Origin of the sequence: Mesorhizobium sp. WSM4983 (assembly GCF_029625765.1) — a bacterium.
In the GTDB taxonomy this organism is placed as follows: Bacteria; Pseudomonadota; Alphaproteobacteria; order Rhizobiales; family Rhizobiaceae; genus Mesorhizobium.
Window position 1 is genome coordinate 56833 of sequence record NZ_JARTVM010000003.1, and the last position, 56879, is coordinate 113711.

At 64.1% G+C, this 56879-nt stretch carries 53 protein-coding genes and 1 pseudogene (2 of these 54 only partly in view); 30 read left to right on the forward strand and 24 right to left on the reverse strand.

Annotation, left to right across the window (positions count from 1 at the left end):
* The 12 genes in view from P9254_RS11205 to P9254_RS11260 are tightly spaced (at most 58 nt apart) and all read left to right on the forward strand, a layout consistent with a single transcriptional unit that may run on beyond the window.
* On the forward strand, positions 1-336 hold the 3' end of the coding sequence (locus tag P9254_RS11205) for a carbohydrate ABC transporter permease (protein WP_067003501.1). 615 nt of this gene lie to the left of the window's left edge; 336 of the gene's 951 nt are visible here — the last part of the coding sequence; its start codon lies off the left edge, out of view; the stop codon is at positions 334-336.
* Positions 333-539, forward strand: a complete 207-nt coding sequence (locus tag P9254_RS11210; RefSeq protein WP_067324278.1) for a hypothetical protein — start codon at positions 333-335, stop codon at positions 537-539. The genes P9254_RS11205 and P9254_RS11210 overlap by 4 nt, the downstream gene beginning before the upstream one ends.
* A gap of 2 nt (positions 540-541) precedes the next feature.
* Complete coding sequence (locus P9254_RS11215; protein ID WP_095824311.1) at positions 542-1648, forward strand: ABC transporter ATP-binding protein; 1107 nt, start codon at positions 542-544, stop codon at positions 1646-1648.
* Positions 1641-2654, forward strand: a complete 1014-nt coding sequence (locus tag P9254_RS11220; RefSeq protein WP_278054803.1) for an ABC transporter ATP-binding protein — start codon at positions 1641-1643, stop codon at positions 2652-2654. The genes P9254_RS11215 and P9254_RS11220 overlap by 8 nt, the downstream gene beginning before the upstream one ends.
* 52 nt (positions 2655-2706) lie before the next feature.
* Positions 2707-4347, forward strand: a complete 1641-nt coding sequence (locus tag P9254_RS11225) for a dihydroxyacetone kinase subunit DhaK (RefSeq protein ID WP_278054805.1) — start codon at positions 2707-2709, stop codon at positions 4345-4347.
* Positions 4348-4357: 10 nt separating this feature from the next.
* Complete coding sequence (gene dhaL / locus P9254_RS11230) at positions 4358-4957, forward strand: dihydroxyacetone kinase subunit DhaL (protein WP_127239913.1); 600 nt, start codon at positions 4358-4360, stop codon at positions 4955-4957.
* Positions 4957-5346: a dihydroxyacetone kinase phosphoryl donor subunit DhaM gene (dhaM, locus tag P9254_RS11235; protein WP_067324268.1), complete on the forward strand. Its 390-nt coding sequence runs from the start codon at positions 4957-4959 to the stop codon at positions 5344-5346. The genes dhaL and dhaM overlap by 1 nt, the downstream gene beginning before the upstream one ends.
* A 19-nt stretch (positions 5347-5365) precedes the next feature.
* The gene (locus P9254_RS11240) at positions 5366-5668 is read left to right on the forward strand and encodes an HPr family phosphocarrier protein (protein WP_067324266.1); all 303 of its coding nucleotides are present in this window, start codon (positions 5366-5368) and stop codon (positions 5666-5668) included.
* Between the two features lie 41 nt (positions 5669-5709).
* Positions 5710-7284 (forward strand): phosphoenolpyruvate--protein phosphotransferase, encoded by a 1575-nt coding sequence (gene ptsP / locus P9254_RS11245; protein ID WP_278054808.1) that lies wholly within the window; start codon positions 5710-5712, stop codon positions 7282-7284.
* Between the two features lie 7 nt (positions 7285-7291).
* Positions 7292-7723, forward strand: a complete 432-nt coding sequence (locus P9254_RS11250) for a hypothetical protein (RefSeq protein WP_127247729.1) — start codon at positions 7292-7294, stop codon at positions 7721-7723.
* Between the two features lie 25 nt (positions 7724-7748).
* Positions 7749-8735 carry a dihydroxyacetone kinase subunit DhaK gene (dhaK, locus tag P9254_RS11255; protein ID WP_278054810.1) on the forward strand — a complete coding sequence of 329 codons (987 nt, stop codon included), beginning with the start codon at positions 7749-7751 and terminating at the stop codon, positions 8733-8735.
* Between the two features lie 58 nt (positions 8736-8793).
* On the forward strand, positions 8794-9819 hold the full coding sequence (locus P9254_RS11260; protein WP_278054812.1) for a nucleotidyltransferase family protein: 1026 nt from the start codon (positions 8794-8796) through the stop codon (positions 9817-9819).
* 16 nt (positions 9820-9835) lie between these two features.
* Here P9254_RS11260 and P9254_RS11265 read toward each other — a convergent pair whose 3' ends face one another.
* From P9254_RS11265 to P9254_RS11275, 3 genes are read right to left on the reverse strand one after another with little or no spacing between them, the layout of a single operon-like run.
* Positions 9836-10822: a serine kinase gene (locus P9254_RS11265; protein ID WP_278054814.1), complete on the reverse strand. Its 987-nt coding sequence runs from the start codon at positions 10820-10822 to the stop codon at positions 9836-9838.
* Positions 10819-11253: a lasso peptide biosynthesis B2 protein gene (locus P9254_RS11270; RefSeq protein ID WP_095828112.1), complete on the reverse strand. Its 435-nt coding sequence runs from the start codon at positions 11251-11253 to the stop codon at positions 10819-10821. Before P9254_RS11270 ends, P9254_RS11265 begins: the two co-directional genes overlap by 4 nt.
* Positions 11253-11540 carry a PqqD family protein gene (locus P9254_RS11275; RefSeq protein WP_067324253.1) on the reverse strand — a complete coding sequence of 96 codons (288 nt, stop codon included), beginning with the start codon at positions 11538-11540 and terminating at the stop codon, positions 11253-11255. Before P9254_RS11275 ends, P9254_RS11270 begins: the two co-directional genes overlap by 1 nt.
* Positions 11541-12122: 582 nt before the next feature.
* On the opposite strand from P9254_RS11275, the gene P9254_RS11280 reads away from it, so the two are divergent.
* The 3 genes from P9254_RS11280 to P9254_RS11290 all read left to right on the forward strand — a co-directional run bounded on the left by P9254_RS11280 (position 12123) and on the right by P9254_RS11290 (position 16195).
* Positions 12123-14030: a propionyl-CoA synthetase gene (locus tag P9254_RS11280; protein WP_278054816.1), complete on the forward strand. Its 1908-nt coding sequence runs from the start codon at positions 12123-12125 to the stop codon at positions 14028-14030.
* Positions 14031-14151: 121 nt separating this feature from the next.
* On the forward strand, positions 14152-15231 hold the full coding sequence (locus P9254_RS11285; protein ID WP_067324249.1) for an acyltransferase family protein: 1080 nt from the start codon (positions 14152-14154) through the stop codon (positions 15229-15231).
* A gap of 247 nt (positions 15232-15478) precedes the next feature.
* Positions 15479-16195, forward strand: coding sequence for a metallophosphoesterase family protein (locus P9254_RS11290; protein WP_278054817.1), 717 nt, complete (start codon positions 15479-15481; stop codon positions 16193-16195).
* A gap of 30 nt (positions 16196-16225) precedes the next feature.
* Here the strand turns inward: P9254_RS11290 and P9254_RS11295 are convergent, their stop codons facing one another.
* The 6 genes from P9254_RS11295 to P9254_RS11320 form a co-directional block, all read right to left on the reverse strand.
* Complete coding sequence (locus tag P9254_RS11295; protein ID WP_095777034.1) at positions 16226-18607, reverse strand: polysaccharide biosynthesis tyrosine autokinase; 2382 nt, start codon at positions 18605-18607, stop codon at positions 16226-16228.
* 167 nt (positions 18608-18774) lie between these two features.
* Positions 18775-19671, reverse strand: coding sequence for a UTP--glucose-1-phosphate uridylyltransferase (locus tag P9254_RS11300; protein ID WP_278054818.1), 897 nt, complete (start codon positions 19669-19671; stop codon positions 18775-18777).
* Positions 19672-19746: 75 nt separating this feature from the next.
* The gene (locus tag P9254_RS11305) at positions 19747-20697 is read right to left on the reverse strand and encodes a glycosyltransferase family 2 protein (protein WP_278054820.1); all 951 of its coding nucleotides are present in this window, start codon (positions 20695-20697) and stop codon (positions 19747-19749) included.
* A complete protein-coding gene (locus tag P9254_RS11310; RefSeq protein WP_442920307.1) occupies positions 20687-21631 on the reverse strand; it encodes a glycosyltransferase in 945 nt (314 codons plus the stop codon). The genes P9254_RS11305 and P9254_RS11310 overlap by 11 nt, the downstream gene beginning before the upstream one ends.
* A complete protein-coding gene (locus P9254_RS11315; RefSeq protein WP_278054824.1) occupies positions 21631-22620 on the reverse strand; it encodes a glycosyltransferase family 2 protein in 990 nt (329 codons plus the stop codon). The genes P9254_RS11310 and P9254_RS11315 overlap by 1 nt, the downstream gene beginning before the upstream one ends.
* Before the next feature lie 25 nt (positions 22621-22645).
* Positions 22646-23818 carry a glycosyl transferase family 1 gene (locus P9254_RS11320; protein WP_095824326.1) on the reverse strand — a complete coding sequence of 391 codons (1173 nt, stop codon included), beginning with the start codon at positions 23816-23818 and terminating at the stop codon, positions 22646-22648.
* A gap of 195 nt (positions 23819-24013) precedes the next feature.
* Here P9254_RS11320 and P9254_RS11325 point away from each other — a divergent pair, with 195 nt between their 5' ends.
* Positions 24014-25510, forward strand: a complete 1497-nt coding sequence (locus P9254_RS11325) for a lipopolysaccharide biosynthesis protein (protein WP_278054826.1) — start codon at positions 24014-24016, stop codon at positions 25508-25510.
* An 81-nt stretch (positions 25511-25591) separates the two neighbouring features.
* On the forward strand, positions 25592-26614 hold the full coding sequence (locus tag P9254_RS11330; RefSeq protein ID WP_336619646.1) for a phosphoribosyltransferase: 1023 nt from the start codon (positions 25592-25594) through the stop codon (positions 26612-26614).
* Between the two features lie 121 nt (positions 26615-26735).
* Here the strand turns inward: P9254_RS11330 and P9254_RS11335 are convergent, their stop codons facing one another.
* The 8 genes from P9254_RS11335 to P9254_RS11370 form a co-directional block, all read right to left on the reverse strand.
* Positions 26736-27815 (reverse strand): glycosyltransferase, encoded by a 1080-nt coding sequence (locus tag P9254_RS11335; RefSeq protein WP_278054829.1) that lies wholly within the window; start codon positions 27813-27815, stop codon positions 26736-26738.
* A 71-nt stretch (positions 27816-27886) separates the two neighbouring features.
* The gene (locus P9254_RS11340) at positions 27887-28330 is read right to left on the reverse strand and encodes a hypothetical protein (RefSeq protein ID WP_095777108.1); all 444 of its coding nucleotides are present in this window, start codon (positions 28328-28330) and stop codon (positions 27887-27889) included.
* An 11-nt stretch (positions 28331-28341) separates the two neighbouring features.
* Positions 28342-29787 (reverse strand): GMC oxidoreductase, encoded by a 1446-nt coding sequence (locus P9254_RS11345; protein ID WP_278054831.1) that lies wholly within the window; start codon positions 29785-29787, stop codon positions 28342-28344.
* A 107-nt stretch (positions 29788-29894) separates the two neighbouring features.
* Complete coding sequence (locus P9254_RS11350; protein ID WP_095799210.1) at positions 29895-31226, reverse strand: UDP-glucose dehydrogenase family protein; 1332 nt, start codon at positions 31224-31226, stop codon at positions 29895-29897.
* Positions 31227-31360: 134 nt separating this feature from the next.
* A complete protein-coding gene (locus P9254_RS11355; protein WP_095824328.1) occupies positions 31361-32233 on the reverse strand; it encodes a glycoside hydrolase family 16 protein in 873 nt (290 codons plus the stop codon).
* A 131-nt stretch (positions 32234-32364) separates the two neighbouring features.
* Complete coding sequence (locus P9254_RS11360; protein WP_278055200.1) at positions 32365-32757, reverse strand: hypothetical protein; 393 nt, start codon at positions 32755-32757, stop codon at positions 32365-32367.
* A 127-nt stretch (positions 32758-32884) separates the two neighbouring features.
* A complete protein-coding gene (locus P9254_RS11365) occupies positions 32885-33901 on the reverse strand; it encodes a glycosyltransferase family 2 protein (RefSeq protein ID WP_278054833.1) in 1017 nt (338 codons plus the stop codon).
* A 55-nt stretch (positions 33902-33956) separates the two neighbouring features.
* The gene (locus P9254_RS11370) at positions 33957-35114 is read right to left on the reverse strand and encodes a nucleotidyltransferase family protein (protein ID WP_278054835.1); all 1158 of its coding nucleotides are present in this window, start codon (positions 35112-35114) and stop codon (positions 33957-33959) included.
* Between the two features lie 501 nt (positions 35115-35615).
* Here P9254_RS11370 and P9254_RS11375 point away from each other — a divergent pair.
* The 6 genes from P9254_RS11375 (at position 35616) to P9254_RS11400 (ending at position 41436) form a co-directional block, all read left to right on the forward strand.
* Positions 35616-35768: a lasso peptide gene (locus P9254_RS11375; RefSeq protein WP_082953851.1), complete on the forward strand. Its 153-nt coding sequence runs from the start codon at positions 35616-35618 to the stop codon at positions 35766-35768.
* 161 nt (positions 35769-35929) lie between these two features.
* Positions 35930-36229: a PqqD family protein gene (locus P9254_RS11380; protein WP_095799206.1), complete on the forward strand. Its 300-nt coding sequence runs from the start codon at positions 35930-35932 to the stop codon at positions 36227-36229.
* Positions 36213-36629: a lasso peptide biosynthesis B2 protein gene (locus tag P9254_RS11385; protein WP_278054836.1), complete on the forward strand. Its 417-nt coding sequence runs from the start codon at positions 36213-36215 to the stop codon at positions 36627-36629. The genes P9254_RS11380 and P9254_RS11385 overlap by 17 nt, the downstream gene beginning before the upstream one ends.
* A 3-nt stretch (positions 36630-36632) precedes the next feature.
* Positions 36633-38552, forward strand: a complete 1920-nt coding sequence (locus P9254_RS11390; RefSeq protein WP_278054837.1) for a lasso peptide isopeptide bond-forming cyclase — start codon at positions 36633-36635, stop codon at positions 38550-38552.
* Entirely contained in the window at positions 38549-39529 is a 981-nt protein-coding gene (locus tag P9254_RS11395) for a serine kinase (protein ID WP_245432942.1), read from the forward strand. The genes P9254_RS11390 and P9254_RS11395 overlap by 4 nt, the downstream gene beginning before the upstream one ends.
* 8 nt (positions 39530-39537) lie before the next feature.
* Positions 39538-41436 (forward strand): ABC transporter ATP-binding protein, encoded by a 1899-nt coding sequence (locus P9254_RS11400; RefSeq protein WP_278054838.1) that lies wholly within the window; start codon positions 39538-39540, stop codon positions 41434-41436.
* On the opposite strand, the gene P9254_RS11405 is transcribed toward P9254_RS11400, so the two are convergent.
* On the reverse strand, positions 41407-41673 hold the full coding sequence (locus P9254_RS11405; protein ID WP_067003432.1) for an exopolysaccharide production repressor protein: 267 nt from the start codon (positions 41671-41673) through the stop codon (positions 41407-41409). The two genes, P9254_RS11400 and P9254_RS11405, sit on opposite strands and share 30 nt — an antisense overlap.
* Before the next feature lie 606 nt (positions 41674-42279).
* On the opposite strand from P9254_RS11405, the gene P9254_RS11410 reads away from it, so the two are divergent.
* From P9254_RS11410 to P9254_RS11420, 3 genes are all read left to right on the forward strand, one after another.
* Positions 42280-42957: a sugar transferase gene (locus P9254_RS11410; protein ID WP_067003431.1), complete on the forward strand. Its 678-nt coding sequence runs from the start codon at positions 42280-42282 to the stop codon at positions 42955-42957.
* A 175-nt stretch (positions 42958-43132) separates the two neighbouring features.
* Entirely contained in the window at positions 43133-44320 is a 1188-nt protein-coding gene (locus P9254_RS11415; protein WP_156751068.1) for a polysaccharide biosynthesis/export family protein, read from the forward strand.
* A gap of 106 nt (positions 44321-44426) precedes the next feature.
* Positions 44427-45521 (forward strand): acyltransferase family protein, encoded by a 1095-nt coding sequence (locus tag P9254_RS11420; RefSeq protein WP_095799199.1) that lies wholly within the window; start codon positions 44427-44429, stop codon positions 45519-45521.
* Between the two features lie 111 nt (positions 45522-45632).
* Here P9254_RS11420 and P9254_RS11425 read toward each other — a convergent pair whose 3' ends face one another.
* A complete protein-coding gene (locus tag P9254_RS11425) occupies positions 45633-46916 on the reverse strand; it encodes an O-antigen ligase family protein (RefSeq protein WP_278054839.1) in 1284 nt (427 codons plus the stop codon).
* Between the two features lie 620 nt (positions 46917-47536).
* Here P9254_RS11425 and P9254_RS11430 point away from each other — a divergent pair.
* From P9254_RS11430 to P9254_RS11445, 4 genes are all read left to right on the forward strand, one after another.
* Positions 47537-48466: a TIR domain-containing protein gene (locus tag P9254_RS11430; RefSeq protein WP_095824337.1), complete on the forward strand. Its 930-nt coding sequence runs from the start codon at positions 47537-47539 to the stop codon at positions 48464-48466.
* A gap of 102 nt (positions 48467-48568) precedes the next feature.
* Entirely contained in the window at positions 48569-49219 is a 651-nt protein-coding gene (locus P9254_RS11435) for a bifunctional DNA primase/polymerase (protein ID WP_095824338.1), read from the forward strand.
* Entirely contained in the window at positions 49216-51387 is a 2172-nt protein-coding gene (locus P9254_RS11440) for a glycosyltransferase (protein ID WP_278054841.1), read from the forward strand. The genes P9254_RS11435 and P9254_RS11440 overlap by 4 nt, the downstream gene beginning before the upstream one ends.
* Complete coding sequence (locus tag P9254_RS11445) at positions 51384-52949, forward strand: glycosyltransferase (RefSeq protein WP_278054842.1); 1566 nt, start codon at positions 51384-51386, stop codon at positions 52947-52949. The genes P9254_RS11440 and P9254_RS11445 overlap by 4 nt, the downstream gene beginning before the upstream one ends.
* Before the next feature lie 85 nt (positions 52950-53034).
* Here the strand turns inward: P9254_RS11445 and P9254_RS11450 are convergent, their stop codons facing one another.
* The 5 genes and pseudogenes from P9254_RS11450 to P9254_RS11470 all read right to left on the reverse strand — a co-directional run.
* Positions 53035-53616, reverse strand: coding sequence for a DUF1349 domain-containing protein (locus P9254_RS11450; protein ID WP_127239459.1), 582 nt, complete (start codon positions 53614-53616; stop codon positions 53035-53037).
* 12 nt (positions 53617-53628) lie between these two features.
* Entirely contained in the window at positions 53629-55068 is a 1440-nt protein-coding gene (locus tag P9254_RS11455) for an aldehyde dehydrogenase family protein (RefSeq protein ID WP_278054843.1), read from the reverse strand.
* Positions 55069-55267: 199 nt separating this feature from the next.
* On the reverse strand, positions 55268-55753 hold the full coding sequence (locus P9254_RS11460) for a hypothetical protein (RefSeq protein ID WP_095799194.1): 486 nt from the start codon (positions 55751-55753) through the stop codon (positions 55268-55270).
* An 86-nt stretch (positions 55754-55839) separates the two neighbouring features.
* A pseudogene (locus tag P9254_RS11465) lies at positions 55840-56012 on the reverse strand (sugar phosphate isomerase/epimerase); the annotation flags it as partial.
* Positions 56013-56143: 131 nt separating this feature from the next.
* On the reverse strand, positions 56144-56879 hold the 3' portion of the coding sequence (locus tag P9254_RS11470) for an ABC transporter ATP-binding protein (RefSeq protein WP_278054844.1). 332 nt of this gene lie beyond the right edge of the window; the window shows 736 of its 1068 coding nt (coding positions 333-1068); the start codon falls outside the window, past its right edge; the stop codon is at positions 56144-56146.

The following is a 56879-nucleotide window of genomic DNA, read 5'->3' on the forward strand; positions in this document are numbered from 1 at the left end:
CCGCGCGAATACGAAGAAGCGGCGATGATCGACGGCTATACGCGGCTGCAGGCCTTCTGGCGCACGGTGCTGCCGCAGGCGACCACCGGCATTGCCGCGACCGCCATCTTCTGCCTGATCTTTGCCTGGAACGAATATGCGTTCGCCGCGCTTCTGACCTCCGGCACGGCGCAGACGGCGCCGCCCTTCATCCCGACCATCATCGGCGAAGGCGGCCAGGACTGGCCGGCAGTCGCCGCCGGCACGACGATATTCCTGGTGCCGATCCTGGTCTTCACCATCCTGCTCCGCAAGCAATTGCTGCGCGGCATCACCTTCGGCGCGGTGCGCAAATGAGCACAATCCAGCCTGCAAAACGCAAATCGCGTTGGCCCGTCTGGGCAAGACGCGGCCTGATGGAAAACATCGCCACCGCGATCATCGCCATCGGCTTTTTGATGCTGTTCCAGCCTTTGGCGCTGTCGCTCTACAGCTATTCCTTCGTCACCATGCTCGCCGGCACCGCCATGTTCATCGTCGTCTCGAAATTCCCGGAATAAAAATGGCCGAGATCCGTGTTCAGAATCTGAGGAAGGCCTTCGGCGAGTTCGTCGCCGTGCAGGATTCCAATTTCGTCGTCGAGGATGGCGAGTTCTTCGTCATGCTCGGGCCGTCGGGCTGCGGCAAGACGACGACGCTCCGCATGATCGCCGGCCTCGAACTGCCCACCGGCGGCAAGATCCTGCTCGGCGGCGAGGACGTCACCATGCGCCGGGCGCGCGAGCGTGACATCGCCTTCGTCTTCCAGCTCTTCGCGCTCTATCCGCATATGAATGTGCGCAAGAACATCGGCTTCCCGCTCTTGGCGCAAGGCATGGCGTCGGCCGAGATCCGCGCCCGCGTCGAGGAGACCGCGAAGCTGCTGCGCATCGACCACCTGCTCGACAAGTCGGTCTCCGGTCTTGCCGGCGGCGACCGTCAACGCGTCGCGCTCGGCCGCGCCATCGTCAGGCGACCGAAATGTTTCCTGATGGATGAGCCGCTTGGAACCCTCGACACCGAGTTCCGCGATTTGATGGTGCATGAGTTGCGCGAGCTGCACAACCGCATCCACGCCACCACCGTCTATGTCACGCACGACCAGATGGAAGCGATGTCGATGGCCGACAAGATAGCGGTGATGAACCACGGCGTCATCGAGCAGTTCGGCAGCCCGCGCGAGATTTACGACCGGCCGGCCACGATGTTCGTCGCCGATTTCATCGGCTCGCCGCCGATGAACTTCTTGCGCTTCGGCGGTGGGCTCGCGAAGGGTGCGAAGGAGATCGTCGTGCAGGGCGCCAGGGTGACGGTCCCGGAAGTGCGCGAGGATATTGCGCCGGCCGACATGGCGCTTGGCATCCGCCCCGAGCACATCCGCTTCGACGATGCCTCGAAGCTGCGCGGCGCGATCTACGGCACCGAATATCTCGGCACCACGCAGATCGTCGCGGTGGAGACGGCTGACGGCATCATCAAGGCCCGGGTGCCGGCCGGAATCCATCTAAATACGGGCGAACAGGTAGGGCTGGCATTGAGCAGCGCGCGGCTGTCGCTGTTCGAGAAAGGCACTGGACGCGCGGTGAAAACCGTCATGTACGATCAGGCAGTGGAGGCGCGCCATGGCTGACGTGCAGATTCAGGGTGTGACCAAAAGCTTCGGCGAGACAGTCGCGGTCAGCGATCTCGACCTGCAGATCAAGGACGGTGAGTTCGTCGTGCTGCTCGGGCCGACCGGCGCCGGGAAGACGACGACGCTCAGGCTGATCGCCGGGCTCGAGCGGCCGGACAGCGGCACGATTTACATCGGCGGCCATGATGCGACGGGGCTGTCGCCGGCCGAGCGCGACACGGCCTTCGTCTTCCAGCAATATTCGCTCTACCCGCATCTTTCGGTCTTCGACAACCTCGCCTTCCCGCTGCGCTCGCCGGCGCGGCGTTTTCCGGAGGAAGCAATCCGCCGCCGCGTCGAGGAAGTCGCGCGGATGGTGCGCATCGACCACAAGCTCAACAACCGCTCGACCAGGCTTTCGGGCGGCGAGATGCAACGCGTCGCCATCGGCCGCGCGCTGGTGCGAAAGCCCTCGATCTATCTGATGGACGAGCCGCTGTCCTCGCTCGACGCCAAGCTGCGCGCCGATCTCAGGCTCGAGCTGAAGCGCATCCAATCCGAGCTCGGCGCCACCATGCTCTATGTCACGCATGACCAGATCGAGGCCATGACCATGGCCGACCGCATCGGCATCCTCTCCGAGGGCGTGCTGGTGCAGATCGGCACGCCCCGCGCGATCTATTCTGAGCCGGCAAACCTTCATGTCGCCGCCCGCCTCGGCCAGCCGGCGATCAACCTTCTGCCGGCAGGGCTGCTGCCCGACGGCGGCGCGCCAACCGGCACGACGACGATCGGCGCGCGCACCGAACATCTCGCGATCGAAAAGGCGGCGAACGGCCATGCCGACGGCGTCGTCGACTGGGTCGAGCATCTCGGCGACCAGAACCATCTGCATGTCACGGTGGGCGCCAAGAAGCTGGTGACGCTGACCGATCCCGACACGCCGCTCGCAAAGGGGGACAGAGTGACGGTCCGCTATCGCTCGCCGCTTTATTTTGGGTGGGACGGGCACAGATTGATGTAGCCGGCGCATCCGCACTTTTTGACGACCCGCAGATACGGACTGGACGAAATCCATGAAGCACTTTTTCAACCGCAAGGACTCGGTCGTTACCGAAGCGCTGGACGGTTATCTGGCCACTGCCGGCTCCGGGGCGCTGGCGCGGCTCGACGGCTATCCGGAGATCAAGGTGGTGTTGCGCGCCGACTGGGACAAGGCGAAGGTCAGCGTCGTTTCGGGCGGCGGCGCGGGGCACGAGCCGTCGCATGCGGGCTTCGTCGGCGCCGGCATGCTGACGGCGGCTGTCTCCGGCGAGATCTTTGCTTCGCCGAGCGTCGAGGCGGTGCTGGCGGCGATCCGCGCGACGACCGGGCCGGCCGGCTGCCTGCTGATCGTCAAGAACTACACCGGCGACCGCCTCAACTTCGGCCTCGCCGCAGAAAAGGCCCGCGCCGAGGGCTTCGCGGTCGACATGGTGATCGTCGGCGACGACATCGCGCTGCCCGACATCGCACAGCCGCGCGGCATCGCCGGCACGCTGTTCGTGCACAAGATCGCCGGACATCTTTCCGAATCCGGCCATGACCTAGCCTCGGTCGCGGCGGCAGCGCAGGCGGCGGCGAAGGATATTGTTTCGCTCGGCATCTCGCTCTCCTCCTGCTCGATCCCCGGCCAGACCCACGAGGACCGCTTCGGCGCCGGCGATGGCGAGCTCGGTCTCGGCATCCATGGCGAGCCGGGCGTGGAGCGCATAACCCTGCAGAGCGCCAGTGCGCTCGTCGCCATCATGGCCGACCGCCTCGCGGCCCGGCTCGATGCCGGCAGCCGCTATGCCATGCTGATCAACAATCTCGGATCGGTACCGCCGCTCGAAATGTCGTTGATCGCCAATGCCGTGCTGGCCTCGCCGCTGGCAAAGGCGGTGAGGCTGACGATCGGTCCCGGACATCTGATGACCGCGCTCAACATGAACGGGTTTTCGCTGTCGCTGATCAGGCTCGAGGCGGAGCGCGAGGCGGCGCTGCTGGCGCCGGTCGGCCCGCATGCCTGGCTGCCGGCCAGGCCGGTTCGCCCGCCGGTCGTGGTGGCCACAGCCCAGCCGGCAGGTTGCGACATCGCCAAGGCGGCCAGCCGTGACGCCGGCGCCGAGCGGCTGATTGCTGCGGTCTGCGAGAAGCTGATCTCGCTCGAGGAGGCTCTGAATGGCCTCGACGCCAAAGCCGGCGACGGCGACACCGGATCGACGGTGGCGACAGGCGCACGCAGCGTGCTCGACCGCGTCGACACGCTGCCGCTTGCGGACAAGGCCGCAACTCTCGCCACAATCGGCGATACATTGGGAACTTCCATGGGCGGTTCCAGCGGCGTGCTTTTGTCGATCTTCTTCACGGCTGCCGCACAGTCGCTCAACGGCGGCGCGCCGCTCAGCAAGGCGCTGCTCGCCGGCCTTGACCGCATGACCTTCTACGGCGGCGCGAAGCTCGGCGACCGCACAATGGTCGACGCGCTGGAGCCGGCTCTGAAGGCGCTCGACACGAACGGGCTGGAGGCGGCTGCTTCGGCCGCGCGGAGCGGCGCGCAGGCGACGGTGGCGATGCAGAAGGCGAAGGCCGGTCGCTCGGCCTATATCGGCCGCCAGCTTGACATAGCGGATCCGGGCGCGTTTGCAGTTGCCGAGGCGTTCGCGGCCGTGGTGGCCATGTTCGCCCCGGCATGAAGGACAGGCGATGGCCGCATCCGATTTCTCACAATTGATCGCGGCGACTGCGGATACGATCGCGGCGCATGCCGACGAGCTGACCGCGCTCGACCAGGCGATCGGCGACGGCGACCATGGTCTGAACATGAAGCGCGGCTTCGATGCGGTGCGCGCCGAAAAGGCCGCAATCGCGGCAAAACCGCTGCCGGACGCGCTGACCGCGGTCGGCACCAAGCTGGTGATGACCGTCGGTGGAGCCTCCGGGCCCTTGTTCGGTACTCTGTTCATGGCGCTCGGCAAGGAACTGTCCGGCACGCCCGACCGCGCCGCGCTGACAGCGGCGCTGGGTAAGGCGATCGAGGCGGTTTCGGCGCGCGGCAAATCGCAGCCGGGGCAAAAAACGATGCTCGACGTGCTGCAGCCGGTGTATGAGGCACTGGCGCAGGGCAAGACGGCTGCCGCAATCGCAGACGCTGCCGACAAGGCGGCCGAAGCCACCGTGCCGATGAAGGCCTTGCGTGGGCGCGCCTCTTTCCTGGGGGAGCGCTCGATCGGGCATATGGACGCCGGGGCGCGCTCGACCGCGCTCTTGGTGCGCGCAGTCGCTGAAGCGATCGAGGGTTCTTGATGAGCAATGTCGGTATCGTCATCGTCTCGCATTCGCCGCTTGTCGCCGAAGGCACGGCCGACATGGTGCGCCAGATGGTGGGCGACGAAGTGCCGCTTGCATGGTGCGGCGGAAACGGCCATGGCGGGCTCGGCACCAGCGTCGAGGCGATCATGGGCGCGATCGACAAGGCCTGGTCGGAAGCGGGCGTCGCCATCCTGGTCGATCTCGGCGGCGCCGAGACCAACAGCGAGATGGCGGTCGAAATGATCGGCGAGCCGCGATCCCGCAGAATAGTCGTCTGCAATGCGCCGATCGTCGAGGGTGCGGTGATGGCGGCGACGGAATCGTCCGGCGGCGCATCGCTCAAGGAAGTGGTGGCGACGGCGCATGAATTGTCGCCGTCGTGAGTGAACGGGAATCGACTGAATGTCCGCATCCGCCGAAGCCACGGTTCTGATCACCCACGAGGTGGGCCTGCACGCGCGCCCTTCGGTGAAGTTCACCAAGCTCGCCAAGTCGTTCACGGCCGAGGTGGAGGTGGCAGTCGCCGCCAACGGCCCCTGGTTCGATGCCAAGAGCATCGTCAAGGTCATGGCGGCCAAGGCGCCGAAAGGAACCGTGCTGCACATAAGGGCGCGAGGCGACGGCGCAAGCAACGCGGTCGAAGCGCTGGTCGGCCTGGTGCAGCGCGATTTCGACGAGGATGCGGATCATGCCCGCTCCGCTTGAGCCGGGTCTGCCGCCCTCTCAATCCGCAAGGAATGCGGGCCATGCGGATTGAGGGCATCCCTGCCTCTCCCGGCTACGCCGAAGGGCCGCTGTTCAACCTCGACCGTCCACCGGCTGCTTATGTGGCCAAGGCGAGCGAGGCGGAGGAGAAAGCAGCGCTGAAGGCGGCCATCGGCAGGGCGGTGAGCCGGCTGACCTCGCTTGTCGAGACGGCCGATGGCGATGCCGCCGGCATCCTCGAATTCCACATCGCCATGCTGGAGGACGTCGCGCTGAGCGCGCCCGCCTTCGCGGCGCTCGGCTCCGGAGAGCCGGCCGACGCTGCCTGGCGGCAAGCACTGGATGCCGAGATCGCCGGCTATGAGGCGTCCGACCAGGACTATTTCCGGGCACGCGCCTCGGACTTGCGCGACATCCGCGACCAGGTGCTGCGAGCGCTGAGCGAGGATAGCGAGACCGCGGCGCCCCTCGGCGCCATCCTCTATGGCCTGGACATCGCGCCGACGCGTTTCCTCGAAACCGACTGGAGCAGAGGCGGCGGCATTGCGCTCGAGGCCGGCAGCACCGCCAGCCATGTCGCCATGCTGGCACGCTCGCGCGGCGTGCCGATGGTGGTGGGGATTGGTGCCTTTGCGGACGAGCCCACCGGAAACGCGCTGCTCGACGCCGAGCATGGCGGCATCGTGCTCTCGCCCTCGCCGAAGGAGATCGAGGCGTTCCGGCAATCATCCTCCTCCTTCGCGGCGCGACAAGGCCAGGCGCAGACTTTTCTCGCCCAGCCGGCGGCGACCAAGGCCGGCACGTCGGTGCGGGTGCAGGTAAACATTGCCTACCCTTCCGATGTCGACGGCATCGACATTGCGACCTGTGATGGCGTCGGGCTCATGCGCACCGAATTCCTGTTCGGCAAGGCCCTGCCGGACGAGGAGACACAGTACCAAGCCTACCGCAAGGTGCTGGAATGGGCCGGAGAAAAACCGGTGACCATCCGCACCATCGATGCCGGCGGCGACAAACCGATCCCCGACTTCACCGTCGAGGAGACCAACCCGTTTCTCGGCCTGCGCGGTATCAGGCTGTCGCTGGCGCGGAGCGACATCTTCCGGGTGCAAATCCGGGCATTGCTGCGCGCCGCCGTACACGGCAATCTGAAGGTGATGTTTCCGATGATCGCCATGGCCGAAGAGTACAGGCAGGCCGCCGCGTTGTTTGCGGAGGAAGAGGCCGCTCTCGTGTCGCGCGGTGTTGCGCACAAGCTGCCGCCGCTGGGCATCATGGTCGAGGTCCCTTCGGTGGCCATCGCGCCGGAGGCTTTTGCCGCCGTTGCCTTCTTCTCGATCGGCTCCAACGACCTGACGCAATATGTGATGGCAGCCGCGCGTGACAACGCCGCCGTTGCACATCTCAACGCTGTCCGCCATCCGGCTGTGATGCGGCTGATCGCTTCGGTCGCGGCCTTCGGGCGCGAGAAAGGAATTCCGGTCAGCCTCTGCGGCGATGCCGGCGGCGATCCGGCCGCCATTCCGGCGCTGATTGAGGCCGGCCTGCGCGACCTATCGGTGGCTCCGGCGCAACTCGCCATGGCCAAGGCGGCCATAGCGGACGTTCCGGTGTAAGCACAGCATGGCCAAGCCTGCCAAGATACAAGAAGCCGGCGCGGAAGACGCGATCCGCGCGTATAAGACCATCCTGTCGCAAGTCATCGACCAGCGGCCTTCCGGCATGCGCCAGCGACTTGCCGATGCGCTCGGCAAGCATCGCAGTTTCGTCACGCAAATCTCCAGCCCGGCCTATTCGATCCCGATCCCGTCGAAGCATTTGCCGGCTATCTTTTCCGTCTGCCATTTCAGCCCGGCCGAGCGCGACCAGTTCCTGGCCGCCTATCACCAAGCGCATCCAGGCAAGCTGCCGGCGGCTTCGGGTCCGCGCAAGACGCGCCACGTCTCGCTCATCGTGCCGGATTTCGGCGACGACAAGCAGAACGCAGCGCTCGACCGGGCGATCAACGAATTCATCCAGAAGATCACCAGCATCGCCGGCAGGGGCAGCGGCTAAGCGAGACCTATTCGGGAGGACTGCCATGAAGAAGTTTCTGAATTCGGTGGACACGGTCCTCACCGAAAGCCTCGATGGCTTCGTCGCCGCGCATTCCGATATCCTCGCGCTCGGCGACGAGCACAAATTCGTTCGCCGCAGGACGCTGAAACCGGGCAAGGTGGCGCTGATCTCGGGCGGCGGCTCGGGCCACGAGCCGCTACATGGCGGGCTGGTTGGCCATGGCATGCTGGACGCCGCCTGCCCCGGCCAGGTCTTCACCTCGCCGACGCCCGACCAGATGCTCGCGGCCGCGCAAGCCGTCGACACCGGCGCCGGCTGCCTGTTCATCGTCAAAAACTATGAAGGCGACGTGATGAATTTCGACATGGCCGCCGAAATGTCGGACGGCGTTCTGCAGGTGGTGACCAATGACGACGTCGCGGTCGAGAATTCATCCTACACCACCGGTCGGCGCGGCGTGGCCGGCACGCTGGTGGTGGAGAAGATCGTCGGCGCCGCGGCCGAGCAAGGCATGCCACTGCCCGAGCTCAAGGCGCTGGGCGACCGCGTCAACGCCGCGACGCGCTCGATGGGCGTGGCGCTGACCAGTTGCACGGTGCCGGCTGCTGGCAGGCCGACTTTCGACATTGGCGACAACGAGATGGAATTCGGCGTCGGCATCCATGGCGAGCCCGGCCGGCGGCGCGATGAGCTGAAGAGTGCCGACGCCATCGCCGAGGAGATCTGCACGGCAATCCTCGGCGATCTTGGTGACCGCGCCAGGGGACCGGCGCTGCTTTTCGTCAACGGCTTCGGCGGCACGCCGTCGATGGAGCTTTATTTGATGTACAACAACGCGCGAAAAATCTTCGAGAAGAGAGGCGTGACGGTGACCCGCTCGCTGGTCGGCTCCTATGTCACCTCGCTCGACATGGCAGGCTGCTCGATCACGCTGACGATGCTCGAGGATGAGACGACGGCGCTTTGGGACGCCCCGGTGCACACGGCGGCGCTGCGCTGGGGGATGTAGCGTCGCGCGGGCTTTTCTGCGACCATGGTCGCCTGTTGTTCGCGATATTGCCCGGTTGATGCTGCTCCCGCTTTCACCTGCCGAAGAAAAGCTGCTGCTCGAATTTGCCGATCCGGAGGCGCCGTCCGAGCGGGGCGGGGCCCTCTCGGCAAGCAGCCTCATCGCGCTGCTCGCCAATGCCGAGTTCCACGGCGTGCTGCCGATCATGCTGCGCAAGCTTCGGGAAATCGGCGAGGCCGATCTGCCGAACGATGCCGCCCTGCGGCAAAAACTCTCCGGGCTTCGCGATCAGGCGACACTGGCGACCGGGCAGTCGATGCTGCTGCAGTATCACGGCGACCGCATCATGAAGGCCTTGGCCGCGAAAGGCGTTGCGGCTCGCATCGTCAAGGGCCCGGTGTTCGCGCGCAAGCTTTATCGCCATGCTGCCGATCGGCCGTTCACCGACATCGACATACTTGTCGATCCGGCCAGCATCGGCGAGGCCAACAACGTGATCGCCGAATGCGGCTTCAAGCTTGCCAGCGGCGAGGCCGAATCGCATGAGTTGCAGGAGTTCAAGTGGCTGGAGAAGGAGAACTCCAGTCTGCTGATCGAGCTGCACGGCAATCTGGTGCATGACACCGGCATGCGGCGGCGCCTGTCGCTCGGCTTCCGCGAGTTGCAGGTCATTGACGGCGGCGAGGCCGACACGCCGGCGTCGCTGCTCACCATCGCCATCGTTCACGCCGCCGGAGGCCACAAATTCCACCGGCTGCAGCTCTGTATCGACGTGCTGCAAGGTGTGCGCGCGCTGCAATCGCCGGAAGCCGAAGCGCGCCTTCTCGATGCCGCGTGTATGACCGGCATCGAGCTCGAGCTGGCGACCGTGCTCAATGTGACCGGGCGGCTGTTCGACGAGCCGCGCGCGATCGCCCTTGCCAACCGCATCAAGCCCGATCTGTCGATACGGCTCGCCAAATGGCTGATCACCGGCAACGTGCTGCTCAGAGTCAATTCGCGGGACAAGATGCGCTCGCGCCTTAGCCGCGACGCCTTCCGCTGGGTCCAGCGGCTTGCCCGGCCAAGGCCCTATCCGGCCTGAAAGCCCGTTTGGAGATCTACTTCTCCACCGCGCCGCGGATCAGCCCCGCTGCATCGGCCGGGCTCGAGCCGACTTCCAGGGTGAAAGTGGGGACGGCCCTGACCAGTGCCGCGATCGACGCCATCCGCCGTTGCTGCATCGGCAACAGGCCGGTCAGGCCGGTCCTGACATTGTCGGTGGCAAGCGCGACCATCGCATCGGTCCTGGCCAAGCGCGTGAGCCGGGTGTGGCCGTCGGTCGAGCGCGCCAGATGCAGCAGCGCCGAGACCGGCCTGGGACGGACGTCGTCGATGCGAATGATCTCGGCGAGACGCTCCAGCGAGACGGCCTGCTCGCCCTCGGCGTCCCATCTGTCGCCAAGGCAGGGCGAGAGGAATGGCAGCATCGCCGCGGTGTTGCGATGGATCTTCACCTTACGCGGCATGCCCCAGGCCAGGGTGCCTTCAGATGTTGCGCCGAGGATCATCACATCGTCCGAGCATAGGCCGAAGCCCTGCGATGCCAGCGCCATTGAAGTCGTCGACTTGCCAGTGCCGCTTGGCGCATGGATCAGCACGAGCGCCCCACTATCGGGCAGCGTCAGACCGGCGGTATGGAGCATGTACTGCCCGCCGGAATCGAGCGCGGCATCCAGCACCATCATCAGCAGCGTCCATTTGACCTTGCTGTCGGGATGAACGCGGATTTCGGCCGCACCCTCGTCGGCACGGATCGAGGCCGTCTGGAGGCCGGGAAAGACCAGATGGACCACGTCGCCGGCGTCGATGATGCGGCAATGGCCGTCCAGCGGCACTTCGCCGTCGAAGGCGAGCTTCCCTTCCGGGTTTTCGGGCAGCGCCGACGTTTCGAGGATATCGATGCGAAAGCCGGGTTCGACCGCTTCATTGACGCGCAATGTGCCGAGCATCAGATCGAAGCTCGGCCAGAGCTCGGCGCGCTCTGCCGATATGCCGATGACCTGGCCGTTGAGGTCATAGCAAACAGTGGCTGCGGCGCCGGTCAAGCGGCGCGCGCCTTCACGCTGCCGCCGGGGTGGCGATAGATTTCAACCATGTCGGGAAGGCTGTCGCTGACCACCGGCTTGCCGTCGAGGCAAACCCAGCAATGCGCCGACAGGCGCGGCTCATGCATCGATTTGGCATCGACACCGAAATGGAGGTCGGGGTCGAAACCCGCCATCCGCAGGAAGCGGAAACCGAGCAGCCCCTCCCTCAGGCATCTGCGATCACGCATCACCCAGGGATGCCGAACCGTGCGGTTGACGCGGCTGACGACGTAGCTGCATGGCAGGCCACGATAGGGTGTGGGCAATTGCAGCGGCGCCAATTTCAGCACGCTTTCGAAATCGCGCCGGGCGACCAGTACCGGTATCAGCCGGGCGCTGAGCCACAGATGAGTGCGGAACAGGGCGCGCAGGAACGGTCCGCCGGCCATCACGCGCCCGGGTCGGCAAGGATGCCTTCGGCCACCAGCTCGGCGGCCAGCGCCGTCATGTCGTCGCCGAGCGTCGCCTTGTCGACCTCGAATTCTTCCGACAGCAGATCGACGATGTGGTCGAGGCTGCGGGCGCCGTCGACCTTGTCGAGGAACGCTTCGGTGGTGCCGTTGCAGGTGTAAAGCTGGCCGCTGCGCGCCAGAAGCACCACGGCGCCGTCGCCGACATGCTGCACGGAGGCGTCGTCCGCCATCCGCAGAACCGTTTCAAAGGCGATTTCAGCCATACGCCCGCTCCCTATGCCGAACTGCAATTAGCGCGGCATGCCGCCGCTGTCCATTGCCAAGCGGGCTACGCTGCGTGTCAGACGGCCGGGCCTATCGGGCCGCTCGGGCCCGCAACGATGCTCGACAGCTTCCCGCGCCTGACCGGAACCGGTTTTTCGTAAGTTCTTTCCATCAAAACTTCCCCGGAAAGACTATCCAACTCGCGCGAGAATGATGGTGAGCTGGAACCACTATCAAAGCCGCCGTTCGCGCCAGGGTTGCCATCTTTCCCATAAGTAAGCTAAGAGTCTGCCGGCTTTTTGGGGAGTGGACAGTATGCGTTACAACTGGGATCGCGCTCCGACGGCATTCGAACGCCATCGGAAGGCATTGGCGGCCGCCATTCTAATAGCCGGCGGTGTCGGGCTGATGCTGGCAGCACTGCCGCTCTAAGCCGAATTCACTTGCTGACGTCATAGCGCGCTCCGGGAGCGGCTGGATCCGTTTGCCGGCAACGCCGACCAAAATGCGAGGAGACATGGCCGGCCAAAGCGGCTTAGGCTATTGCCATACGACGGAATGTTCCTGGGGAGGAAAAGTCGATGGCCTCACGCTACCACGAAGTCTATGAGGGCTGGAAACGCGACCCCATAGCGTTCTGGGCCGAAGCGGCCAAAGCGATCGACTGGTATTCGCCAGCCGAAAAGGTCTTCGATCCGGCGGCGGGCGTCTATGGCCGCTGGTTCACAGGCGCCACCTGCAACACCTGCTTCAATGCCATCGACCGCCACGTGGCGGGGGGGCGCGCCGACCAGCTGGCGCTGATCCATGACAGCGCGATCACCGGCACGATCCGGAAATTCACCTATGCCGAACTGAAGCGCGAGGTGGTCGCGCTCGCCTCTGTCCTCAAGAACCGTGGCATCGGCAAGGGCGATCGGGTGATTATCTACATGCCGATGGTGACGGAAGCGGCGATCGCCATGCTCGCCTCGGCCCGCATCGGCGCCGTGCATTCAGTGGTGTTCGGCGGCTTCGCTTCGCATGAGCTCGCGACCCGCATCGACGACGCCAGGCCGAAGCTGATCATCACCGCTTCCTGCGGCCTGGAGCCGGGACGCGTCGTCGCCTACAAGCCGCTGCTCGACAAGGCGATCGAGATGTCGAAGCACAAGCCCGATGCCTGCCTGATCCTGCAGCGCGAGCAATTGCACTGTGAGATGAAGGACAATTACGACATCGACTATGCCGATGCGGTCGCCCGCGAGCGCGCCGCCGGCGCCAATGTCGACTGCGTGCCGGTCTTGGCCACCGACCCGCTCTACATCATCTATACCTCCGGCACGACCGGTCAGCCGAAGGGCATCGTGCGCGACAATGGCGGTCACATGGTCGCGCTGAAATGGACGATGGACAACGAGTTCGGCGTCAACCCCGGCGAGGTGTTCTGGGCGGCCTCCGACGTCGGCTGGGTGGTCGGCCATTCCTACATCGTCTACGGGCCGCTTCTGCATGGCTGCACCAGCGTGCTCTTCGAAGGCAAGCCGATCGGCACGCCGGACGCCGGCACCTACTGGCGGGTGATCTCGGAACACGGTGTGGTGGCGCTGTTCACGGCGCCGACCGCCTTTCGCGCCATCAAGGGGCAGGATCCGCGCGGCGAGTTCGTGCCGAAATACGATCTGTCGAAATTCCGCACGCTGTTCCTCGCCGGCGAGCGCGCCGACCCCGAGACCATCAAATGGGCAGAGCAGAAGCTCAACCGTCCGGTGATCGACCATTGGTGGCAGACCGAGACCGGCTCGCCAATGACCATCAACCCGGCCGGGCTCGGGCTTTTGCCGGTGAAATACGGCTCGCCGGGCGTGCCGATGCCGGGCTACGATATTCGTATTCTCGACGATGCCGGCCACGAGGTGCCGCGCGGCACGCTCGGCAATGTCGTGGTCAAGCTGCCGCTGCCGGCAGGCTGCCTGCCGACGCTCTGGAACGCCGACGCCCGCTTCCGCCAAGCCTATCTCGAGGAGTTCCCCGGTTTCTACAAGACGGCCGACGCCGGCATGATGGACGAGGACGGCTATCTCTACGTCATGGCCCGCACCGACGACATCATCAACGTCGCCGGGCACCGCCTCTCGACCGGCGCGATGGAGGAGGTGCTGGCCGCGCATCCGGACGTCGCCGAATGCGCCGTGATCGGCATCGCCGACGCGATGAAAGGTCAGGTGCCGCTCGGCTTCGTCGTGCTCAACGCCGGTGTGGCGCGCGACACCGGCGCCGTCGAAAGCGAGGTGGTGGGCCTGGTGCGCGAGCGGATCGGCCCGGTCGCAGCCTTCAAGACGGTGGTGACGATCAAGCGGCTGCCGAAGACGCGCTCCGGCAAGATCCTGCGCGGCACGATGCAGAAGATCGCCGACAAGGAGGAATGGACGATGCCGGCGACCATCGACGATCCCGCGATCCTCGACGAGATCACGGCGGCGCTCAAGGGGCGCGGCATCGGGATCTAGCCGCTCGCGGGATCGCAACGCGAGGCAGCCTCACGAATGCATCCTGCGCTGCAATCGACTGTTGTGCAATGCAGCAGCACCCCCTAGAAGTCTGCCCGGGGGGCCGTTCCGAAGGCACGGCATGGCTCAGCACAAGACCACATTCGGCGGCGTCGACATTTTGCGTTTCTTCGCCGCCGTCATGGTGATGTTCTATCACTACGGCTTCTGGGTATGGGCGTTTCCCGACGGCGTGTCGGCGCGCTCGACCGGCGGCATCCCTGCCCATCCCGAAATGGCGTTTGTCGGCTCCGGCTGGGTCGGCGTTCAGGTGTTCTTCGTCATCAGCGGCTTCGTCATCGCATTCAGCGCCGAGAATTCGACGCCGCTGAAGTTCTTCGAAGCCCGTGTCAGACGGCTGGCGCCGGCGGTCTGGGTCTGCGCGCCCATCTCCGCGATCGTGCTGCTGATGGTCGGTCTTTCCTGGCCGACCGATGCCGTGGTGCGACTTGCCCGCACGGCGCTGTTCGTGCCGTTCGAGCCATGGGTCGACAGTGTCTACTGGACGCTCGGCATCGAGATCGCCTTCTACGCCATCGTCTGGACCCTGCTGCGGTTCGGCCGATTCGACCTGATGGAAGCTGTCGCCGTCATCATCGGCCTGCTCAGCACGGTGTTCTGGTGTCTCTATTTCGCCTTCGGCTGGACCGATCTCGCGGAGGCGCGCTGGCTGCAGCTCACCCTGGTGCATCACGGCGCGTTCTTCGCGGTCGGCGTGCTCATCTGGCTGATGCGCTTCAAGGCGGTGACAGCGGCACGGCTCTGCTTCTCGGCGCTGTTTCTCGCCGGCGGAGCGCTGCAGATCGTAAGCTCGGTCGACGTGCACAGCATCAAGGTGGAAGCGGCGATGCCCTATGCGCCGCCGATCATCATCTTCCTGGCCGCGGTAGCGCTGATGGCTTGGTCGCTGCGCCTCAACCTTTCCTGGGGCGGCTGGCGCCGGATCGGGCTGATGACCTATCCGCTCTACCTCATCCACGATGTCGTCGGCGCGGCGCTGCTCGGCGTCCTGATCCGCGCCGGCGTGCCATATCTGGTTTCGATCCCGATCGTCGGCATGGCCATGATCGCGGCAAGCTGGCTGGTGGCGGCCGAGGCCGAGCCGCGCGTCCGCATGCTGCTCGACCGCACGCTTTTCCGCTATCGGCTCAAAGCGGCCTAAAGCGCATCGCGCCGAAACGGAGTCAGGCGACGCTTTTCGGGGTATTGATGCACGTCGTTTTGCCAAGACCGCTGCGCCTTTTTGGCGATGTGCATCGAGCAGCCCGGTGTGGAAATGTTTGCATTCGACATGATATCGAGGCTTGGTCCACGCTCCGTGGCATGACCCTAGTTTGAGTACCGAGCCTCAATCCGTGAGCCTGTTCCAACGATCGAGACGACCCCGGCCCTTGCCGCGCGAACGGCTGATGATGGATATGCGCGACACGGTGGTCTACGCGATCGGCGACGTGCATGGCTGCTACGACGAGCTGAGCACGCTGGAGCAGAAGATCGAGCTCGACGCGCTGCAGTTCCGCGGCCGCAAGATCATCATCATGCTCGGCGACTATGTCGACCGCGGGCCCAATTCGCGGCGCGTGGTCGAGCATCTGATGGCACCGCCGCCAGAAGGTTTCATGCGCGTGTGCCTTGCCGGGAACCACGAAGTGGCGATGCTCGCCTATCTCGACGGCCATCTGTCACTGGAGCCGTGGCTCCGCGTCGGCGGACGGGAAACGCTGTTCTCCTACGGTATCGATCCCGACCGCCTGGCCGATTTGTACGGATCGAGCGAAGAGCTAGTCGAGCGTATCCGGGAGGCCATTCCGGCCACCCACGTCGCCTTCATGCGCACGCTGCCGGTGATGATCTGTTCGGAGCGGTTCCTTTTCGTCCATGCCGGCATCCGGCCCGGCATCGCGCTCGAAGCGCAGGACGAGGCCGACCTGCTCAACATACGATCCGAGTTCCTGGCGGCGGCGCACCGCCTCGATCGCTGGGTCGTGCACGGACATACGATCGTGGACGTTCCGACGCTCGACGGGCGCCGGCTCGGCATCGACACCGGCGCCTTCCAGAGCGGCCGGCTGACCGCCCTCAGGATCGTCGGCAAATATGGGCGGCTGCTGTCGACCGGAGAATAACCGCCGCGGCTTTTCGTCGGATGAACTGCTTTAGGCGGCCTGCTTGGCGCGCGATTCCGACTTCTCGAGGTAGTAACTCGAATAGCGGTCGAAGAACTTTTCCGAACCGCCGAGAGAGCCGTATTTCGCCAGCTTCTTCAGCTCGACCTTGTTGAGCACCGCGCCGGTGATCTTTTCGGCGATGTAGGGTTCCGACTCCAGCATCGAGCGCACCATGGCGCGTGGCGTGCGTCCCCACTCGGTGACGAGCACGAAGCCGTCGACCAACGGCGCGAAGGCCTTGGCGTCGACCACCGGGCCGAGCGGCGGCAGGTCGACGATGATGTATTCGAACGTCTCCTTGGCGTTCTCGATGAAACGCCGCATGCCGGCGGAGCCGAGAAGCTCGCTGGTGTGCGAGAACTGGCCGCGCACCACGGCCGGGATGATCGCCAGCTTGGTCTGGCGGTCGACCTTGCCGACCGACTGCCAGGTCTGTCCATTGACCACCGCTTCCATCAGCCCGTGCTCCGACTCCATGCCGAGGCTGCGGCTGAGGCCCGGATTGCGCAGGTCGCCATCGATCAGCAAAGTCTTGGCGCCGTTGGCGGCGAGCAGACCGGCGAGGTTCGCCGCAACCGTCGACTTGCCTTCCCCGGGCAGGACGGAGATGACGCCGATCACCCGACTGCCCTTGTCTTCCATCACCACGTCGAAAGCGATCTTGGCGTTGCGGAGCGTCTCGGCGAACATCGAGGCCGGCGCATCGAGGCTCACCCGCATGCGCGCCCGTTTCTCGGCGGCCGACAGGCTGGTGACCTTGCCGTCAGCCGGCAAGTCGTCCGGCTTCGACTCCTTGGCCTTGCCGCCACCGATCGTCGGCAGATAGCCGAGGAACTTCAGGCCGACACGGTCGCGAATGTCCTCGCCTGTCCGGAAGAAGCGCTCGTTGAATTCGTTCAGGCCTCCGCAGCCGGCGCCGAGCATGAGGCCAAGCACCAGCGAGAGCGCCAGCACGCGCAAGGTGCGCGGAGCCGAGGCGGTGAGAGGCATCGACGCGTCGGAGATGATGCGGACCTTACCGACCGGGAATGACTGCTGCTGCGACGCTTCCTCGTAACGGCTAAGGAAGGTCTGATAGAGCGTGGTCAGCGCCTGCGCCTGCTGATCGAGCTCCTTCAGCCTGACCTGCGACTGGTTGTCGATCGAGCTCTTGCCTGCCTGGGTGGCGATTTTCTCCCTAAGCGCGGTCTCGCGCGCCTGCGCCACCTGATAGTCGTTTCGATAGCTTTCGGTGATCTGTTTCAACTGTCCGAAGATCTGCGCCGAGACGTCGGCCTTCTCCTTGGCCAGCGCAACCGCCTGCGGGTGATCCTTGCCGAAGTTGTTCTCCACGTCCTGCAACCGTTTGGCGATCGCGAGATAGCGGGTTTTCAGCGCGATGATGACCGAGCTGCTCGGCTGATCGGCCGCTATCGCCGAATCGTTGAAGGCGCTTTCGGAGCCGCTGTCGACGATCGCCTTGTACTGCTGGTAGCGGGCGCTGGCGCGGGCTGTATCGGCCTGCGCGACGATAAGCTGGGCGTTCAGGTCGGCGAGTTGCTTGTCGCTGAGCAACTGGCCGTCGCTGTTTGCGGAAAGCCCGTGCTCGGCCCTGAACTTCTCGACCGCCAGCGCAGCTGCCTGCGAGCTTTCGCGCAGTTCGGTCAGCCGGCCCTGCAGCCAAACGGCCGCGCGCTCGGTGGCGTCGAAGCTGGCGTTGAGCTGGTCGGCAAGGTAGGCGTCCGCATAGGCCTTGGTGATGGCCGTGGCCAAAGCCGGATTGGTCGACTGATAGCCGATGCTGATGACATTGCTGCGGCCGTTGCGATCCGCCATCAATCCGGTTTGCAGCACGAGGACCGCGTAGTCATGGGTTGCCGCCTTCATCATGGCTTCGCGCGTTGCGGCATCGACATTCTCGATCCCGGGGATTTGGTTGCCGCCGCCGCTGCGGAAATAGCCGACGATTCCGCGCAAGAATCCGATTCCCTGGGCCAAAGCCGATTGCGGCGGGTTCATGAATTCCTGGTTCTGGTCCAGCTTCAGCTTGTCGACCACCTCCGATGCCAGCCGCGCCGAGTTGAGTATCTCGATCTGGCTGAGGATCGTCGCGTCCGTCTGCTGCGTGGCACTGACAGCCGAAATGTCGTCCACGACCTTGTTCAGGCCGTCGTCGATCAGCACGCTCGCAAGGGAGGTGTATTGCTTGGGCGTCGTCTGGAGATAAATCACACCCAGGAACAGGCCGATGACGGCGCAGACCGCCACCACCTTGGCCTGCCGGGCGGCCATGCCAAGCAGACGCTCGATGTCGATGAAGTCTTCACCCTTTTCCGGTTCGGTGCTGGGCAATGGCATCCTCTTGTCGAGAGGAAAGTTGGCATAATTCATCGTCGGTCCAATTCCAGGTTGCAGGCGCTACCGGCCTTCGAAGAGTGTCGTCGTTACCAGAAAAGGCCACGCAACATTCGTGCCACGGAGCGCCCGGCCAAGAAGGCCAAGCGCTTGCGCGGCTGTCGCGCCATCGCGATTTCGCATATGCACCCAAAATTTGGGCATTATGCGGCTACTTCCCGGCGCTCGTGCGACCGGACGAATTGCTGCAGCATTTCGAAGACAGGTCCTTTCATGTCGTCGCGCGCCAGAGCAAAGGCGATGGTGGCCTCGATGAAGCCCTCCTTGGAGCCGCAGTCGAACATGCGGCCGTTGAAGGGCTGGGCATAGAAAGGCTGGCTTTCAGCCAGTCGAACCATGGCGTCGGTGAGTTGGATCTCGTTGCCGGCGCCGCGTTGCTGGGTGCCGAGCAGGGCGAAGATCTCCGGCTGCAGGATATAGCGGCCATTGATGTAGAAGTTCGACGGCGCGTTGGCGGGGGCCGGCTTCTCGACCATGGCGGTTACTTCGAAGCCCGAGGCCACCTCGGCGCCGCGGCCGACGATGCCGTATTTGCTGGTTTCCGAAGGATCGCAGCGCTCGACGGCGATGACGTTGCCGCCGGTCCGCTGATAGAGGTCGACGGTTTCCGCCAGGCAGCCCGGCGCGCCGAAGGACACCATGTCGGGGAGCAGCAGCGCGAAGGGCTCGTTGCCGATCACGTCGCGTGCGCACCATACGGCATGGCCGAGACCGTGCGGCGACTGCTGGCGGATGAAGGAGGTGGCGCCGGCCACCGGCAGCAAGCTTTCCAGCGATTGGAGCTGCGCCTTCTTGCCAGTCTGCTCGAGCGTCCCGATCAGTTCAGGGTGCAGGTCGAAATAGTCTTCGATGACCGCCTTGTTGCGCCCGGTGACGAAGACGATGTGCTCGATGCCGGCCTCGAAGGCCTCGGCCACGGCATATTGCACGACAGGCTTGTCGACGACGGGCAGCATTTCCTTCGGCATCGACTTGGTCGCCGGCAGGAACCGCGTTCCGAGCCCCGCCACCGGTATGACTGCCTTCCTGACTTTCTGCATCGCTTATTCCTTCTGAGGATATCGCTTTTTTACCTATCGCTGGCTATGAAACCGCATTCCATGCGCCTGCATACTTCACCTCCCCGTGCCCACGGCAAACTGTGCCGCAACCCTTCTCAGCCGAACCGCGATCGGCATCGACATATGCCGGACCGCGGCCGGATCGCTGAGCGCCGTGCGTATCGCCTTCAGCGGCGCATGCGCCTTGATGTGCTGCACCAATGACAGGAACGAGGCCGCCTTGCGCAGGCTGCGGCCGCGTCTGGCGAAAGCCGCCTTGGCGCCGTCGTCCATGAAATGCGCGGCCGCGAACGCGGCATCGGCCTCGGCCATCGCCTCGACATGATGCAACTCGAGCACGCGCGAGATCGAGCCGGTGCGGATATGGTAGACATAGCCGACGGTCGGCTCGACCACGCAGCGGCCGCCTTTGGCCAGCGCGCTCGCCAGCAGAATGTAGTCTTCGCCGATGCGCAGCTTCTCGTCGTAGCGGAGCTGATTTTCGTCCAGGAAACGGCGCTGGAAGATCGGCTTCAGATAGCCGAGGTTGAAGCGCGACTCGAAAACGATGTTGCCGGCGATATAGTCGGTCAGCGAGATTTCGCCGAGCCCTTCGAGGTACCCGGTCGGGAACATCATGTCTTCGGGCGTGCCGTCTTCGCGCACGACCTGGACATTGTCGACCGCGATCTCGGCACCCGCCTTCTCCGCCCGCGCGATCATGGCCGCCAGTCTGCCGGGCAGGACGGCATCGTCGGAATCGAGCACGGCGACCCAGCGGCCGCGGGCCAGATCGAGCCCGGCATTCCTGGCGGCGCCAGGGCCGCGGTTGGCGGGAAGAGCGACCACCGTGACGATGTCCTGAGGATAAGCGCGCGCGACATCGCGCGTGCGGTCGTTCGACCGGTCGTCGACGACGATGACTTCGATCGCGACATCGCGCTGCGCCATCGCGCTGGCGATCGCCCGGTCGAGAGTTGCCTCGGCGTTGTAAGCGGCGATGACGAAGCTGACGTCAGGCTGCACGCTTTTCCCCTTCCTGCTGAGTGATGCCGTACTGGCGGATTTCGCGGACTCCGACCAAACCGCTGACGACGCCGAGATGCATAATGCCGCGCAGCATGCTGCGGTTCCGTCGCACCGGGCTGACTGCGGCCAAAAGCGCCATACCGAAGCAGTAGCCCGCCTTCGCCGAGGCAAGACCGACCTGGCAGACGCGGCGCAGGCCGCCGGTGTTGCGCCCGATGAGATGGCCGTGCGTCTGCCCGAAGCGGAAGCGGCGGCGGCGCAGCCAGTCGAAGGCGGCCCTCGAGCTCGGCACCACCTCGTCGACAAAGGCCTGCGGGGCAAAGGCGATGCGCCCGCCGGACTTGACCACTGAATCGAAGAATTCGGTGTCCTCGCCGCCGGTCTGGCCACGCGCCAGGCTGAAGCGCCGGTTGCGCAGGCTTTCGTCGGTCATCCTGAGCAGGACATTGCAGGTGTAGCCGGTGCGGATCTCGCCGCCCACCCAGACGGGCAGGGTCGAGTGGAAATCGCCCTTGCGCATCCAGTCCGGCGCGTCCTGGCGATATGTCGCGCGGACCGGGCCGAGCACGGCCGTCGCGCCGGTCGCCTCCGCGGTCGCCACGAGTTCGACGAGCCAGCCCGGCGAAGCCGTCTCGTCGTCGTCGATGAAGGCGACGAGGCCCGAGACGCTGGCATCGAGGCAGGCGTTGCGAGCGATCGAGATGTTGCGCGCCGGCGCGTGGCGATAGCGGATCGGCAGCTTCAGTTCCTGCGCCAGCGCCTTCACCAGCGGCTGCGCGCTCGGCTCGTCGTCATTGTCGGCAACGACGATGCCGATCTCGAAACCGGCGGGGTTCTCCAGCGCGGCGATGGAGCGCAGCGTGTCGGCAAGCGCCGGCCTGCGGAAAGTGCAGATGCAGATGTCGATGCTGCCGCTCTTCTTCGCAGCCATCACGCCGCCTCGCGCGACGGCTGCGGGCCAAGGAGCTGCAGCCAAAAGCCCATGGACCAGCCCAGATGCATGACCATCACCGACACGCCGGCCAGCGCTATGGCGGGGTTGCGCTGGCTGATCGCGGTCCGGATGCCGTAACCGAGGCAGACACCCGCCCACAACAGAAACGGCACGGCCGCCAGCACAAAGATCGGAGACAAGAGCGCCATCAGGACCACCGGAAACACCAGCAGCGGGATCATTTGCCGCAGCTTCGGCATCATGCGATGCTTGAGCACGTTCCTGGCGCGGCCGCGGCCATAGCCGAGATATTGGAAAAACAGGCTCTTCAAGGTGGAGCGCGGATAATAAACCATCTGCGTCTTGCCGCTCATCCAGATGCGGTAGCCGGCCAGACGGAGGCGGTGATCGAGCTCGGCGTCCTCGTTGTGGCTGAAGCTCTCGTCATAGCCGCCGACCGCGCGGAACGCGGCAATGCGCATCAGCGCATGGTGGCCGTGGTCGACCCATTCGCCGGCCGACATGTGGCGGTGCTTGGAGCCGCCGGTGCCGAGCCTGGAATTCTGCGCCGCCGCCACGGCCTTCTGTACCGCGCCCGTGCCGCTGGTCAGCATCGAGACGACGACCGAATCGGCACCCGTGGCATGCGCTTCCTCGACCAGCCTGTCGCAATAATCGGCCGGATACCCGCCATGCGCATCGATGCGGATAAGATAGTCGGCGTCGTCGCCGAAGGTCGCCACAGCAAGGTTGATGGCCGCACTCTGGATGCGCTTCGGATTGGCGATCAGGATGACGCGCGGATCCTCGGCAGCGAGTTCTTCGACGATGCCTTGTGTGCCATCGGTGCTGCCGCCGTCGGCCACGACGATGCGCGCGCCGAGCCGCGCCGCGGCCGGCCGCAACCGCTGGAGCAGCCCGCCGATATGAGCGGCCTCGTTGAGGCATGGGATGACGATCAGGCTCGATGCCGTCGTGCGCGTCATCGGGTTTTGTCCATTCTTAGCCATCCTATGCCAGCGCCTCGGTCGCAAAGCTCCCGCGACCGGCGGTCAGGCCGCGCAGCTTGTCGACGAAAGCCAGGCAATCGCTGCGGTCGTAGCTCCAGGTCCGCGGATTGCGTGCCAGCACCCGCGACTTCAGCTTGCCGTAGTGTTCCTGACCCATTCGGCCGAGCGCGGTGTCGAGTCCTTCGGACGTGGCCTCGGACAGAAGCACACCGATGTCCTGCTGCTTCAGGAACCGGCCGGTTTCGGTGCTCGCCATCGAGATCGGCACGGCGCCGAAGCGGCAGCCTTCGTAGAGCCGGTTGGGAAGCAGCCATTCGGAATTCTGGCCCTGCTCGAAGAAATCGATCGCCCAGGAGAAATGCACCTCGCGGTAGATCGCCGCCATGTCCTCCGGATTACGATAGGGACCGCCGAAGGAAAGCCAGGGCTCGGCTTCGACAAAGGCATGAAAATCCGGGAATTCGGAGAGCGCGGGACGGCCCCTGAGCACCGCTTCGAAGCGTCCGTCTTGCCGGCGGGTGAACTCGGCCAGGAGCTCCAGCGAGCGCCGGCAGCGCAGCGCGCCGAACCAGCCGATGCGCCAAGGCGGCGCTACCGGGCTGTCGTCCTCGCGGCGATGATCCGCCGGCACGGGCATGGTGTCGAAATATTTGTTCTCGATCAGCTCGACCGGCGCCGCGATTTGCCCGAACGGCTTGAAATAATTGGCGACGAAGGCGGGAGAGCTGGTCACCAGAAGCTTGACGTCGCGGGCCAGATGGCGTTCGGCGCCGCGCAACGTCTTGCCGATCAGGTCGTTGCGCAACACCAGCCGATGGATGTCGAGGCACTCGTAGACGATCGGCACGCTGGCGCCGAAAGCGCGCCTGGCGCGGCTGGCAAGCGCCAGCATCTCGAGATTGCGCGCGATGATCAGGTCGGGTCGCGCCAGGCCCGCGAATTTGGTTCCGATCGACATGGCGGCCTTGGCAACTGCGCCGATGCGCTGGGCGAATCGGCCATCGCGCGTCGGTCCGAGGTCGACGGGCTTGATGCCTTCGATCTCGGCGATCGGATTGGAGGTGCGACGGAAGCCCGCCAGGGTTATCCCGGCGCCGCCTGCCCTGAGCATTTTTATCCTCCGGCGCACCGCCGGGTCGGATATGTCATGCACGAGGTACAAGACATGCAGCATGAAACTCGACCGCTTTTGGGCCCGCCACCCAAGAGGGGATGCTAGTACAGCTTTTGCTGCATCGCAACATTTTTGGTGCAGCGTAGCAATCGGCGCACATTTTTTGTTGCGCTGCAAAAACCTCTTGCGGTAGTTTGTGCATGGCGGCGGGCGCCGGTCGCGATGATGACTGGCGCAAAATCAGGAATCCAGAATTTGGAAACCAGTGCATTCGATCCGCCCGAGGGCTCCCTGCGCAGATCGGTCGGGCGCGGCGCCGTCGTCACCGCGATGGCGCAGGGCGTGCGGGTCGCCACCCAAATCGTGTCGGTCATCGTGCTGTCGCGGCTTTTGTCGCCGCAGGATTTCGGCGTCGTGGCGATGTGCGCGCCGGTGCTCGCCTTCATCGCGCTGTTCCAGGATTTCGGCCTGACCCAGGCGACGATCCAGAAAACCGGCATCCGGCACGAGGAGGTCAACTACCTCTTCTGGATCAACACGGCGGTGAGCGCGATCCTGGCCTGCGTGCTTGCTGCGGCGGCTCCCCTGGTGGCCGCCTTCTACGGCGAGCCGCGCGTCACGGGGCTGGTTGCCGCCTTCGGCCTGCAGATCATGGCCTATGGTCTCGGCGCCCAGCATCTGGCGTTGCTGACGCGCCGCATGGAATTCAGCCGGCTCGCCGTCATCGACGTCGCCAGCGCCGTTACGGGCCTTGTGGTCTCGATCGCCTGGACCTTCATCGACCGCTCCTATTGGGCGCTTTTTGCCGGCACGCTGACCGGCGCCGTGTTGCCGACGCTTTGCTACTGGGTGTCATCGCGCTGGCGTCCGGGGCTGCCGCGCAAGGTCGAAGGCATCAGCCAGCTGATCAATTTCGGCGCCGGCATCACCGGCTTCAACTTCGCCAATTTCTTCGCCCGCAATCTCGACAATGTGCTGATCGGCAAATATTGGGGCGAGGCGCAGCTCGGCCTCTACGATCGCGCCTACAAGCTGCTGCTCTTCCCGCTCAGCCAGATCACGAACCCGCTGTCGAAGGTGATGGTGCCGGCACTTTCGCGGCTGAAGGACGAGCCGGACCGTTATCGCAGCGCGTATCTGCGCGTCATGCCGCTGATCCTCCTGGTGGCGTTGCCGGGCGTGGCCTTCGCCACCGCCATGTCGGATACGCTCATTCCGTTCGTGCTCGGCCCGCAATGGCGGGAGAGCGCCAACATTTTCCTCGCGCTGGGCTTCGCCGGCCTGCTGCAGCCGCTCAACAATCCGGCCGGATGGCTGTTCGTCAGCCAGGGCCGTTCGGGCGATTTCATGCGCTGGGGCATCATCACCGCCGTCACCTCGGTGCTGGCCTTCGCCATCGGCCTGCCTTATGGCGCGCTCGGCGTCGCCGTCGCCTATGCGGTCAGCGAATATCTGCGGACGCCTTTCCTCTGGCTCTATGTCGGCAAGGCCGGGCCGCTGCGGGCGAGCCATGTGCTGCACGCGGCCGCCCCCTTCGTGCTCGGCGCGCATCTGGCGCTGGCCCTGGTCTGGGTCGCCAAGCCGATGCTGCCGGCGCAGCCCATCATCGCTCTCGCAGGCGGCGCGGTGCTGTCCTATGTCGTCACCATCATCGTCGCGCTCGCCTTCGGCGCCGGCCGCGAGGCGCTTCGGGAAGCCCTGCGGCTGATCCCGGCGCGCGGGTTCTCGCCCGCGCCCAGCGAGGCGAAATGACCTTGCCGGCGCAAACCGCCAGGCATTCCGGCCGCGGCCGGACAGCCCAAAACTGCTGACTTTTGAGGGTTAGGCAACAGCATGAATTACCGATCGATCTCAGACATGAACGACGCGATCGCGCGGAACCTGCACCGGCTGCCGCGCGACATCGACCTGGTGGTCGGCGTGCCGCGAAGCGGCATCCTCGCTGCGACGCTGGTCAGCCTGACGGCGAATATCCCGATGACCGATCTCGACAGCTTTCTCGCCGGCAAGATCTACACCTCGGGGATCACCAAGCGGCGCGCGGCGCTCGATCGGCAGCATTCCGAAATGCGCAAGATCCTGGTGATCGACGACAGCGTTAGCGGCGGCAACGCCATGCGCGACGCGCGCAGCAAAATCGCGGCTGCCGGCATCCCGGGCGATTTCGTCTACGCGGCCGTGTTCGGCCTGCTTTCGCAGCACAACGAAACCGACATCGTCTTCGAGGTCGTGCCGCATCCCAGGATGTTCCAGTGGAACTTCATGCACCACGTCTTCCTCGAGCAATGCTGCGTCGACATAGACGGCGTGCTTTGCCTCGATCCGACGGCGGACGAGAATGACGACGGCCCGGCCTACGAGAAATTCCTCACCGAGGCGCGGCCGCTTCTCGGGCCGACGCGCAAGATCGGCTGGCTGGTGACCAGCCGGCTGGAAAAGTACCGCAAGCTGACTGAAGCCTGGCTGGCCAAGCACGAGATCAAATATGACCATCTCGTCATGCTCGACCTGCCGAGCAAGGCCGAGCGGCAGCGGCTTGGCGCGCATGGCAGCTTCAAGGCCGAGTTCTATCGCAAGTCGGACGCCATCCTGTTCATCGAGAGCGAGCACGAGCAGGCGATCAAGATCGCCAAGCTATCGGGCAAGCCCGTGCTGTGCGTCGAAACCAACATCGTGAGCTTTCCCGACGCGTTTTCCCTGCCGGCGCTGGAGCAGGCGGCCCGCAACCTGCCGGCACGGCTCAGGCAGATCAATTCGCCCGAAGGGCGCAAGAAGGTCATCAAGACCGCCGCGCGCGCCCTGCTCGGCGAACGCGCCTATGAAATGCTGAAGAGCCGGGTCAAAAGGCCAGCGTAAGCAAAGCCTTACGCGGAACTAAGGTGCCTCGCGCCGAATCGAATTCAGTCGACGCGCTTTTCAGTCGCTGTTTCGATGCCTGTCGCGCCCAGAACCGCTGCATACTTCTGGGCGAAATGCATTAAGCAGCGCGCCGGGCGCGCTGCCGGGCAGCCCTGTCCAGCAAGGCGAAGAAGGTGGCGAATTGGCGCTCGGGATCGAGCTCCGGGCGTTGCGAGAACGTGAGCGCGGCTTCCGAGACCCGCTGATACTCCTCGCGATCGTTCCACAGCCGCCTGAGCGCCGCGACCCAGTCCTCAAGCGGCGCGTCATAGTCCAACACGACGCCGCCGGAGCCGATCGCTTCGGGCAGGCCGCCGCGCCGCGAGCCGACGACGGGAATACCGCTGCAATGGGCCTCCGAGGCAACGCGACCCCACGCCTCTTCCCATTTGCTCGGCGCCAGCAGGATCCTGGTGCGGCCGTAGAGAGTCTTCATGTCGTCGGTGCGGTTTTCGAGCTTGATATTGGAGAACGGCGCGATCGTTTCCGCGATGCGGGCGCGGTGATCGTCATCCAGCTTCCAGCTCTCGACGAACAGGAAAGGGATCTCCCTGCAGGCGGCCGCGATCCGCACCGCCAGCTCGAAACCCTTTTCCTCGTAGGGATTGATAAAGGTGACGTACTCGCCCGTCGTCGGCGTGCTGTAAGAGGCCGGATTGATCGTCGGCGGGATTACCGTGGAATCGATGCCAAGCTCGCGCTTGTAAGTGCGCGCCGTGAACTCGGAATTGGCGATGTAAGACGCCGAGTTCAGCTCGCGCAGATCGCCCCCGAGTTCTTGGAATTCAACATTCCTGAGATAGACCACCAGCGGGACGCCCTCGGCCTCCAGCGCCTTGCCGAGCGGAACCGATTTGTGACACTGCACCACCGCTACGTCCGGCTGCAGCTTCTTGACGGCAAAGGCGGCCGCTTCCCAGGGGAACCAGGCGCGCACCACCGGATAGCCGGGGAAATTGTCGATGACGGCGCGCTGACCGAGGAGCTTCATCTTGGCGCGCGCCTTGTATCCGAACATGCCCTGCCCGAACAAGGCCGCAAGCACCGATGCCTCATGACCGTGTTCGATCAATTGTTCCGCCAGATGATGGGTGCTCGACTGGACGCCGCCGCTGAATTGCGGCGGATAGCCGTTTCCGCCTGCGAAGAGAACTTTCATGGTTCGGCTCCTTGTCACATTTTTCTTGGCCAGTTTTCCTGGCTTGCCGGCAAATATGCCGGCGGGCAGTGTCAGGCAGTCTGCTGCTCGAGATTGGCGAACGGATTGGTGCATGGATGCCAGCCGGTGAAGCGGATCGGATCATGGGGCGAGCTGCGCCAGGCATAATCGGTCAGCATGTGGAACTCGGCGATGACCCAGCGCTCGAAATTCCCGACATCCTGCTGCTTGCGCCTGGGCAGCAATTCGCGCGCCCTGTCGAGCCTCACGGTCTCCAAAAGCGTCACCGCGTCCGCCAGCTTTTCGCTCGGGAATATCCACGGGTTGCGGTTGCGGAATTCGAGCACGAATTGCTGCAGGTGCTCGATGCGCATGTTGAGCGGGCCGAAGTATTTCTCGAGCGTGATGCGGACCAGATCCTCATCCGAGAAGGACGATACGGCCGCAGCGGCGATGCCGGTCGAAGCAATGCCGCCGGCAACAACGGCCAATGCGGTGCGTCGCGTGATCTTCATCGACCCCTCCTTCATGCCAGCCGGCTCGCCGCCCGCAGCGAAAGCGCCGCGGCGGTCAGGCTTGGGTTGGCGCAGGAACAGCTCGGATAGCTGCTGGTACCGACGACGACGAGGTTCCGGAGCTGGTGGTGGATCATGTCGCGGTCGACCACCGAGTCGGCGGGGCCGGTGCCCATCCGCAAGGTGCCCTGCACATGCGATTCGGTCGGCCTTATGCCGCGATCGAATATCTGCTCGACCGGAAGAGGGTTGAGCAGCGCCGGCAGCCTCTCGAGCGCCTTGGCCATGCCCTTGGTTGCATAGTCGGAGGCTCCCTTGAAGCTGACGAAGGCGTTCTCGTTCTTGTCGAGGATCACCCGGTTTTCCGGGTCGAGCAGGTTTTCGGTGACAATGACCAGCGGCAGCGCCTGCCGCAGCCGCCCCTTCTCGGCTCGCATGCCGTGCTGCCAGCGGTTCTCGAAATAGACCAGCGCCGCCGCGTGCTCGGCGCGATGCGGGCCGTCATAGAGGCCGAAATTCAAGCCGGTGGTGATGGTGCTGCCGTCGAAATTGTCGACGCCGTCGAGATAGACCTCGTAGTTCCAGCCATAGGATTCGTGCAGGCCGAGCCCGACGAATTCGCCGCCGAGCCCCGAGCGCAACATGATTGCAGGGCTCTGGATGGCGTTGGCGCCAAGGATGACGAGTTCGCCGCTGACCGAATATTCCTTGCCGTCGCGCAGGAAGGCAACCGAACGCACCGAGCCGGCTGAATGGTCGAGCCGCCGCACTTCGGCGCCCAAGCAAACCGACACGTCCGCGTGCTGGAAGACGTGCATCAAACCATTGTTGGCGGTGAACTTGGCGTCGGCCGGACACAGCCAGCATCTGAGGTTGGCGCAGCATGAGTTGCGCTGCGCCGTCGCGACGCGGGCGCGGGCGGTCGGCATGACGAAATGCTGCTCCGGCTGCGCCGCCTTCATCATCCGGTCCGGCGTCGACATGCGGTGCGGCGGCTGCGGAAACGGCCGCGAACGCGGCAGCATCCGGGCCATGTCGGGGTCGCCGGAGATCGACATGACCTCCTCGGCGTCGCAGTAGAACGGCTCCAGCTCGTCATAGCTGATCGGCCAGTCGTTGCCGACGCCGTATGTGCTCTTCAGCCTGAAGTCGTTGGGATGGAAACGCGGCGTCTGCGCGAACCAGCAGTTGGTGCCACCGCCGAGGCCGATCGTGTAGTTCCACGGCTTGTCGGCATTGTCGGTCTTATAAGTGCTCTCGTCGTCTATGTCGGTGTTGGCGTTCTGGTCAAGCTGCCATTCATGCGTGTTGTGGCGGCCCCATTCCAGCACCAAGACCCGGGCTTTGCGCCGCTTCAGGAACTCATGCAGGAAAAAGGCTGAACCGAACCCGGAACCGATGACGACGAGGTCGAAATGCTCGTTGGCGATTTGTTCGGGCTGAACGTCCATCACCATCAGATCGAATCTCCCGAAACGCGCACGATCATTATCGACCCTCCATCATTGTCGGTCCCACTGTCGTTCGCCGGAGCCATGCGGCGGGAAGCTGGCGGCGGACACTGTCATGCCGCCATCCTGCCGATCGAGTGGTATTCGATGCCGTAGCGGGCGATGACCTTCGGGTCGTAGAGGTTGCGGCCGTCGAAGATGACCGGTGTCGTCAGCGCGTCCTTGAGCGCGTCGAAGGAGGGAGCCCTGAAGCTCTTCCATTCGGTACAGATGAGAAGCGCGTCGGCGCCGCGCAGGGCCGCTTCCTTGGTGCCGCACAAGAGAAGGTCCTCGCGCTGGCCGTAGATGGCCTGGCACTCCTGCATGGCCTCCGGATCGTAAGCCTGCACCTTGGCGCCGGCGGCCCAAAGCGCCTCCATCAGCGTGCGCGACGGAGCCTCGCGCATGTCGTCGGTGTTCGGCTTGAAGGCCAGGCCCCACAGCGCAAATGTCTTGCCCTTGAGGGCGCCCTGGAAATAGCGGTTGACCTTGTCGAACAGCACCGATTTCTGCGCGTTGTTGCGCTCTTCGACGGCGCGCAGCAGCTTGGCGTCGAACTTGACGCCCTCGGCGGTCTTGATCAGCGCGCGTACATCCTTGGGGAAGCAGGAGCCGCCATAGCCCAGGCCGGGATAGATGAAATGGTAGCCGATGCGCGGATCGCTGCCGATGCCCTTGCGCACCTCCTCTATGTCGGCGCCCAATTGCTCGGCGAGGTTCGCCATCTCGTTCATGAAGCTGATCTTGGTCGCCAGCATGCAGTTGGCCGCATACTTTGTGAACTCGGCGCTGCGGACATCCATCACGATCATCTTCTCGTGGTTGCGGTTGAACGGCGCGTAAAGCTCGCGCATCACCGCCTCGGTGTCCTCGCTCGACGTCCCGACGATGATGCGGTCCGGCTTCATGCAGTCGGCGACCGCCGAGCCTTCCTTGAGGAATTCCGGATTCGAAGCGACGTCGAAGGTCAGGTCCTCGCGGCCGCGCGCCTTCAGCGTCTGGGCGACCCTTTCCTTGATCTTCTCGCAGGTGCCGACCGGCACGGTGGACTTGCCGACGACAATCTTGGGCGCGTCCATCTCGCGGCCGATGGCCTCGGCGACGGCAAGCACGTATTTCAGGTCGGCCGAGCCATCCTCGCCAGGGGGCGTGCCGACCGCGATCATCTGGATCTGGCCATGCTTGACCGCCGCGGCCGCGTCGGTGGTGAAGCGGATGCGGCCGGCGGCGTGGTTCTCCTTGACGAGAGCTTCCAGTCCGGGCTCGAAAATCGGGATGAAGCCCTGGTTGAGCCGGTCCACCTTCGCTTCGTCGATGTCGACGCACACCACCTCGTGCCCGACTTCCGCAAGCACCGCGGCCTGGACGAGACCGACATAGCCAATTCCAAACACTGTCAAATTCATTTGGTTCTATTCCTGTTTAAGGCCGGGCCGCAAAGACGGCCCGGCCAGTTAAGATGTCCCCCAGGCCCTGTATGAGGCCTAGATATTCGGCATGATCCGCATCCCAAAACCAGTTCCTACTTTGGGGGACATGCCTAGTTGCTGTTGGTTATGGTGCATGCCAGCGACTCCGGGAACTGGCACGGCTGGCCGAGCGCTGTGAAAGCGATGCGCTTGACCTGCATGGTCACCTTGCGGCCGGGATCGGCAAAGGCGCCCATCCAGTTGGTCAGCTTGTCGCTGCCCCACAAGCTGAAGAATATTTTTTGCGGATTGGTCGGCAATTCGTCCGGGTTGGTCACCTCGTTGACCAGCTTGCCGTTGACATACCAGCGCAGCCGGTCCTTCTCCCAGACGAACCCATAGTCGTTGAAGCCCTTATCGGCGCCGCCTTCGACGTCGACCAGCTTGCCGTTCTTCGGCTTGCCTTGGATGTAGCTGTTCACCTGGACTTTGGTCGGGTCCTTGGTGAGGACCTCGAAGTCGATCTCGTCCCAGGGCTTTTTGTCCTGCGGTCCGATATAGGTGAAAAAGGCGGCATTGAGGCCGGATCCGGTATCGGTCTTCATCCGCGCCTCATAGACGCCGTAGCCATAGCGCTGCTTGGTCTGGACCTCGGCGCAGGCGAAGTCGCGATCCTTCAGCTTGCGCTTTTCGAAGCTCAGCGACAGCACGCCGTCCGAAAGCCGGACAAGGTCCTTCGACCATGTGCAGTTCTGATGATTGCCGTTGCTCCAGCCGTCGGAGACGAACCAGCGCGAACGGTCGAAATTCGAAAAATTGTCGACGAAGGACGGCGCGCTCTGCATCTCCTCGGCATGCACCGAATGGGGTGGTGCCACAATGGCGGCCGCGGCCGCAACCAGCGCGCCGGCGAGCCAGAGCTTAAGCGTCTTCGACCTATTCGAATTCGCGCGCGGCATGCTGCAAGCAGCCGCGGTGGAGGTGTCGTTCGGATATGCGTTCATGACAAACTTACCTTTGTGCTGTCCGCCCCAACCCAAAGTCATTCCTGGCCCGCCTCCAGAGAGCCGCTTCTGATCCTCCCCCCTCTTACTCCTCTAATGTTTTGCAGCTATGACCGCGCCTGGACGCGCCGTCAGCCTCTGCCCGCAGACCTTGCCTGTGCGGCCTGCGAACCGGGTTGGCCGACACCATCGTCGACAATCGCGTCGAGCGAATGACGCAGTTCCTTCATCAGACCTTTCTGGCGCGTGAGTTCGGCGATGCGCCGCTCGTAATTCAGGATCGCGCCGGTCATCGTGTTGACATCCGACGACTTGTCTGTCGACGCTGAGCCGTTCTCCGTTGCCTCGACCAGGAAAGCGGCGTTGGTCGCCGTCGACCGATAGCGGTTCTCCAGCCCGGTCTTTTCCGCTTCGATCTCGGCAGAGATCTGGTCGAACAGCTTCGCCAGACGGTCGAGCCGCTGGAGATCGGTCTGCCGGTCACGAGCCGGATCCCTGGATCTGAAGCCAAAAATCGAAGCCATTCGATCGGCCTTTCGAAATTGCTGCACCGCAGCATAGCTTGCCATTCTCGGGGCAAGTAGGCAACCTCGTAGTTTCGGAAAGCGGATTTTTTTGGGAACGGCGCCCGCGCTGACCGCTTTTGTCGGATCATTCCGTTGCGGCACTTGTTGCCGGCAACAGGAAGCGCATCGGCGGCACCTGCTGCTTCGCAGCAATGCCGGCGCGGCGGAGCAAGGCGTCCAGCTTGTCGGCCGCCACGCCGCGAACGATCGGGATCAGATTGGACTGGCTGGCCAAGGCATAGGCGGCGGCCGATGCCAGGCCGCGCTCCGCCTTCACGTCAAGGAAATTCCGCAGCCGGTATTTGTCGCGCACATGGCGCTCGTGGCGCCGCAACGCGGCCTTCGAGCCCTCCGGCAGGTTGCCCAGCGCCAGCAAGGCCAGGTCGGCATCGGCAAGCCGCTTCAGATCCTGCGTCCTGTGGCGGCCGCTCAGCGAATCGGCGCGAACGATCGCGCCATAGCCGCAGGACTTGATGATCTTGAAACGCGCGCCGCAGGCGACCGCGCGCGCATAGAGCTCGTAGTCCTCGCCGAGCCGCAGCTTTTCATCGTAGCTCAGCCCGTGACGATCGAGGAACGCCCGGCTGATCACCGGCTTCAGGAAGCCCAGTTCGCCGCGCAGCACGCGGCGGCGAGAAATGTTGCCTTCGATGAAACGCTCGAAGTCGAGGAATTGCGGTTCTGGCGCGAAGGACGGAGCTGCGACCTTGGTGGGGTCGGTCGCGGCATCGTCCCTGATCAGCATGATGTTGTCCGCCGCGAAATCCCAGTCGGCGTTGGCAAACAGCCGGCGGAAACGCCCTTCGAGGAAGAAATCGTCGGCGTCGAGGATGCTGATGAAAGGCGAAACGGAAGCCTTGATCGCGGCGTTGCGCGCAAAGGACGGACCATGGTTGACGTCGAGACGCATCACCTTGAGCCGACCGCTGCCATCATCGGCGGCGTGCGCCACATTCTGTGTGTCGTCGGTGGAGGCGTCGTCGACCACGACGACTTCCGCCACCTCCGCCTCGCGCAGAGCCGAAGCGATGGCGACCGGTATGGTCCGCGCCGCGTTGCGGGCGGCGATGATGACGCAGACCCTTGGGGTTGTCACGGCCATGATTCACCTTTCGATTGCGTGAGTGACAGCCCACCTATGAATGCAAAACCGATCTTCATGCGTTGCCCCGCACCGGCGCGGCCGCGGCCGGCCGCTCGAAGATCCGCCGGCTGAGATCGGCGGAAGCCGCCCAGCCGGCCTCCGCCAGATAGCGCACCGGCTCGCGACCGCAGAGCTCCCACAGCACCGTTCGCCGCTGCGGCCAGCGCAACGAGGACAGCCAGGGCGCGATCACCATGTGGAAGAGGTCGGCATTGTCGATGCGCGCCAGGATCCGGGTGGCGCGGTCCGAAAGCAGCGTGGCGGTACCGCCAAGCAGAACATCGGCCGCGCGCAAAGCAAGTAGCAGCGTGTCGGCGAGGCCCTGCTCAGCGGCATGGTCGAGCAGTTTCTGCTGCTCGGCTTCGTTCAGCCGGCCGGCCGCGGCTCTGACGTCGCAGACATAGCCGGCGCAGGGCTCGCGGTTGAAGAAGGCTTTGGCGACGCTGATGCAGGACAAGAGCAACGTGTCGGACGCCGATATCAGGGGCATGGAGGCGCCCGCAACCTTGACCTCGCGCTTGCGGCGCAGGAAGCCGTCGATGTCGCGCGGGCTCGGCGAGCCCGGCTGCTGCAGCCGATAATGGAGATCGACCGTTGCGGCCCGCACGCCATCGTCGCGGACCATGTGCTGCTCGCCGAGGAAACGCACCCACCAGATCGACCGGGACTTGCCGGCGACCTCGTAGCCGGCCGAGCGAAGGGCTTCGCGGGCGGCAGCGAAGCCGGACGGGCAAACCAGAATATCGACGTCGCCGGACGGCTTCATGAAATGGTCGCCGTAGAGCAATTGCTGCTGGAGCGGCCCCTTCAGGAAGACGAAGTCGATCTGCCTGTCCTGCAACACCTGATGGATGGCGATCGAATCGCCGATGCAGGCTGCATTCATCGACATGGTGCGCCGGCGATAACCATCGAGCCATGCGAGCAATTCGGGAGGCGTCGCGCCGGTGGCCCCATGCGAGAGAGCCTTGAGCATAAAGACGGCGACCTTGTTCAACCTCGCAATGTCGGCAATGTCGGCCACGCAGATTGCCGGAGCCGGCATACCGCCATGGTCGACCGCGCGCGCTGTCGGATTGAAGAACAGCCGCAGACAGGCCTGCACATAGGCGACTTCGTCGGCACTGCCGGTCGCACGCAGCCTGTCGTAAGAAGCATCCTGCACGGTCATGCCCGTTGTCGTCTCTCCGCAAAACCGCCCGCAGCGGCGTTTATACCGCAACTGCGAAGAAAAGCATCGCCAAAAAATCAGGAGCGCCATCCAGCGCCTTCCCAAGCCGCCTCGCGCCTGCAACCTGAGCGTTCATATTCGCTCATGGCCGATCACTTTTGAAGACAAATCCGGTGGCGGCGAGGTGAGCCGGCATTCGCTATTTTCTGAAGTATTTTCTTCGCGATTCCCACATAGCCACTTAAGCTTACGGACTTATCCCAATCAAATCATACGCTTACTTAGACGGCAAAAAGGCGATGTTGAACGTTCGAGCGGTGTTCGCCCGAGATGCAAAAGCCGGCGGCGTCATCACTGACGCGGGCCTGCGCAACCAAGAATTGATTACTGCCTGGTAAATCAGGCTTGACTCATAAATGTTGCCGTGCAGCAATTGCGATGCAGCATAGCAATATGCTGGCGGCATTCCGACGCCGCTTCCAGTCTTAATTGGAGAATAGAATGGAACAGAATGTTGAAAAGCAAGAGTACGAGACCCCAAGCCTGACGGTTCACGGTTCGATCGAAACGATCACGCAGGGTGCCTCCGGGACCACGGCGCTTGACGCGGCATTTCCCGCGCACACACCGGTCGGTGAGCTCACCTTCTCCTGAGCTTGCAGCGCCCGGAGTTGTCGCAGTTGGGGGCTCCGGGCGTTCTTTTTCTTCAAACGGTTGACCGGGGGCCCCTGCACTGGGCTCCCTGGACTCCCTGAGGATCGCAGGCAACCGATCCCGGTCGAGGTCACGCAGGCGTTCAACAATGAGGTTTTAGGATGCACTGGAACCCATCGAACCATGACCGCGTGGTCGCGAGCGGCGATGCCGTGGCTTGTGAATTCGGCAACGGACTGGCGCTGCTCCATCTCAAATCCAACATCTACTACAGCCTGAATGGCGTCGGCGCCTACATTTGGGAGCTGATCCAGGAGCCACGACCGATCCCCGACATAACAAGCGCGGTGCTCACCCGCTATGATGTCGATACAGAACGCTGCAAGGCCGATGTCGAGGGCTTGCTCAAGGGACTGATCGAAGCCGGGCTTGCGAGGTTCCACCATGAGGAACTGGCCTAGGGTCCTCTCGCTTAGCGGCTCAGAGGCGCTGTTTCTGGCGCGCTGCCTGGCAGTGGTCAGCCTCGCGCGGCTGGGGCTTACGCTTTCGTCCTATAATCGCATGCGTGCGCTGGTGACTCGACTGGAAGCGAGGAATGACGCTGGCATCGGCGATCTGCGGCGCGTCGCCTGGGGCGTTGCCGCTGCTGGACGATACGTGCCGGGCGCCAGCTGCCTTACCCAGGCGCTCGCCGGACAGTATCTGCTTGCCCGCCAGGGCAAGGCCTCCACGATCAGCATCGGCATCGCGCGCGACCCCGGCGCCGATCTCAAGGCGCACGCCTGGCTGATCAGCGGCGACCACATCGTGCTTGGCGGCTCCATCAACGGCTTTGCCCATCTTGTCGATCACGGACACTAGGCGATGAGCGGCGTCGCCGGAATTCTGCTCAGACAGGATGGCAGCCCAGCGGCGGCGGCCGACATCCAGCAGATGCTGGCGCGCATGCGCCACCGGGCGCGCGACGGCAGCTCATGGTGGACGGACAGACACGCAGCACTAGGCCATGCCTGGCTCAACACGACCGGCGAGCAGGGCCCTGGGCCGCTGACAATGGCCGGCGGCAAGCTCGCCATTACGGCCGATTGCCGGCTGGACAACCGCGAGGAGCTTCTGGCGCAGCTCGGTGTGCGCGACCGATCGGCCGCCGACGCCATACTGCTGATGCACGCCTATCTCAAATGGGGCGAGGCCTGTCCGACCTACCTGCAAGGCGATTTCGCCTTCGCGGTCTGGGACGCCGAGCGCCGGGCGCTGTTTTGCGCGCGCGACCATTTCGGCGTCAAACCTTTCTACTACCACTGCGCCGACAGGCGCTTTGCCTTCGCCTCGGAGATCGGCCCACTTCTGGCGCTGGATGGTGTCGGCAGGGCTCTCAGCGAGCATCAGATTTCCGGCTTCCTCGCCGGCCTGCCGGACGATCCGCAATCTACGCTCTATGCGGAGATATTTCGCTTGCCCGCTCGGCACAGCATGACGGTGACCAACAATCAGGTCGTGCTGAGCCGCTACTGGGAGATTGAGCCCTCACAAAGGCCGCAGCGTTCGGATGCGGCGGACGAGTTCCTGCATCTTTTCGCGCGATCGGTTGAAAACCGGATGCGGGGCACTCCGTCCGTCGGTGCCATGCTGAGTGGTGGGCTCGATTCGTCCTCGATCGCCTGCATGGCCGGACTTCAAGCTGCGGCGACGCAGAAGCCGAAGCTTAAAACTTTCTCGCTGGTGTTCGAGAGGGGGTCTTCGATGGACGAGCGGCCCTTCATCGATGCAGTGCTGGAGCAATATGGGCTCGACGGCACGCTGATCGCGGTCGGCGACTATGCGCCCTTCGCCGAGTTTGATCGCATTCTGGAGGAACAGGAAGGGACCTTCCTGGCGCCCGGTCTGTCCTTGACCCGCAGCGTCTATCGCACCGCGAGCGCTAAGGGCGTCACAGTGCTTCTCGACGGCCACGGCGGTGACGAGGTCGTGTCGCAAGGTCATGGGTATCTGCATGAGCTCGCCCATCGCGGCAGGTGGCTGGAGCTGTGGCGCGAGCTGCACAGTGCCGCCAACACCTATGGCGACGGGATGCTGCCTCTGTACTTCAAGTTCCTCGCCGCCTACGGGCCGGCCTGGCGGATTGCCAGGATGAGGGCGAAGGCCAGGCGCCTTCTCGGAAAACTGCGGCGCAGACCCTCCCATGCACCGCGCGTGGCCTGGGCAGGACTGGTCAATCCGGGGCTTGCCAGGCGTACCGATCTCGCCGAACGTTTCCATCGCGCGGCCTTTATGCCCGCCAATGTCAGCACCAGCGAAGCGCTCACCCATCGCTGGCTTTTGTCCACCGGGCTGGTGCCCCATGCTTTCGAGGTTCTCGACAAGGCCGCCGCCAATTTCGGCATCGAGCCGCGCTATCCGTTCTGGGACAAGCCGCTGGTCGAATTCTGCCTGGCACTGCCGGGCGAGGAAAAGCTGCGCAACGGCTTCGGCCGCCATGTGCTGCGCCGGGCTATGGAAGGCGTGCTGCCGCCGGCGGTGCAGTGGCGGCGCGACAAGATCGATTTCACCGCCAGCCTGGTCAAAGGCATGATCGTCAACCATCGCGATCTCCTGGACCGGCTGCTGGTGTCGGACAACGACTTGATCGCCCCCTATGTCAATCTGCCCGAGGTGAACGCGGTCTATGCGCGCATGCTGCAGCGGCCCGAGCAGGCGACGCTGCCCGACGTCCAGCATATCTGGCGTTCGGCCTCACTGTCGCTATGGCTGCGGCAGGTCCAACAGCATGGAAGCCCTGCATGAACTCTCCAGCCGCTTCTCTTGCCGCGAGGCCCGGCTCCACCATCGAAGCGGCCCCTCGAAACGGGCGTGTTCGTCGGTTTTACAAGGCGTACGGCCTGACGATCGGGTCGGAGGTGGCTTTGCCGGAACTGGAACCGACCGCGCCGGCAACCCCGGACATCGAGATCGCTGTTGGGCCGATCGATTTTCCGGAGGCTGCATTGGCGAACGCTGCGGCCTTTCGCTTCGAGCCGACACGCCAATACCTGTCCTGGCAAGCCGTTGGCACTTTCCTGATCAGCGATGCCTCCCGGATCGATGTCGATCCGGCGCCGGGCGTCGATGATCCGCTGCTTGCCTTTCCGCTTCTCGGTCCGGTGCTGGCGCTCACGCTGCATCAGCGCGGTCTGCTCGTCCTGCACGCCAGCGCGATCGCCGTTGGCGGGCAAAGCGTGATCTTCATGGGCGACAAGGGTGCCGGCAAGTCGACCACGGCGGGCGCGATGATCCGCGCCGGTCACCTTCTGCTTACCGACGATGTCGTGGCGCTGGACCTGTCCGCCCCCTCACGGCCGATGATCCTGCCCGGCTTTCCGCAGCTCAAGCTTGCAGCGGATGCCGCGAACGCCATCAGGATCGGCCGAGCGGAGGTGCGGCCGCAGGTGCATCCGCAGATCGAGAAGGCGCAGCATCGCTTGCAGGAAGGGTTCTCCGGCGAAGCCGTGCCGGCGGCCCGGATCTATGTGCTGGAGCGCGACGGGCAGGCGGCGATCACGCCGCTAAAGGGCGCCGCCGCGCTGCCGGCGATCATCAAGTTCTCCTATGTCACGCGGTTCGGCCGGCAGGCGCTGGTCGGCGATTTCGCGTCCACCCATCTCCAGCACTGCGCGCAGCTTGCCGGCCGGATCGGCGTCAGCCGGCTCGAAGTGCCGGCAGGCCTGGAGCGGATCGATGATGCCGTCGCCCTGATCGAGCGCGATCTGGCCCGGGCAAGGTGAGCAGCGGCATGGGCTGGTCCTCGAAACTTCGCCTGACACTTTTGCGGGACGTGGCCGGCTTCGGTGGTGTCATGGCGCATATCGGCGGACAGCGCACGCTGACGGCGCTTGCCTTCCTGGTCCTCGGGAGTCTGACCGAGGGCCTTTCGATCCTGCTTTTGATCCCGCTCTTGCATCTGATCGGCAGTGCCGACCAAGATTTCGCCGTGCGCGTACCGGGCGCCTTGCGCTGGCTGGTGCCGGGCGGCACGCTCTCGCTGGTGACGGTGCTCTGCCTGCTCGTCGCGCTGGTGGTGCTGCAGGCGATGTTCAACCGCTTCAAGTCGCTCTACATGGCGCGGCTACTCTACGACTTCGTCAACCGGGTGCGCATGAACCTGTTCGAGAGCATCGGCAAGGCGCGCTGGGGTGTCTTCACCCGCATGCGCAGCTCCGATCTCGACCACGCCTTGACCGGCGACATCGACCGCGTTCAGGCGGCAGCCTTCTCGCTGCTGATGCTCGCCCAGACGGCGCTGCTGCTTGCCGGCTATCTCGTGGTGTCGGTGTTCATCTCGCCGGTGATGACGTGCTTCGCGATCCTGATCGGCGTGCTCTTGTTCATCGCGCTGCAGCCCTTTCGCGCGCGCGCCACCGCCTACGGTCGCGTGCTGACCGGCAGCCGCCAGGACCAATACCGCACGGTCTCGGAGTTCCTCGGCGGCATCAAGGTGGCCAAGAGCCTGAATGTCGAGGCGAGCTATTTCGCGCAACTCCGCGCGACGCTGGACAAGATGAAGGCGGACAATGTCGCCTATGTCCGCAACAGCACCATCGGCACCGCGCTGTTCCAGGTCGCGAGCGTGATCGGGCTCAGCCTGTTCATCTATATCGCGCTGGTCCGCTTCCATCTCTCCCTTGCGGAAATCGTCGTGTTGCTCCTGGTCTTCATGCGGGTCGCGCCCCGCTTCATGGACATGCAGGTGCAGGCGCAGCAGATGCTGATCAACCTGCCGGCCTACACCGCCATGCAGGCCCTGCAGGCGCGTTTCGATGCCGCGCGCGAGATGGAGTCCGGCGATGCCGCGCAGAACGCAAGGCTGTCGCTCGACAGGGGCCTCGATATCCGCGACGTCTCGTTCGCCTATGGCGCCGGCGATGGAAGGCCGGTGGTGAGCGGCATTAGCTTCGGCCTTCCCGCCGGCGAGGTGACGGCGCTGATCGGCCCGTCCGGTTCGGGCAAGAGCACGATCGCCGACATGCTGCTTGGGCTGCTCGAGCCGAGCCAGGGCAAGATCCTGGCGGACGGTGTCGAGATCACCGCGCAAAACCGCAGGGCCTGGCGCGGCCAGGTGGCCTATGTGCCGCAGGACGTGTTTCTGTTGCACGACACCATTGGCGCCAATCTGCGCCTGGCGGCGCCGCAGGCCGGCGACGACGAGCTGTGGGCGGCGCTGCGCAAGGCTCATGCGGCCGACTTCGTCGAGCGGCTCGACGGGACGCTCGAAACGGTGGTGGGCGATCGCGGCGTCAGGCTTTCCGGCGGCGAACGTCAGCGCATCGCGCTGGCACGGGCGCTGCTGCGCGAACCCTCGCTGCTCATCCTCGACGAGGCGACGAGCGCGCTCGACTGGCAGAATCAGTCGCTGATCGCTCAATCGATCGAGGAACTGCGCGGCAAGATGACTATCCTCACCATCGCGCATCGGCCGTCGATGATCGCCTTTGCCGACTGGGTCGTGGCCATCGAGGGCGGCCGCATCGTCGAGGTCGGGCAATATCAGCGGCTGAAAGCAAAGTCGGGCAGCCGGCTGGCCAGGATGCTCTACGGCGAACGGGCCGAACGGGAAACCGCAACATTGGCCGACAATACGCCGCCCCCGGCGCCGGCTGAAAGATCAGCGGAGGCTGCCGCGCCGGGCGGTTAGCTTTTCGCCATCGGGCACCTTGATGCCACGGTCGGCCTGCCGCGCCTTGTCGGCGGGTATCGGCCCGCTCCTGGCGATCATGGCGAACACCAGAACGAAGTACCCCACCTGAATGACGACAGCGCAAATCACGGCGCGCATGATGATGGTGCCAAGCGATTCGCCGTCGAGCCAGGACCAGCCGACTACAACAGCGAGCGTGAATATCATCCCGACGATGAACTTTGGCAAAGACATGCTCGTCGGCCCGTCAACCGGCACGCGCATGCAGAGGCTGTGGCTTACCCACCCGCGTAACTCCCCGTTTCGCCAGAGAGCTATTTCTGGCTGCCCAATCCGACCGGTTGCTTCCGGCCTTTCCGACCCATCCAGACTATGACAGCAACAGTTTGCCACTCTATTAAGGCGAGACCTTTGCGGCAAGGCCAAATGCACATGAAGCCAAGGGTTTCGCGGCATCGACTCTGCCATGCTGCGGCGCACACCCCTGCATCGCCACCTATTCACTATAGCGAAATCCTCGATAGTAGAATCCGAAACATTAAGCAGTATTTAATGCGATGAACTTACCTGAACGAGTGATTCTTACGACCTGCAACCGCCGTTCGTCTGCAGCAAAGAATGCATCGCCCAAAATCAGCCCGAAAGCTGTACTACATTTCCCAAAAAACCTCTCACCTTGTCATAAACATGCCACAAAGGCCAAAATTTGGGCACGGCAGGTTTATTATTTGGTCAATTCATGACGCGAACATTTCACGCGAATGGGAAATTGTGTGTTGCGCTGCAGCATTTTTTTGGTATCGTGCCGTAAACCATCCGTTCAACGTATGGAGCTTTTGCATGAGGGACGTCGCCAAGCCGGCTAATGCGGGTTTTTCGCAGGCCGGCATTGATTTTCCACCCCCCATCGGCGGTCTGCTCAAACGCAGTTTCGATATCGTCGGTTCCCTGGCGGGTCTGGTCCTGCTCAGCCCGCTCTTTCTGATGGTCGCCCTGCTGGTCAAGCTTTCCGACCGCGGCCCGATCTTCTACGGCCACAAGCGGATCGGTCGCGGCGGAAGGATTTTCGCCTGCCTCAAATTCCGCACCATGGTGCAGGATGGCGAGAAGGTGCTCGCCGCGCATCTGGCGGCCAATCCGGATGCCGCCGCCGAATGGGCGGCGACGCGCAAGCTGAAGGACGATCCGCGAGTGACGCGTGTCGGCGCGGTGCTGCGGAAGCTCAGCCTCGACGAGCTGCCGCAAATCATCAACATCCTGCAGGGCGACATGAGCCTGGTCGGGCCCCGCCCTGTCGTACGCGACGAGCTCGAGATCTACGGCAGCGCCGCAGTCTATTATCTGAAGTCGCGCCCGGGCCTCACCGGGCTGTGGCAGGTGAGCGGGCGCAACGACGTGTCCTACGACACGCGCGTCGCCTTCGATCGCCACTATGTCGAGAACTGGTCGATGGTCGAGGACATTCGCATCATCGTCAAAACCGTGCCTGCCGTGTGGATGGCGCGCGGCAGCTATTGACCGCCAGGCCTGTCCCGCCAATCTCGGGACAGGCGTCCGGCAGTAATCTCATCGGGCGGATGGGGCTAACGCGGATCGGAAACGTTCATTGAAAAACCACCCCCTCGGACTCCTTTCCAAGGCGCCCAGCCGGTTTGCGGCCGTGGCGCTTGCCCTGTCTCTTGCGATTCCCACTATGGCGGTGGCTGGAGACTATCGTCTCGGGCCGCAGGACAAGCTCAACATCCGCATCGCCGAGTGGCAGACGGTCGACGGCACGTTCCGCGACTGGTCCTCCATCAACGGCGACTATTCGGTCGGCCCCGCCGGCACGCTCTCGGTACCGTTCGTCGGCGAGATGCAGGCGGCCGGCAAGACGACCTCGGAGATCGCTGCGGCGATCGGTCTCGCGCTGCAGCGCAAGCTGGCACTGCCCGACAAGCCTGAAGCCTCGGTCGAGATGGCGCAGTTCCGGCCATTCTACATTTCGGGCGAAGTGCAGAACCCTGGCCAGTTCCCCTACGTGCCGGACCTTACGGTACTGAAGGCGGTGAGCATCGCCGGCGGCATCCGGCGCAACGCCGATTACGGCCCTCAGCTCGGCAAGGACCTGGTCACCGCCAAGGGCAGTTTCGATATCTATGACGACCAGCGGCTGCGGTTGATCATAAAGCGTGCGCGCATCGACGCAGACCTTGCCGGCAAGACGAGCTTCGAGATTCCGAAGGAGGCCGTGGACGACCCGAGAACGCAGGCCATCGTTGCCGACGAAATGCAGATCCTCACGGCCGACCAGAAGGCGCTGAACCTGAAGCTGGACGCGCTTGATGACCTGAAAGGCGTGCTCGAAGGCGAGATCGAATCGCTGCAGAAGAAAATCGCCAACCAGCAGCAGCAGGTGGATCTGGCGCAGCAGCAGCTCACCAGCATCGGTCCGCTGGCCCAGAAGGGCCTTGTCGCCAATGCGCGACTGCTCGATTCGAAACAGTCGGTGGCGGACCTGCAGGGCAAGATCCTGGACTATGAGACGGCCATCCTCACCGCCAAGCAATCGATCAGCAAAGCTGATCAGGACGCCATCGATGCCCGCAACACGCTCAATTCCAACCTGGCCGCGAGCCGGCAGCAGGCCGAGGCCGACCTGAACGAGGCGACGCTGAGGACTGCCATGCAGAAGGGCCTGATCGCCGCGGCCTCGGATCCCGCAATGGCGGCTGCCATAACAGGCGGCCAGGAACCGGCCCTGCTGTATTCGCTGGTGCGTGTTGCCGACGGCAAGACCAGCGAGATCGACGCCAAGGAAGACACGCCGGTGCTGCCGGGCGACGTCATCAAGGTGAAGCTGGCGCCGAGTGCCGGCGGCCCACCCATGGCCAGCCAGTAGCCGGGCGCCCGGGCCTCGCTCAGCGCGGTCCGCGGGAGGAACAAGTCAGGCTCGTTCGCGCCAAGGTGCGGGCGAGCAATCTGTTTGGACCGCTTGAAGGCATAGAATGCAGCCTGCCGCTCCGCGTCACGTCTACCTCAACCTCGACGCCATCCGCGGCGTGGCGGCGATCAGCGTGATGCTCTATCACTTCTCGCCCTTTCTGGCCGACGGCAAAGTGCTGCCGTCGAGCTATCTTGCGGTAGACCTGTTCTTCCTGCTCAGCGGCTTCGTCATCGCCCACGCTTACGACCGCAAGATCGAGAACGGCATGGGCTTCGGCACCTTCCTGGCCATCCGCCTGATACGCCTCTACCCGCTCTACCTCGTCGGCACGTTGCTCGGCTGCTTCTATCTGCTGATCAAGAACAGGCTGATTGCGACGGAATACATGCCGTTGTCGGAGATCGGCACGCAGCTCACGACAGGCATGCTCTTCATTCCGCTGGTCGGCGATGCCTACCATACGATCTTTCCGCTCAATCCCGCTTCGTGGTCGCTGTTCTTCGAGCTGATCGTCAACATCGCCTATGCCGCCGTCTTCTTCCTGCTGTCGAAACGTGTGCTGACGGTGCTGGTGGCTGTCAGCCTGGTGCTGCTGATCGTCGCCTCGGCACTTGCCGGCACGCTCGATTTCGGCATGACCGGCAAGACCATCATCAGCGGGCTGCCGCGCGTCTGGTTCTCCTTCTTCCTCGGCGTGCTGCTCTGCCGGTCGATGGCGCGCTACCAGGATGGCCTCGGCTTTCTGCGGCGCGGCTGGTGGGTCGAGGCCGCGATCCTGCTTACGCTGATCGTCTTCGCCATCGCGCCTGCGGGTGCTGCCGGGCGTGTCGCCTACGACCTCGCCTCTATCGCCGTCGTTTTCCCGCTCATGGTGGTGACCGGCGCGGTGGCGCCGACCGCGCCGCGACTGGCTAGCTTCTATGGCTGGCTGGGGCGGGTCTCCTACCCGATCTACATCATCCACACGCCGCTGCTGATGATCATCGCCGGGGCCGGCAAGGCCGCGTCGGTCGACCCGTTCGCGCATCATCCCTGGTTCGGCATCGTCATGGCCGCTGCGGTTATCGTCATCGCCGACATTGCCACCCGCATCTATGACGAGCCGGTGCGCCGCTTCCTGCAGCGGCAAATGCAGCGCTCGCGAGCCGTGGCCTAAAGCGCGTCGCAATCTTTCAGATTTGCTCCGCGCTCTTTTAGGTTTTGCTCTTACGCATGTCCTTGACCCGAAACCGGTTCTCGCTTTCGGGGGACTAGGCGAAAACCGCGATCAGACCGGCGCCGGCATGTGGCCGCTGGCAGATTTTTCATCCTGGACAGGAATGGCAACCCGCCGTCGCCGGGCAACCGGCAGCGGGTTCAGCTTGAACAGGCCATAATAGACGATGAAGGAGGCCATGAAGTAAGGGCCGAGGATCTCGACCTCGAAGAAGGAGCGGATCAGCATCAGCCCGACGGCGCCGGCGAGCACCACCGAATCGGCGCTCCAGACCCCGAACACCACCTTCGAGATATGGCCGTAGAAGGCGCGCAGGATGATCAGCGCCAGCATGGTGACGCCGACGAAGCCGATCTCGACCAGGGTCTCGATATAGGTGTTGTGGAAATGGAAGCCGGTGCGGGTCGTGATGTAGAACTCGGCCCACAACCGTTCCGGATCGGCGAACCCTTGCACCCAGTAGGCGGCATAGCCGTAGCCGAGCAGCGGGTGCAGCTGCGCCGCCTCCCAGCCCTGCTGCCAGAGATAGGTGCGGCCGGTCAGCGTCGAATCCTTGCCGAAGATGCCGAGCACGACGTCCAGCAGGCCAAGGTTCAGCGCGGCCACCACGCCGGCTACCAACGCGCCGCCGCCGACCACGAACAGCACGCGGCGGTAGCGCCGCGACAGGACCCTGCTCATGGTGAGCAAGATGACGATGCCGAGCACCGCCGGCAGCGAGGCGACGGATGTCGCCGAGTGGGAGATTGCCAGCATGTATGCCGACATCAGGATGATCGGCGCGGTCCAGAAGAAGCTCAGCCAGTTGCGCCGGTAAAACATCAGGAAGACGAAAGACAAAAAGATGCCGAACGACGAGAAGAACCCGACCTGGTTCTTGGAGGCGAAGGCGCCGACGAAATTGAAAGTGCCGTCCATTATGTCCAGCGCGTAAGCGTTGACTTTCAGCGAGTAGAGCAGGACGACGAATATCCCGATCAGCGATCCCAGGACCAGCGTCCGCACGCTGATGGTGCGGGCCGCGATATAGGCACAGACGATATGCGAGGAATATTGCACCGCCGCACGCGCGCTGATGCCGGCGGCCTGCGACCAGAAGACCGACAGGCAGACATAGGTCGCGAAGAGTATCGGCAGCCAAGCGTTCGAGAGCTTCCAGCTGAAACGCCGGTAGTCGACGAAGAACAGCGGCAGCCAGACCGCGTAATAGGCGAGGATCAGGACCTGACCGAAATTGCTGGAATAGGCAAAGGCAAGAACGGAAACCGCGACGGCAAACGCGCCATAGGCCTTGTTTGCCTCCGGATCGAGCAGAATGGATTTTGGAATCTTCATGCCGGATTTTTCGTCCGTTCAGCCTTGGAGCAATTCCAGGAAAAGTGTGTGACTGTCTTTCGTCGGGAATTGCGTAAACAACAGTTAGCGCGGTTCAGTGTCTGATAGCCGGCACGAGCCGACGTTCGGCCCTACCGGGTTCATTGTGCACTGCAGCATAATCTATCGCCCTATCGCCGGTGGCTCAACCGGAAATGTTGCCACGGGCAAAGAGGCGTTATCACAGGCATATTGCACAGCGAAAAGGCCGGAATGGGGCGGCCTGTTGCTCGTTGGCGGATGAATCCTTTCCGAAAATCGATTTCGATTGCTCATGGGAGAAGGTCCCCGAGCAAGATGCCCAGGCGGCCGCCGCGTTCTTCCGAGCGGAGGAAGCGGTGGCCTTTATTCTCCGGCGTCGTCGCCGACTTTGCAATCTTGAAGTGTTGTCCTGATCGGGGTGCAGTCTTGACGACCGAGAGGCGAAAGCTCGACATCACCACCGAGCGCGAGCTCTCCTGCAGTTCTTCCAGAACCGCGCGGAGGTGTAGCTGGAGGCCTGTCATGGTAATGCGGTCGTTGCAATGAGATAGGACAACCGCCTACGCTGTGAGGACTCTTATTGCGCTGGAGAGAAACGAATGGCCAAGCCGCGAATCTTCCTGGGCTCGTCAGGAAAACAGAAGAAGCTGTTGCAGGCGCTGCAGCGTGGCCTTGAAGATATTGCCAATGTCGAACCCTGGACGACATCCTTCAATCCCGGGACGACAACGCTGGGGCGTCTCCTGGAGCTGACGCGCGAGGTCGACTTCGCCGCTTTCGTGTTCGCCCAGGACGACTGGACGAGCGCGAGCCAGCCGGAATCGACCACCACTATTCCCGCCCAGGCTTCTCCGCGAGACAATGTGGTTTTCGAGGCCGGCCTGTTCGGCGGGGTTCTCGGCATGCGCCGGACCTTCATCCTGCACGCGAATGGTGCCAAGCTTCCCAGCGATCTGCTCGGCCTGACGTCGGTACGCTACGGCGAGGCAGCGACCGCCGCGGAGACCAGAGCAATCAATCAAAAACTGCGAAATGCCATCGAAAATGAGGGGCGAGTCGCCCGCATAGAGGGGTTTTGGTGGCAGTTCTCCCTGTCAGAGCGCACAGCAAGGGAGCCTTCCGCGGTCAGTCTGCTGAGGATCTCGCGGGACCGCAACGGCGCGCTGGAGCTGAACGGCCGCTCATGGCAAGAGAATGGCAGCCTGTCGGCCAGATACTGGAGCGAGGCGTCGAAGGAGAAAGGAGAGTCTTCGGGCATCTTCTACTATTGGAACGGGGAACGGCCGTTGGACGCGAACGCGCCGCAGCTGCACGGGACAGGCGAGATCCGGCTGGAATCCGCCGAGCGCGCGTCCGGATATTTCACGACACGTTCGGACACGAATCCGGAGGTGAATGCGCGAACGTCCGGCGTCTATCTGCGCGCCGATCCGCAGGACTTAACCATCCTGGACGGGAACGACAATCAGCGGCGCGTGGAGTTGATCGCAGAACGGCTAAGTCACTGGAAGTCGATCAAGAATGTCTGACGACAGTGCTGGCAGTCGCGGCGAAGGCGCCGGCGCTTGACGAACGGACCGTTCGGCCCAACAGATTGTCGGGAACGTCTCGATCCCGGAACATTTGGGCGGATGCAGGCTGGGGCACTGACCGACTATACCGTAAGGCTGTTCGAGCGCGGCTATATCTGCCTGCCGCTTCGTGCCGGCGGCAAGCATCTCGACCTCGCGGCCATGGAGTATGATCCGTTGCACCTGCGGACGCTGCGCAAGGACCTGAAGGAACTGGCGTTCACCTCCATCACCTTCCAACTGGCGCAGAAGCCGCCGGGCCGCAGCGACGTCGCGCGCTGGTTTGGCGACTTTGCCGGCAATGTCGGCATATTGGGCGGATTTGGGAACCTGATGATTCTCGATTTCGATGACGACGCCGGCTACCGTGCCTGGCGGTCCGGTCACAAGGCGATTGCGAACGGCACGCCAATAGCAAAATCGCCGAGCGGATTTCATGTCTATCTAAGAACGCGGGAACCGGTGATCTCTTCCAGCCTCCATTTCGGCTGGCGCCGGGTGGGTCACGCGAAGGCGCTGGGCGGTTATGTCGTGGGCTGCCCGTCGGTGCTGAAGGACGGCTCCTCCTACAAATGGATCGAAGGCCAGTCGCCATTCGACATCGAACCTCAGGTGGTGGGCAATCTTGACAGTCTTTCGCTGCGCCCCGTGTCGGTGCTCAAGCATTGCTATGACCGCCTGCTCAAGCGTGGCTTCTTCGAACAGCAATGAGCGGCTCACCTGTGGCGGCTGACATTACCGTCGTTATCCCGGCAAGAAATGCGGCTGCAACCATCGAAGCGGCACTCGGCAGTCTGGCTTCCGACAGAGCGGTCATCCGCGAGATTCTCGTGATCGACGACGGGTCGAACGACCAGACAGCTGCGATGGCGAGGCAAAGCGCGCAACGTCACGGCTTGCCTCTGGAGGTGGTGAGCGTTCGACTGCGCAAAGCGGGCGCCGCACGCAATGTCGGACTCGAGCGGGCAAGCGGCACATCCATATTCTTTCTCGATGCCGACGACGAGGTGATGCCCGGCAGCCTGTCGCGGCTGAGCGCGGCGCTGGCAGGCCGGCCTCTCGCCGGCCTTGCCGTCGGGGCCAGCATACGGCGCACAAAAGGCCGGCCGGACAAGCTCAAGGCACCGCAGGGCTACGTCCCGGACCGGCGAGAGAATGTGCGGCGCTACCTTCGCAACGAAGTGTGGCCAATCGCGATGGGAAGCGCGCTGGTCGCCGACTGGGCGACCGCAAACCTCCGCTTTCCGGAAACGATCGGCCTCGATGAGGACACCTGCTACTGGACCGCCGTGCTGGCCCGTGCCGACGTGGTTACCGTCGAGACCCCGGTGCTGCTCTACCACCATGACGAGGAACGTATGGCGCGCCGCTTCATCACGGCACCGCGCAGGACCTTCCTTGCCATAACGCTGGAACTGAACGGGCTGGCTGCCGTCGGGGTCGAACGGGAGGCGTTGCAGTGGCGGAAGGCCTGGATAGCTCAGCGGATCGCCCGACAGTTGATCAGGCACCGCAAGTTCGCCGATGCTGGCGGCATGATGCGCGCGGTCCGAGTGCATAAGGAGCTGGGCCGCAGTTGGAAGGCGATGCGATATCTGGCCAGGATCCGAATCGGGCGACTGACCGAGACTGAGGCTAGGATGTCGCCAATGCCCAATTCAGCGACCTCGCGCCGCACGCTGATCATATGCCACGACCCGCCGTTTCGGCCGAGGTCCGGCGCCGATCTCAGGAATTTCGGCAACGCCATGGCGGCAGCCGCGTTCGGCCCGGTCTGCCTGGCCTCGCTCCTGCCGCGAAGCAGCGACGTCCAACCTCCCGGGCCGGACATTCGCGTGACTGAGCTCATCAACAAGTCCGAACCGCGAGCGCCTTCGCTCGCCCGCTGGAGGGCCAAGGGCGAGAGCCGGATACCGCTCCCGGCGCTGGCGCGGCTCAAGGCGCTCGTGGCGGATTTTCGCCCGGATACTATTGTCGTCGAAGGCGTTGGTCTGTTCAGATTTCTCGCTCCGTTGCGGCCGATGGTCCGGCAACTCGTTCTGGACATGCACAATGTCGAATCGGATCTCGCCGGTCAGTTGCCGCGCAAGAAGCGTTGGCGGCCGTTTTCCTCAGACCTCAGGGCGCTCGAGAGAAAGGCGGCAGCCATCGTCGACCGTATCTGGGTGTGCTCGCAACGGGACCGTAAGCGGCTGGAGGCGTTTGTCCGGCCGCAAGTCCCCGTCCACATCGTGCCAAACGGCATCCCGCGAGCGGACGATCTGCCGCGGCTACTGCCGCTGCAACGAGCCGTCTCGGACGCGTTTCCGCTCATCCTTTATGTTGGCCATCTGAGCTATCAGCCGAACGTCGACGCCGCCGAGCGGCTGGGGCACACCATCTTGCCCCGCATTCGCCAGACGCTGCCGACCGCGAAGCTCGTTCTTGCCGGGCGTTCGCCCGAGTCGCGCGTTCGCGCCCTGGCAAGACTGGATGGGGTCAGTCTGGTCGAGGATCCGGACGATATCAGACCTCTGTTGTCCGTTGCCCATCTCGGCATCGTCCCGCTTGCCATGGGCGGCGGCACGCGCATCAAGATCCTCGAAGCAATGGCCTGGGGGGTCCCGGTCATTGCAACGCCGCTGGCAGCCGAGGGTCTCAACCTGATCGAGGGCGACGAGGTGCTTCTGTCGGACACCGACGAGGGATTGGCCGACATAGCGGTCAGACTTTGTTCCGACCATGCGCGCATGGCCAGCGTTCGCGCCCGGGCCCACGAGGCCGCGTGGTCGCGGTTCGGGCCGCAGGCGATCCGCGATGCCGTCGGTCAGGGCCTGGGCCTGGATGCCACCCGCGTCGACGCCGACTGTCACCAAGTTCAAGCCGTGAGCCGCGGATGATCCCGAAAATCCTGCACCAGACGTGGAAGACCGACATCGTCCCGGCCCGCTTCCAAGGCTATGTTGAGAGCTGGAAGCGGCATCATCCGGACTGGACGATGATGTTCTGGAACGATCGGACTTTGCTCGAGTTCGTGGCCGCACACTATCCCAGCTTCCTGCCGACCTTTTGCAGCTACGAGTATGGTATCCTGCGCGCCGACGCGGGCCGCTATCTGCTTCTCCACCATTTCGGCGGCGTCTATGCCGATATCGATTGCGAATGCGTGGCGCCGTTCGATCCGATCCTGGGCGAGGATCGGATCGTGTTCTGCACGGAGCCGGACGCCCACGCACGCCTCCAGGCCGGCTTTCGCGGATTGCCTTACCTTCTGTTCAACGGGACCATGGCCAGCCCGCCGGGGCACCCGTTCTGGCTTCATTTGCTGTCGTTCCTGCCCGGGCTCGTCCGCGCAAAACAGGCGATCGACGCCACCGGGCCTTGCGTGCTTACCTCCGCGCAACTCGGCTATCCAGACCAGACGGCGTTTGCGATCCATCCGGCCGAGTTGTACTCGCCTCTCGATTCGTCGGGAAAGCGGGCGGGCAGCGGCGGCATGACGTTGTCGATCCACCACTGGGCGGGCACATGGTGGACGCCGGAGAAGCCCGCCCGGTTGCGGCATAGGCTGCGCAAGTTGATCTACCAGGCCCGGCACCGCCTGACGCGCGGGACTGTGTCCGATGAGCAAGCCGCCCGGCAAAGCGTCAGCCAAGCGGCCGTCGCGGCGCCGCCGCCATTGGGATCCAACCTCGCCGTGCTGGTGCCGCTGCGCGATGCGGCCCAACACATAGAGCCATTCCTCGCCGCGTTGCGGCAGCTCGACTTCCCAAAAGACAAGATGAAGCTCGTCTTTTGCGAAGGCGACAGTTCAGATGGCAGCTGGGAGCGGTTGCAAGGCGCCACTGCGGCCCTGGGCAAGGACTATCGCGATGTCGTGCTGCTGCGGAAAAAACTCGGCACCGAGCTTGACCGCGACAAGCGAGCGAACCGGCAGCTGCAACGCTTCAGGCGCAGCGGCATCGCCAAGGTGCGTAACCATCTGATCGATCATGGGCTGAGAGACGAGGACGACTGGGCGCTGTGGATCGACATCGATGTCTGGCGTTTTCCAGCGGACGTCGTGACCCGGCTGATTGCAAGGGGGCACCGCATCGTCGCGCCGCACTGCGTGAAAGTCCCAGGCGGCGACAGCTTCGACCTCAACAGTTTCGTCACTGTGCGGCACAACAGAGATCATAACTACTTCCGCCATGTTCACGACGGTCTCTATCAGCCTCCGCGGCACACACATGCAAGGCTGCATATGAGCGACGTCCGCCACCTCGACAGCATCGGCCTGGACGGTGTCGGCGGCACCATGCTCTTGGTCGATGCCGCCTTGCATCGCGGCGGCCTTCGCTTTCCGGAGATCCCCTATCGCGACCTGATCGAGACCGAGGGTTTCGGTGCCCTGGCGAACGATCTCGGCATCAGGCCGATCGGACTGCCGCGGCTGGAGATACAGCACGTCCCTTGGTGAGGCCCGTCTTTCCCAGTTTCCTTCCAGAAACGGCCGGCCGCGGAGGGCAGCGTCGCAGGTGCGCGCGGGCAGCGCCGCGCCACCATCAATCGTGCAACTCTCTCGCGATTGGCGGGCCAACGCTGAAGCCCGAGAACATCACCTCGAAGCCTTCGCGCTGCGGCGAGCAGCACATCATGCCGACGTTGACGCTCCGCGAGACCGGGAAATGGGCCAGCCGCACCGGTTTCCAGCGGCCGTCCGCGGCTTCGAGGTACTGAACGCGAATGGCTTCGGCGTGGCGGGTCAGACGAATCCGTACGCCGTCGGGGTCGGTCGGAATGCTGACCAGCGACCAGTCGGAGGCGTCGTTGGTGACGACAACGGAAAAATAGGCGAGGCCGTCCGTGTATTCGATACCGGCCTTGATCCAGTGCGTTTCGCTGAGCCGCAGCATCAGGCCGGCCTGATCGTAGAGCGCCTTGTATTCGCCCTTGACGGTGACCTCGGCGCTGAAGTCGCCCGCCACGGGACGATAGAGGAAATGGCCATTGTCGCGGCGGAAGCCGTAGAAGGTCTCGCGCCAAAAATCCGTCTCCTTGCCGGTGCGGACATGAAGCGTCCCGTCGCCGAACACATGGTGCGGCGGCGGGTTGAGCCAGGCCATTCCGGCGAAGTCGGACGTCATGACGCCTGCCCGTCAGCCGGCGAACGTATAGGCCGTCTTGACAGTGGTGTAGAACTCCACGGCGTAGCGGCCCTGCTCGCGCGGGCCGTAGCTCGAGCCCTTGCGGCCGCCGAACGGCACATGGAAGTCGACGCCCGCCGTCGGCAGGTTGACCATTACCATGCCGGCTTCGGAGTTGCGCTTGAAATGCGTCGCGTGCTTCAGGCTTGTCGTGCAGATGCCGGAGGTCAAGCCGAACGGCGTGTCGTTGGCCACAGTCAGCGCCTCATCATAATCCTTGACGCGGATGACATTGGCGACCGGGCCGAAGATTTCTTCGCGCGAGATGCGCATGGCGTTGGTGGCGCCGGTAAACAGCGCCGGCCTGAGATAGAAGCCGGGAGTCTCGCGCTCCAGCCGCTCGCCGCCGAAGGCGAGCTCGGCGCCTTCCTGGCGGCCGATGGCGATATAGTCCTCATCCTGCTTGAGCTGGGTCTGGTCGACGACCGGGCCGATCTGGGTCTTGGCGTCCAGCGCGTCGCCGATGACCAGCTTGTCCAGGCGCTCCTTCATGGCGTCGACGAAGCGGTCGTGGATGCCTGCGGTGACGATGAGGCGCGAGGACGCGGTGCAACGCTGGCCGGTCGAGAAATAGGCGCCGTTGACGGCGCAATCGACGGCCACCGCAAGGTCCGCGTCGTCGAGCACGACGAGCGGGTTCTTGCCGCCCATCTCGAGCTGGAACTTGCGCATATGCTCCACACTCGCCGCGGCGACACGCTTGCCTGTGCCGACCGAGCCGGTGAAGGAGATGGCGTTGACGTCCGGCCTGTCGAGCATTGCCTGGCCGACGACAGAGCCCTTGCCCATGACGAGGTTGAGCACGCCCTTGGGCAGCCCGGCACGATGCAGGATGTCGACGATGGTCCAGGCGCTTTCGGGAACCAGTTCCGCCGGCTTGAAGACGATGGTGTTGCCGTAGGCCAGCGCCGGCGCAATCTTCCAGGCGGGAATGGCGATCGGGAAGTTCCACGGCGTGATGATGCCGACGACGCCCACGCCTTCGCGGGTCATCTCGACGCCAACGCCGGGCCTGACGCTCGGCACCATCTCGCCCGACAGTCGCAGCGTCTCGCCGGCGAAGAAGTCGAAGATCTGCGCGGCGCGGATCGTTTCGCCGACGCCTTCGGCCAGGGTTTTGCCTTCTTCACGGGCGAGAGACCGGCCGATCTCGTCCTTGCGTGCCATGATCTCGTCGGAAGTCTTCTTCAGCACGGCATGGCGTGCCAGGGGGCCGGAGCGCGACCAGCCCGGGAAGGCCGCCTTGGCGGCCGCGATGGCCTGCTTGGCCTCCTCCGGCCCGGCCGAGGCGTATTCGCCGACCACATCGTTGGTGTTCGATGGGTTGATGTTGCGCGAGCCGGCCTCGCCCAGCCACTCGCCGTTGATCAGGTTCTTGCGGAGCACGGTCATCTTCATTCCTTCGAGATTGGCTTGTTTCTTCGAGATTGGCTGGCGTGGCAAAGCGCCGGTCATTTGTCAGACAAATGATATAGCCATGGTCTGCGGAAACGTCTACCCGAGAAGCTTTCGATAAAGGTAGGCGCGCGGCGGTGGAAGTCCACCGGCTTCGTCCGCGCCCCATGTCACGACAAAGGCCTGACGGCCTCCTTCAGACGGAGAACGACCAGAACAGGCAGGCGAGCGTGACCGCGGCGAAGATGACGAAGAACAGGCTTCTGAGCAGGATGTTGCGGCGAAGCTCATTCATGGCGAGATGCGCGCCGACGATCGCCGGGACGAACAGGAATCGCCAGTTGAGAAGGGTCCAAGGCACCTCACGCTGGCCGAGCGCCCATCGGGCGAGAAGCGAACCGACAATGGCGGCGAACAGCACGATCGTTGCCCAGAAGATCGCGTCGGCGGCATGCGTAAGCACAACCCCGGCGGCGCGGATGGGCAGGATCATCATCAACAGCGCGCTGAAGAAATAAATGGCGGCGATGGCCAGGAACGAACCCGCGTCGGCAATGCCGTCGAGGCGCTTAACGCCGAAGGCGCCTTGAGGGTAGCCGTGCTTGGCGACCGCCAGCGACAGCGCCATCAGCAAGGCGCTCAGAACCGTGACCAATGCGAATGCGCCGAGAGCCTTGCTCATGCCGTTCCCTGTCGAGACGAATCACGGGAGTCTAGCAGAGCGCGGCTGCCGAAAACCGCAATTCACCTCGCGGCAGTATCGAAGCGTCAGGGCTCTTGCGAGGCCGAGTGGAGTTCGGCCTTGCGCCGGGCGGTCTCCAGGCCGACGTCGATGAAGCGGCGCGCATGGCGGGCCAATTCCATGTTGTCGGTCCACAATTGCGCCAGATCGCCGTCTTCCTCAAGAGGTTCTCGCCGACGATCTCGGAGGAGAAGGATTCGCGTCGAGCACGACAGCGCAGGCGGGGCCGGTGCAGGCGTGGCGACGACGCTGGTCTTGTCCGGGATATTGGCCGATCTAGGCGACCTGACCGGCCCGATTACACATTGGACGCCTTCCGCCGGCGCTGACCTATCCGATGCGAGCGCCGCTTGCCGGATCGAACAGATGCAGCGCCGCTGGGTCGGCGGCGAGGCGGACCTCGTCGCCCGGTTTGACATTGCTGCGGCCCATGACAAAGACGCAGATCTGCTGGTTGGCCAGCCTGACATAGAATTGCGTCGACAGGCCGAGCGGCTCGACGACCTCGACCTGACCTTTCAGCGGGCCGTCGTCGGCCAGCCGGATGTGTTCCGGCCGCAGCCCGACGGTCAGCGCATCGCCATCCTTCAGCGGCAATCCGTCCGGCAGCCTCAGCTTCTGGCCGTCGGCCAGCACGGCATCGACCTTGCCGCCCTTGGCGACCTTTGCCGGCAAAAAATTCATGCCGGGCGAGCCGATGAACCCGGCGACGAAAGTGTTGGCGGGACGATCGTAGAGCTCCAGCGGATGGCCGACCTGCTGCACATAGCCGTCATGCATCACGACGATGCGGTCGGCCATGGTCATCGCCTCGACCTGGTCGTGCGTGACATAGACCGAGGTCGTCTTGAGCTGCTGGTGCAGCGCCTTGATCTCGGCGCGCATGTGGACGCGCAGCTTGGCGTCGAGGTTCGACAGCGGCTCGTCGAACAGGAAGACTTTCGGATCGCGCACGATGGCGCGACCCATGGCGACGCGCTGGCGTTGACCGCCGGAGAGCTGGCGCGGCAGGCGGCCGAGAAACGTCTCCAGCCCGAGGCGCTTGGCGGCGGCGCCAACTCTGCCG

Coding starts and splice junctions, on each gene's coding strand:
- P9254_RS11210 (WP_067324278.1), top strand. CDS start 333: ATGAGCACAATCCAGCCTGCAAAACGCAAATCGCGTTGGCCCGTCTGG.
- P9254_RS11215 (WP_095824311.1), top strand. CDS start 542: ATGGCCGAGATCCGTGTTCAGAATCTGAGGAAGGCCTTCGGCGAGTTC.
- P9254_RS11220 (WP_278054803.1), top strand. CDS start 1,641: ATGGCTGACGTGCAGATTCAGGGTGTGACCAAAAGCTTCGGCGAGACA.
- P9254_RS11225 (WP_278054805.1), top strand. CDS start 2,707: ATGAAGCACTTTTTCAACCGCAAGGACTCGGTCGTTACCGAAGCGCTG.
- dhaL (WP_127239913.1), top strand. CDS start 4,358: ATGGCCGCATCCGATTTCTCACAATTGATCGCGGCGACTGCGGATACG.
- dhaM (WP_067324268.1), top strand. CDS start 4,957: ATGAGCAATGTCGGTATCGTCATCGTCTCGCATTCGCCGCTTGTCGCC.
- P9254_RS11240 (WP_067324266.1), top strand. CDS start 5,366: ATGTCCGCATCCGCCGAAGCCACGGTTCTGATCACCCACGAGGTGGGC.
- ptsP (WP_278054808.1), top strand. CDS start 5,710: ATGCGGATTGAGGGCATCCCTGCCTCTCCCGGCTACGCCGAAGGGCCG.
- P9254_RS11250 (WP_127247729.1), top strand. CDS start 7,292: ATGGCCAAGCCTGCCAAGATACAAGAAGCCGGCGCGGAAGACGCGATC.
- dhaK (WP_278054810.1), top strand. CDS start 7,749: ATGAAGAAGTTTCTGAATTCGGTGGACACGGTCCTCACCGAAAGCCTC.
- P9254_RS11260 (WP_278054812.1), top strand. CDS start 8,794: ATGCTGCTCCCGCTTTCACCTGCCGAAGAAAAGCTGCTGCTCGAATTT.
- P9254_RS11270 (WP_095828112.1), bottom strand. CDS start 11,253: ATGGCCGGCGGACCGTTCCTGCGCGCCCTGTTCCGCACTCATCTGTGG.
- P9254_RS11275 (WP_067324253.1), bottom strand. CDS start 11,540: ATGGCTGAAATCGCCTTTGAAACGGTTCTGCGGATGGCGGACGACGCC.
- P9254_RS11280 (WP_278054816.1), top strand. CDS start 12,123: ATGGCCTCACGCTACCACGAAGTCTATGAGGGCTGGAAACGCGACCCC.
- P9254_RS11285 (WP_067324249.1), top strand. CDS start 14,152: ATGGCTCAGCACAAGACCACATTCGGCGGCGTCGACATTTTGCGTTTC.
- P9254_RS11290 (WP_278054817.1), top strand. CDS start 15,479: ATGATGGATATGCGCGACACGGTGGTCTACGCGATCGGCGACGTGCAT.
- P9254_RS11295 (WP_095777034.1), bottom strand. CDS start 18,607: ATGAATTATGCCAACTTTCCTCTCGACAAGAGGATGCCATTGCCCAGC.
- P9254_RS11300 (WP_278054818.1), bottom strand. CDS start 19,671: ATGCAGAAAGTCAGGAAGGCAGTCATACCGGTGGCGGGGCTCGGAACG.
- P9254_RS11310 (WP_442920307.1), bottom strand. CDS start 21,631: ATGGCTGCGAAGAAGAGCGGCAGCATCGACATCTGCATCTGCACTTTC.
- P9254_RS11315 (WP_278054824.1), bottom strand. CDS start 22,620: ATGACGCGCACGACGGCATCGAGCCTGATCGTCATCCCATGCCTCAAC.
- P9254_RS11320 (WP_095824326.1), bottom strand. CDS start 23,818: ATGCTGCATGTCTTGTACCTCGTGCATGACATATCCGACCCGGCGGTG.
- P9254_RS11330 (WP_336619646.1), top strand. CDS start 25,592: ATGAATTACCGATCGATCTCAGACATGAACGACGCGATCGCGCGGAAC.
- P9254_RS11335 (WP_278054829.1), bottom strand. CDS start 27,815: ATGAAAGTTCTCTTCGCAGGCGGAAACGGCTATCCGCCGCAATTCAGC.
- P9254_RS11340 (WP_095777108.1), bottom strand. CDS start 28,330: ATGAAGATCACGCGACGCACCGCATTGGCCGTTGTTGCCGGCGGCATT.
- P9254_RS11345 (WP_278054831.1), bottom strand. CDS start 29,787: ATGGTGATGGACGTTCAGCCCGAACAAATCGCCAACGAGCATTTCGAC.
- P9254_RS11350 (WP_095799210.1), bottom strand. CDS start 31,226: ATGAATTTGACAGTGTTTGGAATTGGCTATGTCGGTCTCGTCCAGGCC.
- P9254_RS11355 (WP_095824328.1), bottom strand. CDS start 32,233: ATGAACGCATATCCGAACGACACCTCCACCGCGGCTGCTTGCAGCATG.
- P9254_RS11360 (WP_278055200.1), bottom strand. CDS start 32,757: ATGGCTTCGATTTTTGGCTTCAGATCCAGGGATCCGGCTCGTGACCGG.
- P9254_RS11365 (WP_278054833.1), bottom strand. CDS start 33,901: ATGGCCGTGACAACCCCAAGGGTCTGCGTCATCATCGCCGCCCGCAAC.
- P9254_RS11370 (WP_278054835.1), bottom strand. CDS start 35,114: ATGACCGTGCAGGATGCTTCTTACGACAGGCTGCGTGCGACCGGCAGT.
- P9254_RS11375 (WP_082953851.1), top strand. CDS start 35,616: ATGGAACAGAATGTTGAAAAGCAAGAGTACGAGACCCCAAGCCTGACG.
- P9254_RS11380 (WP_095799206.1), top strand. CDS start 35,930: ATGCACTGGAACCCATCGAACCATGACCGCGTGGTCGCGAGCGGCGAT.
- P9254_RS11385 (WP_278054836.1), top strand. CDS start 36,213: ATGAGGAACTGGCCTAGGGTCCTCTCGCTTAGCGGCTCAGAGGCGCTG.
- P9254_RS11390 (WP_278054837.1), top strand. CDS start 36,633: ATGAGCGGCGTCGCCGGAATTCTGCTCAGACAGGATGGCAGCCCAGCG.
- P9254_RS11395 (WP_245432942.1), top strand. CDS start 38,549: ATGAACTCTCCAGCCGCTTCTCTTGCCGCGAGGCCCGGCTCCACCATC.
- P9254_RS11400 (WP_278054838.1), top strand. CDS start 39,538: ATGGGCTGGTCCTCGAAACTTCGCCTGACACTTTTGCGGGACGTGGCC.
- P9254_RS11405 (WP_067003432.1), bottom strand. CDS start 41,673: ATGTCTTTGCCAAAGTTCATCGTCGGGATGATATTCACGCTCGCTGTT.
- P9254_RS11410 (WP_067003431.1), top strand. CDS start 42,280: ATGAGGGACGTCGCCAAGCCGGCTAATGCGGGTTTTTCGCAGGCCGGC.
- P9254_RS11415 (WP_156751068.1), top strand. CDS start 43,133: ATGGCGGTGGCTGGAGACTATCGTCTCGGGCCGCAGGACAAGCTCAAC.
- P9254_RS11420 (WP_095799199.1), top strand. CDS start 44,427: ATGCAGCCTGCCGCTCCGCGTCACGTCTACCTCAACCTCGACGCCATC.
- P9254_RS11425 (WP_278054839.1), bottom strand. CDS start 46,916: ATGAAGATTCCAAAATCCATTCTGCTCGATCCGGAGGCAAACAAGGCC.
- P9254_RS11430 (WP_095824337.1), top strand. CDS start 47,537: ATGGCCAAGCCGCGAATCTTCCTGGGCTCGTCAGGAAAACAGAAGAAG.
- P9254_RS11435 (WP_095824338.1), top strand. CDS start 48,569: ATGCAGGCTGGGGCACTGACCGACTATACCGTAAGGCTGTTCGAGCGC.
- P9254_RS11440 (WP_278054841.1), top strand. CDS start 49,216: ATGAGCGGCTCACCTGTGGCGGCTGACATTACCGTCGTTATCCCGGCA.
- P9254_RS11445 (WP_278054842.1), top strand. CDS start 51,384: ATGATCCCGAAAATCCTGCACCAGACGTGGAAGACCGACATCGTCCCG.
- P9254_RS11450 (WP_127239459.1), bottom strand. CDS start 53,616: ATGACGTCCGACTTCGCCGGAATGGCCTGGCTCAACCCGCCGCCGCAC.
- P9254_RS11455 (WP_278054843.1), bottom strand. CDS start 55,068: ATGACCGTGCTCCGCAAGAACCTGATCAACGGCGAGTGGCTGGGCGAG.
- P9254_RS11460 (WP_095799194.1), bottom strand. CDS start 55,753: ATGAGCAAGGCTCTCGGCGCATTCGCATTGGTCACGGTTCTGAGCGCC.